This is a genomic window from Streptomyces siamensis, from assembly GCF_039543605.1.
In the GTDB taxonomy this organism is placed as follows: Bacteria; Actinomycetota; Actinomycetes; order Streptomycetales; family Streptomycetaceae; genus Streptomyces; species Streptomyces siamensis.
The window spans coordinates 572,153-628,212 of record NZ_BAABKB010000001.1; the positions used below are offsets into that span (position 1 = coordinate 572,153).

General features: G+C 71.3%; 51 protein-coding genes, 4 tRNA genes and 2 pseudogenes (2 of these 57 running past the window's edge). 35 read left to right on the forward strand and 22 right to left on the reverse strand.

The genetic code is table 11. From position 1 onward, the window contains the following. The 8 genes and pseudogenes from ABEB03_RS02510 to ABEB03_RS02545 all read left to right on the forward strand — a co-directional run. Positions 1-700, forward strand: the 3' end of a protein-coding gene (locus ABEB03_RS02510; protein WP_345640395.1) for a S1C family serine protease. The gene continues 797 nt to the left of window position 1, outside the view; the window shows 700 of its 1,497 coding nt (coding positions 798-1,497); its start codon lies off the left edge, out of view; it ends in the stop codon at positions 698-700. Positions 701-746: 46 nt separating this feature from the next. Beyond that, positions 747-833 (forward strand) — tRNA-Ser (locus ABEB03_RS02515). 400 nt (positions 834-1,233) lie between these two features. After that, entirely contained in the window at positions 1,234-1,662 is a 429-nt protein-coding gene (locus ABEB03_RS02520) for a hypothetical protein (protein ID WP_345640398.1), read from the forward strand. A 145-nt stretch (positions 1,663-1,807) separates the two neighbouring features. Then, entirely contained in the window at positions 1,808-2,245 is a 438-nt protein-coding gene (locus ABEB03_RS02525; protein ID WP_345640402.1) for a pentapeptide repeat-containing protein, read from the forward strand. 156 nt (positions 2,246-2,401) lie between these two features. After that, a complete protein-coding gene (locus tag ABEB03_RS02530; protein ID WP_345640406.1) occupies positions 2,402-2,599 on the forward strand; it encodes a hypothetical protein in 198 nt (65 codons plus the stop codon). Positions 2,600-3,128: 529 nt separating this feature from the next. Continuing rightward, positions 3,129-3,804 (forward strand): annotated as a pseudogene (locus tag ABEB03_RS02535) (YdcF family protein). 379 nt (positions 3,805-4,183) lie between these two features. Next, complete coding sequence (locus tag ABEB03_RS02540; RefSeq protein WP_345640409.1) at positions 4,184-6,004, forward strand: DUF262 domain-containing protein; 1,821 nt, start codon at positions 4,184-4,186, stop codon at positions 6,002-6,004. 523 nt (positions 6,005-6,527) lie between these two features. Continuing rightward, the gene (locus ABEB03_RS02545) at positions 6,528-6,740 is read left to right on the forward strand and encodes a DUF4287 domain-containing protein (RefSeq protein ID WP_345640411.1); all 213 of its coding nucleotides are present in this window, start codon (positions 6,528-6,530) and stop codon (positions 6,738-6,740) included. 20 nt (positions 6,741-6,760) lie between these two features. Here ABEB03_RS02545 and ABEB03_RS02550 read toward each other — a convergent pair whose 3' ends face one another. Continuing rightward, positions 6,761-7,639: a bifunctional DNA primase/polymerase gene (locus tag ABEB03_RS02550; protein WP_345640414.1), complete on the reverse strand. Its 879-nt coding sequence runs from the start codon at positions 7,637-7,639 to the stop codon at positions 6,761-6,763. Between the two features lie 372 nt (positions 7,640-8,011). Between ABEB03_RS02550 and ABEB03_RS02555 the strand changes: the two genes are divergently transcribed. The 8 genes and pseudogenes from ABEB03_RS02555 (at position 8,012) to ABEB03_RS02590 (ending at position 16,692) form a co-directional block, all read left to right on the forward strand. Next, positions 8,012-8,317 carry a hypothetical protein gene (locus ABEB03_RS02555; protein ID WP_345640417.1) on the forward strand — a complete coding sequence of 102 codons (306 nt, stop codon included), beginning with the start codon at positions 8,012-8,014 and terminating at the stop codon, positions 8,315-8,317. Positions 8,318-8,529: 212 nt separating this feature from the next. Next, positions 8,530-9,774, forward strand: coding sequence for an acyl-CoA dehydrogenase family protein (locus ABEB03_RS02560; protein ID WP_345640420.1), 1,245 nt, complete (start codon positions 8,530-8,532; stop codon positions 9,772-9,774). 221 nt (positions 9,775-9,995) lie between these two features. Beyond that, on the forward strand, positions 9,996-10,973 hold the full coding sequence (locus ABEB03_RS02565; protein WP_345640423.1) for a bifunctional MaoC family dehydratase N-terminal/OB-fold nucleic acid binding domain-containing protein: 978 nt from the start codon (positions 9,996-9,998) through the stop codon (positions 10,971-10,973). 1 nt (position 10,974) lies between these two features. Further along, positions 10,975-12,036 (forward strand): acyl-CoA dehydrogenase family protein, encoded by a 1,062-nt coding sequence (locus ABEB03_RS02570; RefSeq protein WP_345640426.1) that lies wholly within the window; start codon positions 10,975-10,977, stop codon positions 12,034-12,036. Then, a pseudogene (locus ABEB03_RS02575) lies at positions 12,033-12,410 on the forward strand (MaoC family dehydratase); the annotation flags it as partial. The gene ABEB03_RS02570 and the pseudogene ABEB03_RS02575, both read left to right, overlap by 4 nt. A 179-nt stretch (positions 12,411-12,589) precedes the next feature. Next, a complete protein-coding gene (locus ABEB03_RS02580) occupies positions 12,590-13,756 on the forward strand; it encodes a lipid-transfer protein (protein ID WP_345640430.1) in 1,167 nt (388 codons plus the stop codon). A 483-nt stretch (positions 13,757-14,239) separates the two neighbouring features. Further along, positions 14,240-14,803: a SigE family RNA polymerase sigma factor gene (locus ABEB03_RS02585; protein WP_345640433.1), complete on the forward strand. Its 564-nt coding sequence runs from the start codon at positions 14,240-14,242 to the stop codon at positions 14,801-14,803. A 233-nt stretch (positions 14,804-15,036) separates the two neighbouring features. Next, positions 15,037-16,692, forward strand: coding sequence for a long-chain fatty acid--CoA ligase (locus tag ABEB03_RS02590; protein WP_345640437.1), 1,656 nt, complete (start codon positions 15,037-15,039; stop codon positions 16,690-16,692). 115 nt (positions 16,693-16,807) lie between these two features. Here the strand turns inward: ABEB03_RS02590 and ABEB03_RS02595 are convergent, their stop codons facing one another. Together ABEB03_RS02595 and ABEB03_RS02600 are read right to left on the reverse strand one after the other, a co-directional pair. Further along, complete coding sequence (locus tag ABEB03_RS02595) at positions 16,808-20,941, reverse strand: hybrid sensor histidine kinase/response regulator (RefSeq protein ID WP_345640441.1); 4,134 nt, start codon at positions 20,939-20,941, stop codon at positions 16,808-16,810. Between the two features lie 279 nt (positions 20,942-21,220). Then, entirely contained in the window at positions 21,221-21,748 is a 528-nt protein-coding gene (locus ABEB03_RS02600) for an SSI family serine proteinase inhibitor (RefSeq protein ID WP_345640444.1), read from the reverse strand. A gap of 267 nt (positions 21,749-22,015) precedes the next feature. On the opposite strand from ABEB03_RS02600, the gene ABEB03_RS02605 reads away from it, so the two are divergent. The 3 genes from ABEB03_RS02605 (at position 22,016) to ABEB03_RS02615 (ending at position 23,731) form a co-directional block, all read left to right on the forward strand. Continuing rightward, a tRNA-Ser gene (locus ABEB03_RS02605) sits at positions 22,016-22,106 on the forward strand. 226 nt (positions 22,107-22,332) lie between these two features. Continuing rightward, a tRNA-Arg gene (locus tag ABEB03_RS02610) sits at positions 22,333-22,405 on the forward strand. Between the two features lie 237 nt (positions 22,406-22,642). Further along, a complete protein-coding gene (locus ABEB03_RS02615; RefSeq protein WP_345640447.1) occupies positions 22,643-23,731 on the forward strand; it encodes a DUF1152 domain-containing protein in 1,089 nt (362 codons plus the stop codon). Positions 23,732-23,737: 6 nt separating this feature from the next. On the opposite strand, the gene ABEB03_RS02620 is transcribed toward ABEB03_RS02615, so the two are convergent. Next, positions 23,738-24,220, reverse strand: coding sequence for a MarR family winged helix-turn-helix transcriptional regulator (locus tag ABEB03_RS02620; RefSeq protein ID WP_345640450.1), 483 nt, complete (start codon positions 24,218-24,220; stop codon positions 23,738-23,740). A 94-nt stretch (positions 24,221-24,314) separates the two neighbouring features. Here ABEB03_RS02620 and ABEB03_RS02625 point away from each other — a divergent pair, with 94 nt between their 5' ends. The 10 genes from ABEB03_RS02625 to ABEB03_RS02670 all read left to right on the forward strand — a co-directional run bounded on the left by ABEB03_RS02625 (position 24,315) and on the right by ABEB03_RS02670 (position 36,079). Further along, positions 24,315-24,695, forward strand: a complete 381-nt coding sequence (locus tag ABEB03_RS02625; protein WP_425589164.1) for an HGxxPAAW family protein — start codon at positions 24,315-24,317, stop codon at positions 24,693-24,695. Between the two features lie 47 nt (positions 24,696-24,742). Beyond that, positions 24,743-25,615 carry a DUF2797 domain-containing protein gene (locus tag ABEB03_RS02630; RefSeq protein ID WP_345640455.1) on the forward strand — a complete coding sequence of 291 codons (873 nt, stop codon included), beginning with the start codon at positions 24,743-24,745 and terminating at the stop codon, positions 25,613-25,615. Positions 25,616-25,864: 249 nt separating this feature from the next. Continuing rightward, positions 25,865-26,215, forward strand: coding sequence for an antibiotic biosynthesis monooxygenase family protein (locus ABEB03_RS02635; protein ID WP_345640458.1), 351 nt, complete (start codon positions 25,865-25,867; stop codon positions 26,213-26,215). Between the two features lie 58 nt (positions 26,216-26,273). Continuing rightward, the gene (locus ABEB03_RS02640) at positions 26,274-27,182 is read left to right on the forward strand and encodes an amidohydrolase family protein (RefSeq protein ID WP_345640619.1); all 909 of its coding nucleotides are present in this window, start codon (positions 26,274-26,276) and stop codon (positions 27,180-27,182) included. A gap of 124 nt (positions 27,183-27,306) precedes the next feature. Next, the gene (locus ABEB03_RS02645) at positions 27,307-28,047 is read left to right on the forward strand and encodes a response regulator transcription factor (protein WP_345640461.1); all 741 of its coding nucleotides are present in this window, start codon (positions 27,307-27,309) and stop codon (positions 28,045-28,047) included. Next, entirely contained in the window at positions 28,044-29,690 is a 1,647-nt protein-coding gene (locus ABEB03_RS02650; protein WP_345640463.1) for a HAMP domain-containing sensor histidine kinase, read from the forward strand. The genes ABEB03_RS02645 and ABEB03_RS02650 overlap by 4 nt, the downstream gene beginning before the upstream one ends. A gap of 14 nt (positions 29,691-29,704) precedes the next feature. Beyond that, positions 29,705-31,210 (forward strand): bifunctional glycosyltransferase family 2/GtrA family protein, encoded by a 1,506-nt coding sequence (locus ABEB03_RS02655; RefSeq protein ID WP_345640467.1) that lies wholly within the window; start codon positions 29,705-29,707, stop codon positions 31,208-31,210. Further along, positions 31,207-33,516 carry a glycosyltransferase family 39 protein gene (locus ABEB03_RS02660; RefSeq protein ID WP_345640470.1) on the forward strand — a complete coding sequence of 770 codons (2,310 nt, stop codon included), beginning with the start codon at positions 31,207-31,209 and terminating at the stop codon, positions 33,514-33,516. Before ABEB03_RS02655 ends, ABEB03_RS02660 begins: the two co-directional genes overlap by 4 nt. Before the next feature lie 147 nt (positions 33,517-33,663). After that, positions 33,664-35,151 (forward strand): MFS transporter, encoded by a 1,488-nt coding sequence (locus ABEB03_RS02665; protein WP_345640473.1) that lies wholly within the window; start codon positions 33,664-33,666, stop codon positions 35,149-35,151. 154 nt (positions 35,152-35,305) lie between these two features. Further along, positions 35,306-36,079 carry a TetR/AcrR family transcriptional regulator gene (locus tag ABEB03_RS02670; RefSeq protein ID WP_345640476.1) on the forward strand — a complete coding sequence of 258 codons (774 nt, stop codon included), beginning with the start codon at positions 35,306-35,308 and terminating at the stop codon, positions 36,077-36,079. A gap of 332 nt (positions 36,080-36,411) precedes the next feature. Here ABEB03_RS02670 and ABEB03_RS02675 read toward each other — a convergent pair whose 3' ends face one another. Beyond that, the gene (locus ABEB03_RS02675) at positions 36,412-36,879 is read right to left on the reverse strand and encodes a PPOX class F420-dependent oxidoreductase (protein WP_345640479.1); all 468 of its coding nucleotides are present in this window, start codon (positions 36,877-36,879) and stop codon (positions 36,412-36,414) included. Between the two features lie 155 nt (positions 36,880-37,034). Between ABEB03_RS02675 and ABEB03_RS02680 the strand changes: the two genes are divergently transcribed. After that, positions 37,035-37,757, forward strand: coding sequence for a GAF and ANTAR domain-containing protein (locus ABEB03_RS02680; RefSeq protein ID WP_345640481.1), 723 nt, complete (start codon positions 37,035-37,037; stop codon positions 37,755-37,757). Between the two features lie 15 nt (positions 37,758-37,772). Here ABEB03_RS02680 and ABEB03_RS02685 read toward each other — a convergent pair whose 3' ends face one another. The 3 genes from ABEB03_RS02685 to ABEB03_RS02695 form a co-directional block, all read right to left on the reverse strand. Beyond that, positions 37,773-38,594: a YceI family protein gene (locus tag ABEB03_RS02685; protein ID WP_345640484.1), complete on the reverse strand. Its 822-nt coding sequence runs from the start codon at positions 38,592-38,594 to the stop codon at positions 37,773-37,775. A gap of 91 nt (positions 38,595-38,685) precedes the next feature. Then, entirely contained in the window at positions 38,686-41,157 is a 2,472-nt protein-coding gene (locus ABEB03_RS02690; protein WP_459115347.1) for an MFS transporter, read from the reverse strand. Positions 41,158-41,250: 93 nt separating this feature from the next. Then, positions 41,251-41,748, reverse strand: a complete 498-nt coding sequence (locus ABEB03_RS02695) for a MarR family winged helix-turn-helix transcriptional regulator (RefSeq protein WP_028804494.1) — start codon at positions 41,746-41,748, stop codon at positions 41,251-41,253. Between the two features lie 291 nt (positions 41,749-42,039). On the opposite strand from ABEB03_RS02695, the gene ABEB03_RS02700 reads away from it, so the two are divergent. Continuing rightward, the gene (locus ABEB03_RS02700; RefSeq protein ID WP_028804495.1) at positions 42,040-42,237 is read left to right on the forward strand and encodes a hypothetical protein; all 198 of its coding nucleotides are present in this window, start codon (positions 42,040-42,042) and stop codon (positions 42,235-42,237) included. 117 nt (positions 42,238-42,354) lie between these two features. Here the strand turns inward: ABEB03_RS02700 and ABEB03_RS02705 are convergent, their stop codons facing one another. The 9 genes from ABEB03_RS02705 to ABEB03_RS02745 form a co-directional block, all read right to left on the reverse strand. Next, positions 42,355-43,128: a hypothetical protein gene (locus tag ABEB03_RS02705; RefSeq protein WP_345640494.1), complete on the reverse strand. Its 774-nt coding sequence runs from the start codon at positions 43,126-43,128 to the stop codon at positions 42,355-42,357. Positions 43,129-43,178: 50 nt separating this feature from the next. Then, positions 43,179-44,075, reverse strand: a complete 897-nt coding sequence (locus ABEB03_RS02710) for an RNA polymerase sigma factor SigF (protein WP_028804497.1) — start codon at positions 44,073-44,075, stop codon at positions 43,179-43,181. A gap of 244 nt (positions 44,076-44,319) precedes the next feature. Then, a complete protein-coding gene (locus tag ABEB03_RS02715; RefSeq protein ID WP_345640496.1) occupies positions 44,320-45,225 on the reverse strand; it encodes an RNA polymerase sigma factor SigF in 906 nt (301 codons plus the stop codon). Positions 45,226-45,411: 186 nt separating this feature from the next. Then, entirely contained in the window at positions 45,412-45,705 is a 294-nt protein-coding gene (locus ABEB03_RS02720) for a Dabb family protein (protein ID WP_095935328.1), read from the reverse strand. A 52-nt stretch (positions 45,706-45,757) separates the two neighbouring features. Beyond that, positions 45,758-45,937: a hypothetical protein gene (locus ABEB03_RS02725; RefSeq protein ID WP_028804500.1), complete on the reverse strand. Its 180-nt coding sequence runs from the start codon at positions 45,935-45,937 to the stop codon at positions 45,758-45,760. Between the two features lie 496 nt (positions 45,938-46,433). Further along, a tRNA-Ser gene (locus ABEB03_RS02730) sits at positions 46,434-46,518 on the reverse strand. A 67-nt stretch (positions 46,519-46,585) separates the two neighbouring features. After that, positions 46,586-47,017 carry a tRNA adenosine(34) deaminase TadA gene (gene tadA / locus ABEB03_RS02735; protein ID WP_037766299.1) on the reverse strand — a complete coding sequence of 144 codons (432 nt, stop codon included), beginning with the start codon at positions 47,015-47,017 and terminating at the stop codon, positions 46,586-46,588. A 70-nt stretch (positions 47,018-47,087) separates the two neighbouring features. After that, a complete protein-coding gene (locus ABEB03_RS02740; RefSeq protein WP_345640621.1) occupies positions 47,088-47,621 on the reverse strand; it encodes a tRNA adenosine deaminase-associated protein in 534 nt (177 codons plus the stop codon). A gap of 260 nt (positions 47,622-47,881) precedes the next feature. Then, complete coding sequence (locus tag ABEB03_RS02745; protein WP_345640500.1) at positions 47,882-48,064, reverse strand: hypothetical protein; 183 nt, start codon at positions 48,062-48,064, stop codon at positions 47,882-47,884. Between the two features lie 138 nt (positions 48,065-48,202). Between ABEB03_RS02745 and upp the strand changes: the two genes are divergently transcribed. Beyond that, positions 48,203-48,838: a uracil phosphoribosyltransferase gene (upp, locus tag ABEB03_RS02750; protein ID WP_028804504.1), complete on the forward strand. Its 636-nt coding sequence runs from the start codon at positions 48,203-48,205 to the stop codon at positions 48,836-48,838. Between the two features lie 55 nt (positions 48,839-48,893). Here the strand turns inward: upp and ABEB03_RS02755 are convergent, their stop codons facing one another. Both ABEB03_RS02755 and ABEB03_RS02760 read right to left on the reverse strand, forming a co-directional pair. Further along, on the reverse strand, positions 48,894-49,538 hold the full coding sequence (locus ABEB03_RS02755; RefSeq protein WP_095935325.1) for a LytR C-terminal domain-containing protein: 645 nt from the start codon (positions 49,536-49,538) through the stop codon (positions 48,894-48,896). A gap of 270 nt (positions 49,539-49,808) precedes the next feature. Then, entirely contained in the window at positions 49,809-50,105 is a 297-nt protein-coding gene (locus ABEB03_RS02760; RefSeq protein WP_003999914.1) for a type II toxin-antitoxin system VapB family antitoxin, read from the reverse strand. Positions 50,106-50,210: 105 nt separating this feature from the next. Between ABEB03_RS02760 and ABEB03_RS02765 the strand changes: the two genes are divergently transcribed. Continuing rightward, on the forward strand, positions 50,211-51,923 hold the full coding sequence (locus ABEB03_RS02765) for a helicase HerA-like domain-containing protein (protein WP_345640504.1): 1,713 nt from the start codon (positions 50,211-50,213) through the stop codon (positions 51,921-51,923). Between the two features lie 36 nt (positions 51,924-51,959). On the opposite strand, the gene ABEB03_RS02770 is transcribed toward ABEB03_RS02765, so the two are convergent. From ABEB03_RS02770 to ABEB03_RS02780, 3 genes are all read right to left on the reverse strand, one after another. After that, the gene (locus ABEB03_RS02770; RefSeq protein ID WP_179332488.1) at positions 51,960-52,112 is read right to left on the reverse strand and encodes a hypothetical protein; all 153 of its coding nucleotides are present in this window, start codon (positions 52,110-52,112) and stop codon (positions 51,960-51,962) included. A 70-nt stretch (positions 52,113-52,182) separates the two neighbouring features. Continuing rightward, positions 52,183-52,557 carry a hypothetical protein gene (locus ABEB03_RS02775; RefSeq protein WP_345640512.1) on the reverse strand — a complete coding sequence of 125 codons (375 nt, stop codon included), beginning with the start codon at positions 52,555-52,557 and terminating at the stop codon, positions 52,183-52,185. Positions 52,558-52,969: 412 nt separating this feature from the next. Further along, positions 52,970-53,563, reverse strand: coding sequence for an HhH-GPD-type base excision DNA repair protein (locus ABEB03_RS02780; RefSeq protein ID WP_345640515.1), 594 nt, complete (start codon positions 53,561-53,563; stop codon positions 52,970-52,972). A gap of 131 nt (positions 53,564-53,694) precedes the next feature. Here ABEB03_RS02780 and ABEB03_RS02785 point away from each other — a divergent pair, with 131 nt between their 5' ends. Then, positions 53,695-55,830: a penicillin acylase family protein gene (locus ABEB03_RS02785; protein WP_345640518.1), complete on the forward strand. Its 2,136-nt coding sequence runs from the start codon at positions 53,695-53,697 to the stop codon at positions 55,828-55,830. Further along, on the forward strand, positions 55,823-56,060 hold the beginning of the coding sequence (locus ABEB03_RS02790; RefSeq protein ID WP_345640521.1) for a GNAT family N-acetyltransferase. It continues 392 nt past the right edge of the window; only the first 238 of its 630 coding nucleotides appear in the window; it begins with the start codon at positions 55,823-55,825; its stop codon lies off the right edge, out of view. Before ABEB03_RS02785 ends, ABEB03_RS02790 begins: the two co-directional genes overlap by 8 nt.

Genomic DNA, 56,060 nt, shown 5'->3' on the forward strand with positions numbered 1-56,060 from the left:
GCCGTCGGACCTGAAGCCGCTCGCCCTCGGCAACTCCGACAAGGTGGCCGTCGGCGACTCCACGATCGCGATCGGCGCGCCCTTCGGCCTGTCGAACACGGTGACCACCGGAATCATCAGCGCCAAGGACCGTCCGGTGGCGTCCAGCGACGGCAGTTCCGGCAGCAAGGCGTCCTACATGAGCGCCCTGCAGACGGACGCCTCGATCAACCCGGGCAACTCCGGCGGCCCGCTCCTGGACGCGCAGGGCGCGGTCATCGGCATCAACTCGGCGATCCAGTCGAGCAGCGGAGGCGGCCTCGGCGGCAGCAGCCAGTCCGGCTCGATCGGCCTGGGCTTCGCGATCCCGATCAACCAGGCGAAGAACGTCGCGCAGCAGCTGATCAAGACCGGCGAGCCGGTCTACCCGGTGATCGGTGCTTCGGTCTCCCTGGAAGAGGGCACCGGCGGCGCGAAGATCACCGAGCAGGGTGCGAGCGGCTCCGACGCGGTCACCTCCGGCGGCCCCGCGGACAAGGCCGGCCTCAAGCCCGGCGACGTCATCACCAAGCTCGACGACCACGTGATCGACAGCGGACCGACCCTGATCGGCGAGATCTGGACCCATCGCCCCGGCGACACGGTGAAGCTCACCTACACCCGGGACGGAAAGACCCACACCGTCGACGTCACCCTGGGACAGCGCGAGGGCGACAGCTGAGCGGTTAGTCTTGTCCCCGCGCCGTCGACGATCGTGGACGGCGCGGGGTGGGTTGCCCGAGCGGCCTAAGGGAACGGTCTTGAAAACCGTCGTGGCAGCGATGTCACCGTGGGTTCAAATCCCACACCCACCGCTGGCAGGTCAGCGTCGGTGCTGGTCAGAAGGGGTGCTCCGGTTCGCGGGGCACCCCTTTCGCGTTCAGATTGTCTCACCTCTTCTCGCCCGTATCCCAGCATTGACCAGTGCGTATGGGCCATCTGTGGGCCAGGATCAGCGCGTGCCGTTAAGCGTTGTCGGCTTTCGGGAGGCGCGTCTCCGTCTCTTCCGTCCTGCCCTTCCGGCGACTGGGACCCGGATACCTGAGGTCCGGGGCCGGGATCCGGCTCGGCCGGGCCGCGGAGTCTTTCATCAAGTCGCTGTCCCGGACAGCGGTGGGGCTGCATGCTCCTGACGTGGCATCACTCCGGCGCAAGCGCGAGGCCCCTCGGGGCCGGTACACACCGAACCTTTGGCCCGTCTGGATCGTCGCCCCCGTGGCGTTGATAGCCGCCGGTGCTCTGGGCTGGGTCATCTACCACTACGCCTACGACCACTTCGCGCAGGCTGCCGCCGACCAGGAGCCGTCCAAGCCGGTCAACATCAATGACGTCCTCAAGGCCACTGTCACGGCCCTGACCCTGATCGGTGCTGTCCTCGCCGGTCTCTACGCGTACCGCAAACAGCTCCTCGCCGAGGGCGACGCACACCGCGCGGACGCAAGCCAGCTCGCCGACCGGTACACCACCGCCGCCGAACAGCTCGGCCACGACCAAGCCGCCGTACGCCTTGCCGGCGTCTACGCCCTCGCTCGCCTCGCCGACGACTGGGAAGAACAGCGCCAGGTCTGCATCGACGTCCTGTGCGCCTACCTCCGCATGCCCTACGAAACCCGACCCGATAGCCCCCGGCCACAAGGAAGGTGAGCGAGAAGTCCGGCAGACCATCATCCGCGTCATTCGTGACCACCTACAGCAACCGGACGCACCCACTGCGTGGTGCCAGTACAACTTCGATTTCACTGGCGCTGTCTTCGACGGCGGCAACTTCTCAACCAGCCACTTTCGAGGCATGGTCGCCTTCTTCGGCGCGACGTTCACCCGCGGCAGGGTCATCTTCGACTTCGCGAGGTTCAGCGGCGGCACGGTCAGATTCGTCGGCGCGAGGTTCAGCGGCGGCACGGTCAGATTCGTCGGCGCGAGGTTCAGCGGCGGCACGGTCAGATTCGGCGGCGCGAGGTTCAGCGGCGGCACGGTCAGATTCGGCGGCGCGAGGTTCAGCGGCGGCACGGTCAGATTCGGCGGCGCGACGTTCAGCGGCGGCACGGTCAGATTCGGCGGCGCGACGTTCAGCGGCAGCACGATCACCTTCGACCACGCGACGTTCAACGGCAGCACAGTCCCCTTCGACCACGCGACGTTCAGCAGTGGCGCGGTCACCTTCGACCACGCGACGTTCAGCGGCACCGTGTTTGAGTGGGGCCCTCTCCCGGCACCGGCGGGTGCATAGGCCGCGCGAGTGCGGGGGCCCGGCACGGGGTCGCCAAGGTGGTTCACCTCCACTATATTCGAACGTGTTATCGATAAGCGGTGTGATGCCGAGGCGACCCCCGCGCCGGACGGGACGGTCGCGGTTCGCCGCTACTCGCCGTACGCGGTGGTGAGGGTGAACCTGTACGTCGGCGGTGTCTTCTACAGAGGCGTTGTACGCGCCAGTTACGAGGCGCCGAATGGCCGGCTGGCCTATGACCTGCTTCTTTGGCCCCGCCCGGACGTGTCGCCATCGGGCTGGTATTGGTTCGACGGGTCGCGGATGACACGCCGCGACTACCAGGGTCCGCGGGACACCCGCGTCGTCGCCTGAGCGCGGCCGTGGCGTCAGGGTGACGGCTCGAAGCCACGGGTGTGGACTTGGCCGCCCGCCGAACAGCCCACGCTGTGGGTGCGCATCTCGGGCGCGTGGCGGCACGCGTCGGTGGTGGCGCGGCAGGATTGGTCGGATGGGCGGACGGCGTATCAGGTGCTTCTGGACGCCGATGGGTCGACGCCGATGTCCCACCGCTCGTACTGGTGGCCCCAGGAAGGGGTACGTGTCGCACATCGCAGTGCGGCGAAGCCGACGACGGAGGCGGGTCGGGGTGGCGATATGCCGAGAGCCCCGCGGCTCCGAATGCGGTGAATCGGAGCCGCGGGGCCGGGGCGGAGGCTTTCGGTGACTACCCGGGGAGACGGTCACGGCCGGAGCGGGGGCTGTACCGGGCGCGGCGGAGGGCGATGGACGCGGCGCCGCGTACGCGCCGGCCGTGCGGCGTCCGGTCTTGCGGGGGAAGCCTGGCGTTTCGAGTTGTCGTCCGGTCCTTTCCGGATTCGGCGCAGGACGGGAAGGACCAGAAATGATCTCGGCGCAGGCGTGGGCGGACGCTCAGCTTCTGTGGGACTACCACCGCATGCACCAAGACCCGCGGCCCTGTTCGGTGGCCGTTGGCTTGGGCAGTCACGACTTGGGAGTGACTGACGTGACAGCGGAGCTGTACCACCAGGGTATGGCGCCAGTCATTGTGTTCACCGGGGCCATCAGCCCCACGACCCGAGCGCTCATGCATCGCGGTGAGGCGGTCCACTATCGCGAGCGCGCCCTTGAACTCGGGGTGCCGGACTCCGCCATCTTGCTGGAGCCGCGTGCGACCAACACCGGGGGAGAACATCGAGTTCAGCAAGGCGATGCTGGCAGAGGCCGGCGTCAAGGCCCCGTCCGTCCTGCTCGTGAGCAAGCTGTACGAAGAACGGCGCTCGTACGCCATGATGAGGAAGCTCTGGCCTGAGGTCGAAGTAGTATGCGCGTCTACCTCGATGGGTCTGGAGGAGTACACCGACTCCATCGGGGACGCTCGCAAGGTGATCGACATGATTGTGGGCGCCCTGCAGCGAGTGCTCGTCTTCCCGGCATGGGGTCTGGCCATCGAGCAGGATGTACCGGACGCTGCCGTAGCCGCCTATGAACGACTGTGCGTCGAGGGCTTCACCAACCGACTCCTGCCGGCTGATGTTGCCGCTCGTCCCGGTGCGTGATGCTGAATTGTGCTCTGAACAGCACGAACAGACCCGGCAAGCGAGTACGGAAGACTTCTGCCTCCACGAGAGCTTCCCTATCTCATCAACCCCTCCGCCTGTCCGGGCGGAGGGGGACGCTGCTTGTGGGAGGTAGGGGCGATCGGTTCCGGAACTTTAGTCAGCACCACTGCTCTGGATGCTGTCGCGTCCGGCCCCTCGACGAATTCACGGGACGAAATGTTCTGTCAGACCACAGTGCACCGTGCCTACTGTGTTAGATAGCTCCGCTGGGCATGCCATGCGAGGTGTTTAGACTTCACACAGAAACATGCGCGGACCCTTCGGGTTGCGCTACTGTTCAAGTCGACGTGATTCGTGACGAGGCGTGGGGGCGAGGATGGCCGAGGCGATTTCGAGCAGTGACCTGATTCCAATCGAGAGTCAGACAAAGACCATCCAAACCTGTTTCCAGCAGTGCCTGTATGAGGTGCCCAATTTCCAGCGGCCTTACAGCTGGTCTCAGGATCAACTCGGCGATTTTTGGGATGACGTCATCTTGGCGAAGGGTGATTTCTTCTTCGGATCCACGGTAACGTGGGTCAGTGAGAAGAGGGATCTCTTTAACGACACGTACTCAATCATCGACGGTCAGCAGCGGCTGACGACGAGCGCGATTCTCCTATCTGTTGTTCGTGACGCATTTAACGATGTGGCTGCTAAGTATACTGGCGTCGATGACTTCGATGCGGGTGCTGCTACTAGTCAGGCGCTTACTACTCAGAAGTACCTGATGGTCAAAGATGACGACGGTAAGAGCCATCCGGTTTTGGATCGACCTGAGAAGATGTTTTATGAAGTGATCCAGAATCCGAATGCCATTCCATCCGGGGTAAAGTGGAATGGGAGTGCTGAACGGATCGGAGAGGCGCGCTCCTTCTTTGAGTCGAAGATTCTCGCCGCCATCAAGGGATTGGCGCCGAGTGAGCAGGTCGAGCGTCTTAAGTCAATTCGGTCAAACGCCTTGAAGGCGCGCGTAATCCAGGTCGAGTTGGCGTCTGAGGAAGACGGATTTCTGGTCTTCGAGACATTGAATACCCGCGGGGCGGACTTGCGGCTGTCCGACCTCGTCAAGAACCTTCTGATCCGCGGCGGAGCCACTGACGCCGACGATCGCCAAGCGGTTGCAGATCGTTGGGACCGACTTGTCGATCGCGTTCAGATAGGTCGCACGAGCGCGGACGTTGTCGACAGATTCATTTGGCAGTCCTGGAACTCGCGACGCGAGGCGGTGAAGGAGCCCGAACTGTTTAAGGCGATTAGCCGCATCGTAGGCGTTAGCCCAGCCGCACACCTTTCCTACTTGGAGGAACTCGAACGAGATTCGGAAACTTACGAGTGGCTAGAGGCTGAGCATGTACAGGTCCAGCCGAAAGCCCGTGGTGTACGCAATGCTTTTGCAATCCCGGAATTTGTTGACAGCGTTCGCGCACTTGCGATCTTCAATGTCTCTGTAGCAAACTCGACGGTCCTCGCCGTGGCCCGCAAGTTCCAAGAAACAAAGTTGATCAAGCAGGCGCAGGTTATCGAAGTGTTGAGGCTCGTTGAGTCTTTCCATTTTCAATATACTGCATTGACTAATAGCGGTTCGACTGGCGGAACTCGGGGTCGATATAACCGCTTCGCTGTTCGTTTGGAGAGTGCTAAGTCTGTCAGTGAAGTGGCGTTGGCCATCGAGGACTTGAAAGATAAACTTTGCAAAAGCCTACCCGATCGTGCGAGAGCGCTCCAAGCGTTCTGCTCTTTGTTCTATGCGCCCTCGCTTCAGTTGACTCAGGCACATAAAGTCCGATCTCGTAAGATTTTCATCGCTTACGTGCTAATGTCGTTCTCGAAGCTGGAGGGCTTGCTGCCTGCGGGCCAGAATCTCACGACTTGGTCGATTGAGCACATCAAGCCTCAGTCAAAGGCCTCAGCGGACTATCGCGATCCGATCTACTCGATAGGAAATCTGACGCTACTCACCGCTCACCTCAACAGTTCCCTCGGGGATGCTCCATTGTCGTCCAAGGTTGAGGCGCTCAAGAAGGGAGGGGCGTATTTCGACTCGGAGCTTGCCACGTGGGAAACGGGCGCCACCGATTCTCCGTCTAATGCCCAGATCGAGGAAAGGTCGCGTCTCCTTGCGGCCGAAGCGTTGGATCGAGTTTGGAAGCTATAGACGCAGGAGCCCTCCAGGTCGGCATTACGGAGGTTAACCTCGCAACGTCGTGCCGCCGATCAAACGGGTCTGGTGGTCAGCCGCCCCGCTCCGCGCGCAGTACATCTGTAGAGGACCTTCGACGAGTGACGGCCGGGACTAGAGGCTTCGTGATGGTCGTGCGCCGCGTCGCCCCTCCGCGGCCATCCTCTGGCCAGGGTTTCCCACTCTGGCCAGACATAGACGGTGAACGGCGTGGTCCGCGCGCCTTGTGTCACGGACCTTGGAGCGGGCTTGAAAACCGTCGTGGCAGCGATGTCACCGTGGGTTCAAATCCCACACCCACCGCGGTGGTTCGGCACATGTGCCGAACCGAAGGGGTGCCTCTCATCGAGAGGCACCCCTTCGGCCTGTGCGGGGCGGTTCTCCGGCGCGCAGCGATGAGTTTTCCCCGCTCGCGCGGTCGTATCAGCAACCAGTCGGAGTGCGGCGGCGTGCCGGTGCTCCGAGACCGCTTCCCGCACACGGATGGGACACCGCCGACATGACCGAAGCCGTGAAGGGCCCCGCCAGCTACTTCCCCTCCATCGAGAAGAAGTACGGGCGGCCCGTCGCCGAATGGAAGGACCTCATCCGGTCCTCGCCGCTGACCAGGCACATGGAGCTGGTGTCCTGGCTCAAGGCCGAGCACGGGCTGGGGCACGGCCACGCCAACGCCCTGGTCGCCCACACCCTCGCCGAGGACAGCGGCAAGTAGACGCTCCGGCGCCGCCGCCGTCAGCCTCGCCGCGGCGGTGCCGGAGCCGTCATCCGTGCCGCCGAGGAGATCGTCGAGCGGGCCTCGCGTTCGGTGAGCCCCGTGCGGACGGCGGCCTCCACGAGAGGGTCGGTCAGCTCGGCACCGATGCCGTTCTCGTACGCGCGGCAGGCGGCCCAGAACAGGCGGGTGTTGCGCTGGCCCTCGTGGGCGGCGAGCACGAACTGGACGAGCCCCTGGCCCTGCCTGCCGGTCGCCGGGGGCGCGGGAGGGTGCCTCCGGGGTGGGGGTGTGAGCAGGCGCAGGAGCTCGCTCGGGCAGGACGCGGGCGCCAGCCGGGCGGTGCCCGGCGCGGTGCTGTAGACGCCGTGGTCGGTGCGTGAGCCGGGGCCGACGAGGTAGCCGCCGGCGCCGCGGATGTCGATGCCCGGGGCCAGACGGCCGGCGGAGTTGGGGACGACGAGGTCGGGCGGTCCGCTCAGCCAGAGGTGACGACCGCCGCTGGGGGTCAGGACGACGACGGTCTCCGGGATCGTGAAGAGGTGGCGCAGGGCCAGTTCACGCAGGGCGGCCGACGAGTCCGTGCCGGATTTGGTGTCCAGGTCGATGCCGATGAGGTGGTGGGGATGCAGCCCGCAGGCTATGCCGTAGCCGGTGGCCCAGGGGGCGGCGGCGAACAGTTCGCGGATGCGCCGGGGATCGGTCGACGCGTCGTACACGCCATGCCCGAAGCGGCCGCATTCGCCGTGGCAGGGGGCGGGGTCGGGGTCGTCATGGTGGGGGGAGCGCAGGGCCGGGAGCTTTGTCCGGGACAGCGGGATCACCGCAAGCCCGCGCTCGGCTGCGGACAGGGCGTGGGCCAGGGCCAGGGTCGTGGCCTGCCGGTCGATGGTGGCCATGCCTCCATGTTCGTACAAGTGTTCGAAAAAAGGAAGGGCTTCCCGGACACGCGCGGGTGCGGGGTGGCCGACGGGTGTGATTGGCCGAAAACGTGCCGGAACGCTTCACCCCGTGCGGCGTCTGGGGTTGAGCGGTCGGTCACGGGCTGAGCTGGGATTTCTCGGGCGGGAAGGGGGTTTATCGACATGTCCTCACGCTTGAGGGGGAATCAGGGCTTCCGGGGTGGTTCGCCGGGTATCCCCTGGGCAACTCTGGAGTCGCGACGTCGTGCACAGCGCCGAGGCGGTCGGCCAACTGCCTTGGAACAAGCCGAATTTCACGTACATCCCGGTTCATCGCCGGTGCGTACACCCGGTTCTGGAGGAACTCACATGGCAAGCATCCGTACCGCCCGCGTTCTCGCCGCCGTCGCCGCCCTGCCTCTCGCGGCCGCCCTCTTCACGGGCGTCGCGGCAGCGGACAACGGCGCCTTCGCGGACGACGGATCGAACGCGGGGGTGGCGACCATCGGCCGCAGCGGAGTCGGTCACGACAACTTCGGCAACTCCTCCACCACCCAGCAGCAGGCGGTCGGCTCCGGGGCCTCGAACCAGAGCAATACCGCCCAGGTGAACGGCTCGGCCTTCACCGCCATCGACCAGTCCACGGCCGTCATCAACTTCACCAACCTCTGGTGAGCCGGGGGCCGATGCGCTCCCGTCGGCCCGGAACATCCAGCGTGTGGTTGTGCTCTGTGGGGTGGTAGCGCGTCTGCGCGGCGGTGCTTCGGCGCCGCCGCGCAGACGTTTTCTGCGTCTCCCGGACGTCCTGCCCCCGGCCTTGACACCCCGCAGTATCTGACGGACAGTCAGAAATCCTTGTCCGTGCGAGGCCCGGGAGGGCAGCCGCCGTGCACCTCGCCCCCACCCAGCGCCAGCAGCGGCTGCGCGCCGAACTCCGCACGTATTTCCGGGACCTGATGCCCGAAGGGCCACCGCCCGCCGACGACCCCGGACGGCAGCGGGCGCTCCTGCGCCGCATCGGCGCGGACGGACTGCTCGGGCTCGGCTGGCCGGCCGCGTACGGGGGGCAGGGGCGGGGCGCCGACGAGCAGTTCGTGTTCTTCGACGAGGCGTACCGCGCCGGCGCACCCGTGTCGATGGTCACCCTGAACACGGTCGGGCCGACGCTCATGAAGTACGGGAGCGAGGAACAGAAGGCCTACTTCCTTCCGCGCATCCTGAGCGGCGACCTCGTCTTCGCCATCGGTTACTCGGAGCCCTCGGCAGGGACGGACCTCGCCTCCCTGCGCACGCGGGCCGTGCGGGTGGACGGGGCCGGGAGCCCCGGACCGGGAGACAGCGGTGTCCGTGCGGCCGGGTCAGGCGGCGCCCACGGGCGCGGGGAGGCCGGCGGCGACTGGATCGTCGACGGACAGAAGATCTTCACCTCCAACGCCCAGAACGCCGACTGGATCTGGCTCGCCTGCCGGACCGCCCCGGACGCCCCCAAGCACCAGGGCATCTCGATCCTCCTCGTGCCGACGGACGCGCCCGGCTTCTCCTGGACCCCGATCGAGACGGTGGGCGGACAGACGACCACCGCCACGTACTACGACGGCATCCGCGTGCCCGCCGCGAACCTCGTCGGCGAGGAGAACGGCGGCTGGGCGCTGATCACCAGCCAGCTCAACCACGAACGCGTCGCGCTCGCCGCGATCGGGATGCAGGCCGAGGACTTCTACACGGCGGCGCTGGAGGCGGCGCGTACACCCGATCCGGTGAGCGGTCGGCGCCGGATTGACGAGCCGTGGGTGCGGTCGAGGCTGGCCGAGGTGCATGCCCGGCTGGCGGCGACACGCCTGCTCAACTGGCGTTTGGTGGGGGATGTCGGGGCGGGCGGACCGGCCCCCGGCGACGCCAGCGGCGTGAAGGTGATGGGAACCGAATCCGCGGTGGCGGTGTACCGAATGTGTCAGGAGATCGTCGGAGAGCGAGCGCTCGTGCGCTCCGGCTCGCCAGGGGCCTTCGAGGGCGGCGGGCTGGAGCGGATGAACAGGGCGGCGCAGATCAACACGTTCGGGGGCGGGGTGAGCGAGGTGCAGCGGGAGATCGTGGCGACGATGCGGCTCGGGATGAAGAGGGGGCGGCGGTGAGCGGGGAGCAGGGGAAGGGGGCCGAGTCGCAGACGTCGGACCGGTCGGACGGTCCGGAGGCCGTCGTACGGGGTCGGTCGGATGGTCCGGAGGCCGTCGTACGGGCTCGATCGGGCGGTCCGGAGGCCGTTGCACGGGGTCGGTCGGATGGTCCGGAGGCCGTTGCACGGGGTCGGTCGGATGGTCCGGAGGCCGTCGCGTCGGACCGGGCGGGCGATCCGGTGCCGGCCGTCCCGGAGCGTGCGGACGGCCCGGACGAACTGTACGGGCGGCTCAAGGCGTACGAGGGCCGGGTGGCCGCCGTCGCGGCCGTCGGCAAGGACCGGGTCAACGAGGCGATGATCCGGCACTGGTGCGAGGCGATGGGCGACACCAACCCGGCGTACGAAGGGCCGGACGCCGTCGCGCCGCCCACCATGCTCCAGGCGTGGACGATGGGCGGCCTGTCCGGGCACACGGGCCGCTCGGAAGCGTTCGACGAGCTGCTCGGACTGCTCGACGACGCCGGGTACACCTCGGTGGTCGCCACCGACTGCGAGCAGGAGTACCTGCGTCCGCTGCGCCCCGGGGACGAGATCACCTTCGACGCGGTGATCGAGTCGGTCTCCGAGCGCAAGACGACCAGGCTGGGGACGGGCCACTTCGTCACGACCCGGATGGATGTGAGGGCGGGAGCCGACGCGGCCGGGACACACCGGTTCCGCATCCTGAAGTACGCGCCCGCCCGCCGCACACCGAAGGGCAGGCGCCCCCGACCGGTGGTGAACCGGGACAACGCCGGGTTCTGGGAGGGCGTCGGGCGCCACCGCCTGCTGATCCAGCGGTGCACGGTCTGTCGCGCGCTGCGCTTCCCCTGGCTGCCGGGATGCAACGCGTGCGGCTGCCCGGAGTGGGACACGGTCGAGGCGAGCGGCGAGGGGACCGTCTATTCGTACGTCGTCATGCACCATCCGCCCTTCCCGGCCTTCGACCCTCCCTATGCGGTCGGCCTGATCGAGCTCGCCGAGGGAGTACGGATCGTCAGCAATGTGGTGGGCGTGCCGCACGACCGGGTGCGGATCGGAATGCCCGTGCGGCTCGAGTTCCAGCGCTGTGACGAGGAGCTGGAGCTGCCGGTCTTCCGGGCCGGCGCGGTCGACGGCGCCGCGGCCGGCGACGGAGCGGCCCGTGGCGCCGCGACCGCGGGCGGGGGGCACTGACATGGACTTCGCCCCCACCGAGGAGCAGACGGCCGCACGTGACCTGGCCTCCCGGATCTTCACCGACCTGTCCACCCCCGACCGGCTCGCCGCGGCCGGGACCGGAAGCGATCCCGAACTGTGGAAGGAGCTGTGCGCGGCCGGACTCGTGGCGGCCGTCGGGGACACGGGGCTGCTCGGCCTGGTGCTCCTGCTGGAGGAGCAAGGACGCACCACGGCCCAGGTGCCGTTCGCGGCGAGCTGTGTCCACGGGCTCCTCGCGGTCACGGCGCACGGTTCGACGGAGCAGCGCGACCGTCTGCTGCCGGCCGTCGCCGACGGGACGGTGGTGGTGACCGGCGCGCTCTTCGGGCCCTCGGCCGTGCGGGAGACCACGGGGCGGCTGACCGGGGTCGTCCCGGTCGTGCCCTGGCTGCGGGACGCCACCCATGTCCTGGTCGCCGACGACCGGCGCCGGCTGTGGCTGGTGCGCACCGCGGACGCCCGGTGCAGCCCCGTGGAGCTGACGGCGCCCTGGTCGGCGGGGCGGCTGACCCTGGACGGCACCCCGGGCGAGCGACTGGGCGGCGAGGGCGCGTACGACGACGTGCTCGCCACCGCCCGCACCGCCTTCGCCGGGCTGCAGGCCGGAGTCTGCGCGGGGTCGCTGGCGCGTGCCGTGGAGCACACCAACGCGCGCGAGCAGTTCGGCCGCCCGCTCGCCGCCAGGCAGGGAGTGCAACTCCGCGCGGCCGACGCCCACATGGACACCGAGGCGATACGGGTGACGGCGTACGAGGCGGCCTGGCGACGGGACGCGGGGCTGGCGTACGCCACGCACGCCCTGACCGCCGCCTGGTGGGCGTCCGAGGCGGGCCACCGGGTCGTGCACACGGGCCAGCATCTGCACGGCGGGGCGGGGGCCGACGTGGAGCACCCCGTGCACCGGCACTTCCTGTGGGGGCGCCAGCTGGACGCATACATGGGATGTGGCGGCGAAGTGCTCCAGGAACTGGGCGAGTTGATCGCCGCCGAGGGAGAGCAGGCCGCGCGGGTCGTGGGAGCGGCGGAGGGAGAGGGATGAGGAGCGGCGACCGACTGCCACCGTTGGAGATCGACATCACGCGCACGCTGATCGTCGCGGGCGCCATCGCGTCCCGCGACTACCAGGACGTGCACCACGACGCGGAGCTCGCGCGGGCGAAGGGCTCGCCGGACATCTTCATGAACATCCTGACGACCAACGGCCTGGTCGGACGGTACGTCACGGATCACTTCGGCCCGTCCGCCGTTCTGCGCAAGGTGGTCATACGGCTCGGCGCACCCAACTACCCCGGGGACACCATGGTGCTGACCGGCACGGTCGAGGAGGTGGACGGCGACACCGCCACGGTCAAGGTCGTCGGAGCCAACGGCATCGGGAAGCACGTCACCGGCACGGTGACCGTGACGCTCCCCGAGACCGGTCGGCCGGGCACCGGCACCGACCTGGGTACCGGCACCGCCCCGGGCGCCGGCATCGGTCCGGGTCCCGGCACCGCCTCGGGCGCCGGATCCGGCCCGGACGTCGGCCCCGGCTCCGGCCCGGACGTCGGCCCCGGATCCGCCGGTGCCCGGCTCGCCGAGGGAGGCGTGTCGTGAGCGTGCGCGGACGGGACGATCTCGGCGGCCGGGCGGCGATCGTCGGGATCGGGGCCACCGAGTTCTCCAAGGACTCAGGACGCAGTGAGCTGAGGCTCGCGGTGGAGGCGGTGCGGGCCGCGCTGGACGACGCCGGGCTGACGCCCGGCGACGTGGACGGCCTGGTCACGTTCACCATGGACACCAGCCCGGAGATCACCGTCGCCCAGGCGGCCGGGATGGGAGAGCTGTCCTTCTTCTCGCGGATCCACTACGGGGGCGGGGCGGCCTGCGCGACCGTCCAGCAGGCGGCGCTCGCCGTGGCGTCCGGGGTGGCCGAGGTGGTGGTCTGCTACCGGGCGTTCAACGAGCGGTCAGGCAGGCGGTTCGGGTCCGGGGTGCAGCAGCGGGAGCCCTCCGCGGAGGGGGCCGCGCTGGGATGGTCCCTCCCGTTCGGACTGCTCACGCCCGCCTCCTGGGTGGCGATGGCGGCCCAGCGGTACCTGCACGCGTACGGGCTGACGCCCGAGGCGTTCGGACATGTCGCCGTGATGGACCGCAAGTACGCGGCGACGAACCCCGCGGCGTACTTCCACGGCAGACCGATCACCCTCGCCGAGCACGCGGCCTCGCGGTGGATCGTCGAGCCGCTGCGACTGCTGGACTGCTGTCAGGAGACGGACGGCGGCCAGGCGCTGGTGATCACCTCCGTGGAGCGGGCCCGTGACCTGCCACGTCCCCCGGCGGTGGTCTCGGCCGCCGCCCAGGGCGCGGGCCGGGCCCAGGAGCAGATGACCAGCTTCTACCGGGACGACCTGACGGGGCTGCCGGAGATGGGCGTGGTGGCCCGGCAGCTGTGGCGGACGGCCGGGCTGAATCCCGCGGACATCGACGTGGGCATCCTGTACGACCACTTCACGCCGTTCGTGCTGATGCAGCTGGAGGAGTTCGGGTTCTGCAAGCCGGGTGAGGCGGCGGATCTCGTCGCCGAGGAGCGGATCCCGCTGAACACGCACGGGGGGCAGCTCGGGGAGGCGTATCTGCACGGGATGAACGGAGTGGCGGAGGCGGTCCGGCAGGTGCGGGGCACGTCGGTGAATCAGATACCGGGGGCGGGCCGTGTCCTGGTCACCGCCGGGACCGGGGTTCCGACCTCGGGGCTGATCCTGAGTACGGACACCTGAGAGGTGTGCCGGGGCACGCCCCGAGGTGGGCGTGCGGCGGCGCGGGGCGGTGCCGGGGGACACCTCCGCGTCGGGGCGGGTCCGCTCCAGGACTCGGGGCGGGTCGGCTCCGAGGCAGGCCGGGGCCCGGAGCAGGGCGGCGCCGGGGGCGGGTGCTCCGGGGGCAGGCCGGGGGTTCGGCGCGGGGTGAAGCGGGGGCAGGCCGGGGGTTCGGTGCGGGGTGAAGCCGGGGCAGGCTCCGGTCCCGGTGCGAGGTGACATCGGGGCAGGTCCGGGGCGCGGCGCACGGCTCACGGGCGCCGGCGCGCACCGCGCTCCCCTACTGCGGACGGAGTCGTCCCTCAGGGATGAACCCTCAGGGGGCGTGCCTGCTCGTCCACCTTCAGGAGGTGAGGTCAGCACCACTCCTACAACCTGAGGCGGACACGGCTTCGGGACCTGCGGCCGATCCGCGGGAGTAGGGGGCGAACCTAGCGTGGAGCCATGACCACACCCGTCTGCACCAGCGCTTCGGACGCCGCCACACCGGCGAGGCAGACCCGTCCGTACGCGCCGTACCCGTCGTTCGCGTCGTACGTGAAGGCCCGCCAGCCGGTGCTGCTGCGTACCGCCCGCTCGCTGACCGCGAACCCGAGCGACGCGGAGGACCTGCTGCAGACCGCCCTGACGAAGACGTACGTCGCCTGGGACCGGATCGAGGACCACCGGGCGCTGGACGGCTATGTGCGGCGCGCGTTGCTGAACACGCGGACGTCGCAGTGGCGCAAGCGCAAGGTCGACGAGTTCGCCTGCGACGAACTGCCGGAGCCTGAGGCGCTGCCCACGGGGGACCCGGCCGAACAGCAGGCGCTGCACGACGCGATGTGGCGGGCGATCACCAAGCTGCCGGCGCGGCAGCGGGCGATGGTCGTCCTGCGGTACTACGAGGACCTGAGCGAGGCCCAGACGGCGGAGGTGCTCGGGGTCTCCGTCGGGACGGTCAAGTCGGCGGTGTCGCGTGCGCTGGGCAAGCTCCGTGAGGACCCCGAGCTCAGCCCGGTGCGCTGAGAGGAGGCGCGCGCGACCGACGAGTGACGTGTGCTGAGAGGAGGCGCGCGACCAACGAGTGACGTGCGCTGAGAGGCGCGCGCGACCGACGAGTGACGTGCGCTGAGAGGGAGCGTGCGACCAATACGTGACGCGATCGATCGCCCGGACCTAGTGACATACCGCGCGGTATGTGCGCAGAATCAGCGCAACCCTTACTGCCGCGTAGGCAATGTCGCCCCCGGGAGGACGCCGTGCTGAGCACGATGCAGGACGTACCGCTGACCGTGACCCGCATTCTCGTGCACGGAGTACTCGTGCACGGGACGTCGCAGATCACGACCTGGACGGGGGAGGGCGAACCTCAGCGGCGCAGTTTCCGTGAGGCCGGTACGCGTGCCGTCCAGCTCGCCAACGCCCTGCGTGACGACCTCGGTGTGACGGGCGACGAGCGGGTCGCGACGCTGATGTGGAACAACGCCGAGCACGTCGAGGCGTACTTCGCGATCCCCTCCATGGGCGCGGTCCTGCACACGCTGAATCTCCGCCTTCCCGCCGATCAGCTCGTCTTCATCGTCAATCACGCCGCCGACCGCGTGGTCATCGTCAACGGCTCGCTGCTTCCGCTCCTCGCCCCGCTCCTCCCCCACCTGCCGACCGTCGAGCACGTGGTCGTCTCGGGCCCCGGTGACCGCTCGCTGCTCGACGGCGCGAACGTGCGGGTTCACGAGTACGAGGAACTGATCGCCGGGAAGCCGACCACGTACGACTGGCCGGAGATCGACGAGCGGCAGGCCGCGGCGATGTGTTACACCTCCGGCACCACCGGGGACCCGAAGGGCGTCGTCTACTCCCACCGTTCGATCTACCTGCACTCCATGCAGGTCAACATGGCCCAGTCGATGGGGCTGACCGACCGCGACACCTCGCTCGTCGTGGTCCCGCAGTTCCACGTCAACGCCTGGGGTCTGCCGCACGCCACGTTCATGACCGGCATCAACATGCTGATGCCGGACCGCTTCCTCCAGCCGGGGCCGCTCGCCGAGATGATCGAGAGCGAGAAGCCGACGCACGCGGCGGCCGTCCCCACCATCTGGCAGGGCCTGCTCACGGAACTGCGGGCCAAGCCCCGCGACGTCTCCTCGCTCACCCAGGTCACGATCGGCGGCTCGGCCTGCCCGCCCTCCCTCATGGAGGCCTTCGACGACCTCGGCATGCGGGTCTGCCACGCCTGGGGCATGACCGAGACCTCACCGCTCGGCACGATCGCCCGGCCCCCGGCCCACGCCGTGGGCACGGACGAGGAGTTCGGCTACCGGCTCACCCAGGGCCGCTTCCCCGCCAGTGTCGAGGCCCGCCTCACCGGTCCCGGCGGCGAGCGGCTCCCCTGGGACGGCGAGTCGGCCGGCGAGCTGGAGGTGCGGGGCCCCTGGATCGCGGGCGCGTACTACGGCGGACAGGGCGCCGAACCGCTGCGTCCCGCCGACAAGTTCAGCGAGGACGGGTGGCTCAAGACCGGTGACGTCGGCACGATCAGCGCGGACGGCTTCCTGACCCTCACCGACCGGGCAAAGGACGTCATCAAGTCGGGCGGCGAGTGGATCTCCTCGGTGGACCTGGAGAACGCCCTCATGTCCCACCCGGACGTCGCCGAGGCCGCCGTCGTCGCCGTTCCCGACGAGAAGTGGGGCGAGCGACCGCTGGCCACCGTCGTCATGAAGGCGGGTTCGACCGCCGACTTCGAGACCCTGCGCGGCTTCCTCGCCGAGGAGGGGAAGATCGCCAAGTGGCAGCTCCCGGAGCGCTGGACGATCATCGAGTCGGTCCCGAAGACCAGCGTCGGCAAGTTCGACAAGAAGGTGCTCCGCAGGCAGTACGCGGAGGGTGAGCTGGACGTGACCAAGCTCTGACACACACGACACGGGCCGGGCCGGGAGTCACGACTCCCGGCCCGGCCCGCGTCGTGTCCCGGCCTGCGTATGCCCTGGTCGGCCCGGCGGCCCGTCGGTGCGGGCCGCCGGACGGTCAGTTGGTGCCGATCTTCGCGAGGAGGTCGACGATCCGGTCCTGCACCTCCGCGCTCGTCGAGCGCTCGGCGAGGAACAGCACCGTCTCGCCCGCGGCCAGGCGCGGCAGTTCGGCCTGGTCGAAGGCGGCGGTGTAGACGACGAGCGGAGTGCGGTTCAACTGGCCGTTGGCGCGCAGCCAGTCGATGATCCCGGCGCGTCGCCGCTGCACCTGCATCAGGTCCATCACCACGAGGTTCGGCCGCATCTGCGAGGCCAGCGTGACGGCGTCCGCGTCCGTCGACGCCCGGGCGACCTGCATGCCGCGCCGCTCCAGCGTCGCGGTCAGCGCCAGCGCTATCTCCGCGTGCTCCTCGATCAGCAGCACGCGCGGCGGGTGCTGATCGGAGTCCCGGGGCGCCAACGCCTTGAGGAGCACGGCGGGATCGGCGCCGTAGGCCGCCTCGCGCGTCGCCTGGCCGAGCCCGGCCGTCACGAGGACGGGCACCTCGGCGGCGACGGCCGCCTGACGCAGCGACTGCAACGCCGTCCGCGTGATCGGTCCGGTCAGCGGGTCCACGAAGAGCGCGGCCGGGAAGGCGGCGATCTGCGCGTCGACCTCCTCGCGGGAGTGCACGACGACGGGCCGGTAGCCACGGTCGCTCAGCGCCTGCTGGGTGGTGACGTCGGGTGCGGGCCACACGAGCAGCCGGCGCGGGTTGTCCAGCGGCTCCGGGGGCAGTTCGTCGTCCATCGGCCGCGGCTGCGGCGGGTCGGCGATCTCGACCGCACCGCCCGGGCCGTCGAGCGGCTCGGGGCCCTCGTCGGCGTTCTCGTCCGGTGCTCCTATGGCGTACGACCGTCCGGCACCTTCGGTGGCTCCGGGCCGCCGGGACCCCGGGGCCGCCGGGCCCTGGCCGCCCTGTGGGTGCGGTCGTGCGCCCGTCTCGGGACGCTCCGCGGCGGGCTCGGGCGGTGTGCCGAGCTTGCGGCGGCGGCCCGAGCCGTTGGTCTGGTGCGGGGGCGGCGTGGCCGTCTGGGACGGCGCCGGCGCCTGGGGGCCCGGCCGGCTCGGCGCGGGCTGCCGGGTGAACGGGACGCCCTGACCGAGCGTGCGCACGCTTATGGCGCGGCCCTGCGTCGAGTTGGGGTCGACCGGTGCCGCGGCCTCGGCGGGCAGCGGCTGGGCGGCGCGCGGCTGGACCGGGCGCTCAGGGGGCAGCGGGGTGCCCGCGGCGGGGGTCGCACGGGCCGCGTCCGGCGCGGGGAGCGCCTCATGCGCGGGCTGCACCGGGGTGCCGCCGGCCGGAGTGCCCGTGGCGTCGTCGGCGTGCGCGTCGGGCCACGCCTGCGGGGCGGCGCCCGGCACCGTCGTGGCGGGCTGCGGCCGGGCTGCGGTGCCCGCGGCGGGGGTGGCCTGGGCGGCAGCGGTCTGCGGCAGCTGTGCGGGAACCGGCTGCCCGGCGGCGTCGGCAGCCACCGCCCCGGGAACCCCCTGCGGGGGAACACCGGGCACCGGCACGGTCTGCCCGGGAGCCACCTGGGCCGGACCTCCCTGCGCGGGAACGCCCTGCGCCGGGGTCCCCGTCGGCTCCGGCCGGTCCGCGGACGGACGGGCCCGCCGCCGGCCCGTGGGCGTGGAGACGGGGTGCGGCTGCGGCGGTGTGTGATCGTCGGCCGGGTCGTGCGCCATCACGTCATGACGGCCGTCGTCGGACTGTGCGTGACCGGCGGCGACGCTCGCGGCGTACTGCGCCTGCGCCTGGGCCTCGGCCTGGACGTACTCGGGGGAGCGGTCCGCCTCCGCGGGCGGCAGCGCGAACACCGTACGGGCGCCCGCGTCCTGCGTGGCGGCACGCTCGGCCGCGGCCGCCAGCGCACGACGGCGCCGCCCGGTCGGCTGCTCCGCGTCCGCGTCCGCGGCCGTGGCGGCCGACTCCTGCGGGGCCGCAGCGTCGGGCGCGCTCGGTGCCGCGGGCAACGCCGCGGGAAGCGCGTGCTGTTCGCCGTCCCGGCGCGCGCGCCGCCCCGAGGGCACGGGCACACCCTGCGGAGGCACCGTCCCGCCCAGGCCCGTGCCCGCGGCGGCGGTCCCCGCCGCGTGCTCGGCCGCGGTGACGACCGCGCCCTCCGAGACGTCGTCCGTGGCGCCCGTGCCCTCGGCGGGACTCGGCCGGCCGCGTCGCCGCCCGGTACCGCCGGAATCGGCCGCACCGGCGTCACCGGGACCCTCGACCGCCGTCCCCTGCGCGGGAACGGACACCTCGCCGGCCTCCTGCTCCTCGGCCGCACGCCGGCGGCGACGACCGGTGGGCGCGGAATCGCCGGCCTCGGCCGCGGGTGCGGACCCCGCCGCCACCTCGCTCTCCAGGAAGGCGTCCACGGAGGACCGCCGGGCCCGCCGCCTGCCGCCGCCCTGGGGCGCGGCCTGCTCGGGAATGGCGACCTCGGCGCCGGGCGCGTCCGCGGCCCGCCCGGCCGGAACCGCCCCCGCGCCACCGCCGATCGGCACCTCCAGGACGAACGCGCTGCCGCTCATCCCCGGCACCTCGTGCGTCTGGAGCACGCCACCGTGCGCGCGGACGATGCCGCGGACGATCGGCTCGTGCACCGGGTCTCCCCCGGCGTACGGGCCGCGCACCTCGATGCGGACGACCTCACCGCGCTGCGCCGCCGCGACCACGACGGTGTTGTCCATGTAACCGCCCGCCGACACCGGGGCGTTGCCCGTCGCGTCGACCCCGGCCACGTCGGCGATGAGGTGCGCGAGGGCGTTCGCCAGCCGGGTCGGGTCGACCTCCGCCTCGATGGGCGGTGCGTGCACGGCGAACTGGACGCGGCCGGGCCCGATCAGGTCCACGGCGCCCTCGACCCCGGCCGCGACGACCGCGTCGAGCATCACCTTCGTACGCGTGACCTCCTCGGCCCCGGAGTCGAGCCGCTGGTAGCCGAGCACGTTGTCGACGAGCGTCGTGATCCGCGAGTAGCCCGCGGCGAGGTGGTGCAGGACCTGGTTGGCCTCCGGCCACAGTTGGCCGGCGTCGTCGGCGGCGAGCTTGGACAGTTCGCCGCGCAGCTGGTCCAGGGGGCCGCGCAGGGACTGGCCGAGCACGGCGAGCAGCTGCTCGTGGCGGGCGGCCAGCGCCTCGTACCGGTCCTTCTCGCGCTCGCCGAGCGCGGCGTAGCGCTCGTCGCCCGCGGCCAGTTCCTCCGCGTGCCGCTCCTGCTGCTCGGCCAGCTCGGCGGCGTGCTGCTCGCGCAGCGCCCCGAGCTCCTCGGCGTGCTCCTCGGCACGCTGTCCGAGCTCCTCGGCGTGCCGGGTGGCCTCGGCGTCCTTCTCCTCGGCGAGCGTGTCGTACGGCCGCCGGTCGGTGAAGGTCATGACGGCGCCGACGAGCTGGTCGCCGTCGCGCACCGGAGCGGTCGTCAGGTCGACGGGCACCTTGTCCCCGGACTTCGACCACAGCACCTGCCCGCGCACCCGGTGCTTGCGCCCGGAGCGCAGGGTGTCGGCGAGCGGGGACTCCTCGTACGGGAAGCTCTCGCCGTCGGCGCGCGAGTGCAGGATGAGGTCGTGCAGGTCCTGGCCGCCGAGGTCGCTGGCCCGGTAGCCGAGGATCTGGGCGGCGGCCGGGTTGACGAGGACGACGCGGCCCTCGGTGTCGGTGCCGACCACGCCCTCGGCCGCGGCCCGCAGGATCATCTCGGTCTGCCGTTGCGAACGCGCGAGTTCGGCCTCGGTGTCGACCGTGCCGGACAGATCGCGGACCACCAGCATGAGCAGCTCGTCGGCGGTGTAGCCGTAGCTGTCGTAGGCCTGCTGGCCGTTCTCCAGATTCGCACTGGTGACTTCGACCGGGAACTCGCTCCCGTCGGTCCGCCGCGCGATCATCCTGGTCGGCTTGGTCCGCCCGCTCTGGTCGATGGTGTCGGGCCGCCGCATCGAGCCGGGGATCAGCCGGGAGTCGAACTGCGGCAGCAGGTCGAGCAGTCCGCGGCCCACCAGAGCCGTGCCCGGGGCCTCGAAGGCCTCCAGGGCGATGGTGTTGGCGTTGACGACGGTCCCGTTCGCGTTGACCAGCACCAACGCATCGGGCAGCGCGTCCAGTATGGCTGCGAGGCGAGCAGCGCCTCGGGATGGCCTGCTGCTCACGAGACGCTTCCTCCCTGTTACCGCACCTTGCCGACCGCGGATGCCATCTTGCCAACCGGCCCGCAGCGTGTCACGCGAGGGAGTCTACGGGCAGTGGTTGCGCTCGCGACGCCGGATGAGAGGGAGGTCGCACGCAGAACAGACGCAGAAGAGACGTAGAACCTGTGACCACGCATTTCGTCCCACTCCACCGGCGCTCCCGGGCCGGTGCCAGGTCCGGTCGTCCCTCGCCCGCCCGGACCGGCCGTGGGTCCGGCGGACGCCGGACCGGGGTTCCGGCTAGGGCCCCAGGCTGGGCAGCAGCGGTACGAGACCGTCCCAGCGCGCGATCTCGCAGCCGTCCGTGCGGTCGAAGCGCGCGTCCACGGGGCGCCCGGCCCAGGTTCCGGTGACGTGCGCGGTGGCGGGACCGCCGTACAGCATCGTGCACATCGTCCCGGGCGGCACGGGGGCGAAGGGGTCCTTGCCCCACGTGGTGTTCCGGTCCAGCTCGGCGCAGGCCTCGGCCGCGTCCGGATGACTGCCGCCGCTGGGGTGGCACCGCAGTTCGTACGTCCCGTCCGCGTCGCCGCCGGCGCCGTGGACGGTCACGGTCAGCCGGTCCCCGGAGTCCTCGTCCCGGGCGGGCGGGGGCATGAGGACCGGCCGCGCGTGGACCGGTGTGCCGTGTGAGACCGGGCCGGGCGCGGACGCGACGGCCGGTACGGCGGACACCGCGGGCACGGCCGGTACGGCGGCGGAGGCGGCCGGAGCGGTGGAGAGCGCGGCGGCGGACGCCGCGGCGGTGAGAACGATTCGGTGGAGCATGCCCTGTCTAACGCCGGGCGCCCCGCACGGTTGCGCGCCGATCCGGTCATGCGGCCGCCCGTCGCCCGGCCGGGTGTCCGCGGCCGGCCCCGCCGGGTGTCCGTTCCCGGCCCCCGCCCGGTTCTTCGCCGCGACACCCGTGTCCACCTCATACGGGCTTTGCTCTGCGGCCTGCCTGCCTAGTACCGTGGGGGGCGATTGGTGACACCGCGCTCGACTGTGTCATCATCTGCACGCACCACTCGCGCTCGCGCGGGAGGCTGTGCGGGAGGCGTCGCCTAGTCCGGTCTATGGCGCCGCACTGCTAATGCGGTTTGGGCCTTAAAGCCCATCGAGGGTTCAAATCCCTCCGCCTCCGCCTCAAGATCCGAAGCCCCGGTCCAGTTGGACCGGGGCTTCGGCGTTCATGCGCCCCCGACCATGGCCCCGGCGTGCCGGCGAAACGGTCCGGAATGGCGTTTGCCCAGCTCACAAGGGGTGCGGCAAACGGATTTCACATGGCGGCGGCAGTCATGTAATGTTCTTCCTGTCGCCGCGAGCGGGCCGAAAGGCCGGGGAGCGGAGGCGAAAGCACAACAGAACAAGCACTCGTAGCTTAACGGATAGAGCATCTGACTACGGATCAGAAGGTTGCAGGTTCGAATCCTGCCGAGTGCACATGGACAAGAGGCCCCGGAGAGATCCGGGGCCTCTTGCGTTTCGGTGATCCGCTGCGCGGCGGACCGGCTGGAAAGCGCGCGGACCGGCGGGAGAGCACGGCGGGAACCGCCGAGACCGCGGCACCCGGAATACGGAGCGCGGGTGCGGACCCCTGGAAGTGCCGGTGCGCCCGGGTCCCCGGACCGGTGACGCCGAGCCGTGGAGGCCGGGCCGCACTGCTCGTAGGCTGAAGTCATGACGAGGCTGATCGTCGCGGCGGGAGGTGGGGGTGACGCCGTCGCCGCCGCGATGCTCGACGGCGCTCTGCACAGCGACGGGGACCGGACGGTGATCCTCACGTACGCCTGGGACCGCCTGCTGAGCGACGCGGTGCCGGGCCCCCGCGGGCCGGACCGCTTCACCGGCCTCGAACGGCTCACCCCGGCGGTCCGCACCGTGCCGGGCGGGGCCCGCCCGATCGCCCCGGCGGGTTCCACGCTGCCGCGCCTGGCGGCCGCGCTCCCGCAGACGTTCGCGCTGATCGACCCGGACCACGGCGCCGAGGGCATCACCCGCCAAGTCGAAGAGCTGATCAGCCATTTGGAGCCGGACTCGATCGATCTTCTGGACGTCGGCGGGGACATCCTCGCCCGCGGCGACGAGCCGACGCTGCAGAGTCCCCTCGCGGACGCGCTGACCCTCGCGGCGTGCTGCCAGGTGAACGCGCCCGTACGGCTCCTGGTGGCGGGCCCCGGGCTGGACGGCGAACTCCCGCCCGACGAGCTGCGCGACCTGCTCGGCCCTGTCGTCCACACCTTCACGGCCGAGGACGTCGAGGCGGTCGGCACGGTCCTGGAATGGCATCCCTCCGAAGGAGCCGCGATGCTCGCGGCGACCGCCCGCGGAGTGCGCGGCGTCTGTGAGGCGGCGGGCGCCGGGCGCGCCGTGCCGCTCACCGACGAGGGCCCGACGGTCCACGAGGCCGACCTGGACGCCGCGCTCGCCCGCAGCCGGCTGGGCAGCGCGATCATGGAGACGGAGACCCTGTGCGAGGTCGAGGCGAGCAGCCGGGAGATCTGCGGCTTCTCGGAGATCGACCGTGAGCGGGAGAACGCCGCACGGCTCGGCGAGGAGCTGGCGGCGGAGCTCGATGCGCGCGTCCTGCTCGACCGGCTGGACCGGTTCGAGGCGCAGGCGCGTGACCGGGGGGTCACGCACGCGACGTTCGGCCGTCTCGCCGAGGTGCTGGGCCTCGGCGGAGGGCGGCACGACGAGCTCCGGCGGCTCCTGGCCGAGGAGCGGCCCGGGCGGTACGGACCGCCGCTGTGGCCGCTGTCGTCGTAGAGGCCGTCAGCCGTTCGGCTCGCGCAGCTCTTCCAGGTAGTCGCTCATCAGCTCGCCGGTGCGGGTGAACAGGTCGTCGAGCAGGGACAGTTCGTCGGGGGTGTACTCGGCGAGGAGCGCGTTGAGGCGGGTGTAGTACGGCTCGTAGAGCGCCGTGACGCGGGCGACGGCGTCGGGCTGTGCGGCGATGCGGACGCGGCGGCGGTCGGCGGGGTCGGGGCGGCGGGCGACGTAGCCGGCGCGTTCGAGGCGGTTGAGGATGCCGGTGACGGCGCCGGTGGTGACATGGGCGCGCTCCGCGAGGTCGCCCGCCGTGAGCAGGTCGTCGCCCGCCTCCAGGACGAACGCGAAGCACGTGAGGTCGGTGACGTTCAGGTTCAGCCGCTGGGCCATCTCCTGCTGGCCGAACATGCTCGTCGCGATCAGGTGGTCCATCGCGGAGAGGGTCCGGGCCGGTGTCGTGGGCGGGCGCGGCGTGCCCTGAGCCATCGATATTCCCTTACATCGTGAGAGGTTTAGGCGCTAAATTGCTTAGGTAGTGAGGTAGGTGTGAGTTTAGTCGTCACGGCGTGAGGGGTTGCGGATGAGCCAGTGGGACGAGGGGCACACGCTCGCGGGATGGACCGGGTTCGCCATCGCCACCGTGGGTGCGACGGGCAGCGGGCTGGGCCTCTGCACCGGCAGCGCCCTGGGGCTGTGGGGCGGGCTGGGCGTCGTACTGATCGGCGTGCTGACCACGTGGGCGCTGCATCTGACCGGCTGGGGCAAGCCGCCCGGCCGTCGGCCCGTCGACGAGTGGGGCTGGCGGGTCCGGGACCTCGGCGCGCGGGACGGGCACCCCGGGTGTCTCGGCTGCCGGCTGGCCGGACGGGGGCGGCCCGCCGGGGTCCCCGCGCGGGTGAGCGGCGACGCGGACCGCGACGGCACGGGCACGGGTGAGGCCGTGACCGAGTCCGCTCTCTGACGGGCGGGCCGGGGCCGGTGTCAGTGGCGGCCTCTACTGTCGTTCGTGTGCGGCGGGTGTGGAGATGTTCTGGTCTGCGGTGGTCGGCGGACGGGCCCGTGCTGATGTGGGGCGGCGGGCAGGGGAGCCCGCTGGTCCGTGGTCGGCGGGTGGCGTTCGCCGTGCCGGACGGTGCCACGCGCACCTGCGTGGGGGCCCGGGGCCACGCGTGCCCGGTGCGGGCGGTCGTGCCGGGGCGGAGCACGGGCGCCCGGTGCGAGGAGTGCGCCCGGCTGGAGCGGTCGCACTCCGTGGCCGCGGACACGATGGCCGACGACCCGCGGCCGTACCACGTGTATCTGGCGTGGTTCGGCCCCGGACTCGTCAAGGTGGGGATCACCAGGGTCGAGCGGGGCACCGCGCGCCTCCTGGAGCAGGGCGCCGTCACGTTCGGATGGCTGGGTCAGGGACCCTTGATGGCCGCACGCCGCTCGGAGGAGCTGCTGCGGGCAGCGCTCAAGGTGCCCGACCGGATTCCGTATGCCGAGAAGCGGGCGGTGCGGTCGGCGCTGCCTGGGCCCGAGGAGCGGGTGGCCGAGATCCGCGAGCTGCACGAGCGGGCGGGGCGGCTCGACGCCTGGCCCGAGTCGCTCCGGCGCCTGCCGTTCGAGCCCGTCGACCACACCGGCGTGTTCGGGCTCGCGGGGCTGCCGTCGGCGCAAGCCGTCGTGAGCGGGCTGGTCGCCGGGGGCGTGGTGGGCGGTGAGCTGCTCGCCGCCGCCGGACCCGATCTGCATCTCGCGACGGAGCGCGGGGTCGCCGTGCTGGACACCCGGCTCATGACCGGCTGGGAACTGACCGCCGCGGCTGACGGGGAGACGGGACTGCGCTTCCCCGTGCGGGAGTTGAAGGACGACGGGGTGCAGGACGGCCTGTTCTGACGAGCGGCGGAGCGGAGCCGGCCAGGGGCGGCGGGGCCGACGAGGGACGCAGCCGGAGCCGACGAGCGGCGGAGCGGGAGCCCAGGAGCGGAGCGGGATCCCAGAGGGGGTGGGACTCGGGCGGATCCGGCAGGGGCGGGACGGACGGGGGCGGACCGGGCGGGGGGAATGGTCAAGACTTCGATCCCTTTCGGATCCCGTACGGAAAGGCGCTGGACGGAGCCGGGCGCCCGACCCGAGAGTGGCGACATGAGCGATCACTTCGTTGCGCCTGTCGCCGCATATGAACCTCCCTACTACGCCGTCGTGTTCACCTCCGTGCGCACGGAGGACAACGACGGTTACGACGAGACCGGTGAGCGGCTGAGCGAGCTGGTGAAGGAGATCCCGGGCTTCCTCGGGGAGGACGTCGCCCGCACACCCGGCGGACTCGGGGTCACCGTCGCCTACTTCCGCGACGAGGCGGCCATCGACGCGTGGCGGAACCACATGGAGCACCGGGCGGCGAAGAAGCGCGGCCGCGACCACTGGTACACGCGCTACACCCTGCACATCGCCAAGGTCGAGCACAGCCACGGGTTCGAGCGTGCCGGGCGGTAGCGGGCGGCAGACCGGCGACGGCACACCGGGCGACGGCACGGCCGGCGTCGGCGGACTTTTGGCAGGCGGCCCCGGCGACGGCGTCCCGGCCGACGCCGCCGACGTCACACGGTTCTGGCGGCGCCTCGGCCTGCCCGGCCTCGTCGACGTGCACACCCACTTCATGCCCGACCGCGTGCTGCGCAAGGTGTGGGACTACTTCGACGGACTCGGCCCGCTGACCGGCGGCGTCGAATGGCCGATCACCTATCGCGCGGACGAGGACGAACGGCTCGCGGTGATCCGGGCGTTCGGAGTGCGGGCCTTCACGGCCATGCTCTACCCGCACAAGCCCGGCATGGCCGAATGGCTGAACTCCTGGGCCGTCGGCTTCGCCCGCCGCACCCCCGACTGCCTGCACACGGCGACCCTGTTCCCCGAGCCGGGCGTGGAGAGGTACGTAGGGGAGGCGCTGGACGCGGGCGCACGGGTCTTCAAGGCACACGTGCAGGTCGGGGCGTACGACCCGGGCGACCCGCTCCTCGACCCGGCGTGGGGCGCACTGGCCGAGGCGGGCGTGCCCGTCGTGATGCACTGCGGGTCCGGGCCCTCGCCCGGCAAGCACACCGGCCCCGGTCCGATCGCTCACGTCCTGGCGCGTCATCCGCGACTGCGGCTCGTCGTCGCGCACATGGGCATGCCGGAGTACGAGGACTTCCTCGACCTGGCCGAGCGGTACGAGGAGGTGCGGCTCGACACGACCATGGCGTTCACCGACTTCGCCGAACGGCTCGCACCCTTCCCGGACCGGGCACGCGACCGCCTCGCCGGCCTCGGCGACAGGGTGCTGCTGGGCAGCGACTTCCCCAACATCCCTTATCCGTACGCCCATCAGCTGCACGCCCTGGAACGGCTCGGACTGGGCGACGCGTGGCTGCGCGCGGTCTGCTGGGAGAACGGCGCACGCCTCTTCGCGATCGACCCGTGAACGGCACCGCCCGGAGCAGCCGATGATCTTCCCAGGAGTTCCCTGAGAGGCTCCTGTGGGTTTCTCAGACAAATCACAGGTTCCCGAAAGGATGCTCTCAGCGGCGCCCAGCAAGGTGTCCGTCATGACCACGACCTCGCCCCAGGGGCGCACCGAACTGCTGCGGCCGGACGGGAGCCCCGTCCGCGTGCTTGTGGTGGACGACGAGTTGTCGATCACCGAGCTGCTGTCCATGGCCCTGCGCTACGAAGGCTGGCAGATCCGCAGCGCGGGCGACGGACAGGGCGCGGTGCAGACCGCGCGCGAGTTCCGGCCCGACGCCGTCGTCCTCGACATGATGCTGCCCGACATGGACGGACTGGCCGTCCTGGGCCGGCTGCGCCGTGAACTGCCGGACGTGCCGGTGCTGTTCCTCACCGCGAAGGACGCCGTCGAGGACCGCATCGCGGGCCTGACCGCCGGCGGGGACGACTACGTCACCAAGCCGTTCAGCCTCGAAGAGGTCGTGGCGCGGCTGCGCGGACTGATCCGCCGTTCCGGCGCGGCCGACCGCCGCTCCGACTCCGTGCTCGTGGTCGGCGACCTCACCCTGGACGAGGACAGCCACGAGGTGTCGCGTGCGGGCGCGAACATCCACCTCACCGCGACCGAGTTCGAACTGCTCCGCTTCCTGATGCGCAATCCGCGCCGGGTGCTCAGCAAGGCGCAGATCCTCGACCGCGTGTGGTCCTACGACTTCGGCGGCCAGGCCAACGTGGTCGAGCTCTACATCTCCTATCTGCGGCGCAAGATAGACGCGGGCCGTGAGCCGATGATCCACACCCGGCGCGGTGCCGGTTATCTGATCAAGCCCGCCGCGTCATGAGCGGACGACGACGGCCGCGTACGCAGAAGAGGCGAGGACAGCCGCGCACCCTGCGGACGCGGCTCGTCGTCGCGTCCGTGACGCTGATCGCCGTCGTGTGCGCGGTGATCGGCACCGTCACCACGATCGCGCTGCGCTCGCATCTGTACGACCAGCTGGGTGACAAGCTGCACGATACCGCCATGCGCGCGGCGGGCGGCCGCCTGCCGGACAAGATGGGCAGCGGCCCCGGCACCCCCATCGGGGACACCGGCGCCGTCGACGACAGCACCACGCCGAGCGGCAAGGTCCGGAACTTCGTCACCAATGTCCCGACCCAGCCGAGGACCATCGCCGCGTACGTGGCGGACGGCGAGATCACCAGCGCGGCAGTGGCCGAGCAGAAGACCGACACCAACGGCATCTTCAAGAAGATGAACGCCGCCGAGCTCTCCACGGTGCAGAAGACGGCGCTCGCCACCGTGCCCAAGGACGGTAAGGGGCACTCCGTGGATCTCCCGGGTCTCGGGAGCTACTTCGTCGAGTACGCCACGAGCCGGGACGGCGGCGACTCGTACTACGTCGGCCTGCCGACCGAGGACACCGACGACAACGTCAACACCCTGATCCTCGTCGAGATCAGCGTGACCGCCGCCGGCCTGGTGGCCGCCGCCATCGCCGGCTACGTCCTGGTCGGCTTCGCCACCCGCCCCCTGCGCAAGGTCGCCGCCACCGCCACCCGCGTCTCCGAACTCCCCCTGCACAGCGGCGAGGTGAACCTCAGCGAACGTGTCCCGGAGTCCGAGACCGACCCGCACACCGAGGTCGGTCAGGTCGGTGCCGCGCTCAACCGGATGCTCGACCATGTGCACGGCGCCCTGCACGCCCGCCAGCAGAGCGAGACGCGGGTACGGCAGTTCGTCGCGGACGCCAGCCATGAGTTGCGCACCCCCCTCGCCTCCATCCGGGGCTACGCCGAACTGACCCGGCGCGGCCGGGAGCAGGTCGGGCCCGACACACGGCACGCGCTCGGCCGGATCGAATCCGAGGCGGGCCGGATGACGCTGCTCGTCGAGGACCTCCTGCTGCTCGCCCGCCTGGACGCGGGCCGCCCGCTCCAGTTCGAGCACACCGACCTCGTCCCGCTCGTGGTGGACACCATCAGCGACTCGCGCGCGGCCGGCATGGACCACAACTGGCGACTCGACCTGCCCGACGAACCGGCACTGGTGGCCGCGGACGCGGCCCGCATCCAGCAGGTGCTGGTCAACCTGCTGGGCAACGCCCGCAAGCACACCCCGCCGGGCACGACGGTCACGGCCCGCGTCCAGCGGCGCGGACCGTGGATGTGCATCGACGTCGAGGACAACGGCCAGGGCATCTCGTCCGAACTGCTGCCGCACGTCTTCGAACGGTTCGCGCGCGGGGACTCCGCGCGGTCCCGGGCCACCGGATCCACCGGTCTGGGGCTCGCCATCGTGCAGGCGGTCGCGACCGCGCACGGCGGTGCCGTGACCGTCGACAGCGCGCCCGGCAGGACCGTGTTCACGCTGCATCTGCCCGCGCTCGGACCCGCCGTGCCGCGGCCCGCCCCCGAAGCGGCGTGGTCATCGCACTCACAGGCACAGCACAGCACCACCACATGGGCGCGACAGGGCGCTTGACGAGAGTCGTTCGCATGCGAACCGACCCTTCTCCCGGCAATCTGCCGGCGCGGGAGCACCTCCCGGCCACAGACGCCGGTACGCCTGTCCTGGACGTAGTGATCCCCGTCTACAACGAGGAGAAGGACCTCCAGCCATGTGTGCTCAGACTGCACGAGCACCTGGAGCGCACGTTCCCGTACGCGTTCCGCATCACGGTGGCGGACAACGCGTCCACGGACAGCACCCCCCGGGTGGCCGAGCGGCTGGCGGCCGAGATCCCCGAGGTCCGGTCCTTCCGCCTGGAGCAGAAGGGCCGCGGCCGGGCGCTGCGGGCCGTGTGGTCGGCGTCGGACGCGCCGGTCCTCGCCTACATGGACGTGGACCTGTCCACCGACCTCAACGCCCTGCTGCCGCTGGTCGCGCCGCTGATCTCCGGCCACTCGGACCTGGCGATCGGCTCCCGGCTGTCGCGGAGCTCCCGGGTGGTGCGCGGCGCCAAGCGGGAGTTCATCAGCCGCTCGTACAACCTGATCCTGCGCGGTTCGCTGCAGGCCCGCTTCTCGGACGCGCAGTGCGGCTTCAAGGCGATCCGCCGTGATGTCGCGCAGGCGCTGCTGCCGCTGGTCGAGGACACCGGCTGGTTCTTCGACACGGAGATGCTGGTGCTCGCCGAGCGGGCCGGGCTGCGCATCCACGAGGTGCCCGTCGACTGGGTCGACGACCCGGACTCGACCGTGCACATCGTGAAGACCGCGACGGACGACCTCAAGGGGGTGTGGCGGGTGGGACGCGCCCTCGCCACCGGTTCGCTGCCGCTCGACCGGCTCGCCCGGCCCTTCGGGGACGACCCGCGCGACCGGGACCTCACCGATGTGCCGGGCGGCCTGGCCCGCCAGCTCGTCGGGTTCTGCGTCGTCGGTGGCCTGTCCACCCTGTTCTACCTGCTGCTCTACAGCGCCTTCCGCTCCTTCTCCGGGGCACAGATCGCCAACGCGCTGGCCCTGCTCGTCTCCGCGGTCGCCAACACGGCCGCCAACCGGCGGCTGACCTTCGGGGTGCGCGGCCGGGGCGGCGCCGTCCGTCACCAGGCGCAGGGCATGGTCGTCTTCGGCATCGGTCTCGTCCTCACCAGCGGCTCCCTCGCCGCGCTGAAGGCGGCGAGCAGCGACCCCTCGCACTCCACCGAGCTGGCCGTACTGATCGCCGCCAACCTCGCGGCGACCGTGCTGCGGTTCCTGCTCTTCCGGGCCTGGGTCTTCCCGGACCGGCGCGACGAGCGGACGTCGCACGTCGTGGCCTCGCACCGTCCGGCCTCGCACGGCCCGGTCGTCCCGTACGGCCCGGTGTCGCAGGTACCGGACCCGCGCGGCCACGCCCCGTTCGACCAAACCCCGTTCGACCAAACCTCGTACGACCAAACCCCGTACGAAACGACCCAGTTCCGCGCCGGTGAGGCCGCGGACCGCACCTGGGGGGACTCGACCATGCAGTTGCAGGCGGTGCGCCCGCACGATCACGACCCGAGGAACGCACGATGACCACTCAGCCCGACACGACCCGTCCACAGGGTGTGAGTCCCTCGTGGGAGCCGCCCACGGCGACGGCCCCGCAGCAGCCGGGCCTGCCCGCCGGCGCTCCGCCTCCCGCTCCCGGCCCGGGCTTCGACTCCGGCTCCGGCTCGGGTGAGCCTCGGCAGCCGTTCCACCGTCGCCTCTGGCGCGGCCGGCCCGAGGACCCGCGCTGGGTGCGACCTGCCCTCCTCGGCCTGCTGGTCGCCACCGCGCTCCTCTACCTGTACAACCTGAGCGCCTCCGGATACGCCAACTCGTTCTACTCCGCGGCCGTGCAGGCCGGCAGCCAGAGCTGGAAGGCCTTCTTCTTCGGCTCGCTCGACTCCGCCAACGCCATCACCGTCGACAAGCCCCCGGCCTCGCTGTGGCCGATGGCCCTGTCGGTCCGGATCTTCGGCCTCAGCTCCTGGGCGATCCTCGTGCCCGAGGTCCTCATGGGCGTGGCCACGGTCGGCGTCCTCTACGCGGCCGTGCGCCGTCGTTTCAGCCCCGCCGCCGGTCTGATCGCGGGCGCGGTGCTCGCGCTCACTCCCGTCGCCGCGCTGATGTTCCGGTTCAACAACCCGGACGCGATGCTCGCGCTGCTCATGACCGTCACCGTCCACTGCGTCATCCGCGGTCTTGAGGACGGCCGGACCAGGTGGCTGGTGTGGGCGGGTGCCGCGGTCGGCCTCGCCTTCCTCGTCAAGACGCTCCAGGCCTTCCTGATCCTGCCGCCGCTGGCGCTGGTGTACGCGGTCTGCGCACCCGTCTCCCTGAAGAAGCGGTTCGGGCAGCTCGGTCTGTCCGCGCTCGCCATGGTCGTCTCCGCCGGCTGGTGGGTCGCGATCGTGGAGCTGTGGCCCGCGTCCTCGCGCCCGTACATCGGCGGCTCGCAGAACAACTCCTTCCTGGAGCTGACCTTCGGCTACAACGGCCTCGGCCGCATCAACGGCGACGAGACCGGCAGCGTCGGCGGTGGCGGCGGTGGCGGCGGGACCGGTCAGTGGGGCGAGACCGGCTGGGACCGGATGTTCAACTCCGAGATCGGCGGCCAGATCTCCTGGCTGCTGCCCGCCGCGCTGATCCTGCTGGTCGCCGGGCTCGTGCTCACCCGCTCCCGGTTCCGCCCGGGCGAGGGGACCGCCGTCCGCGCCGGACGTACCGACCTGGCCCGCGGGTCGTTCCTCGCGTGGGGCGGCGCGCTGCTGATGACCGCGGTCGTCTTCAGCTACATGGCCGGCATCTTCCACCAGTACTACACGGTGGCCCTCGCCCCCTACATCGCCGCCGTCGTCGGCATGGGCGCGACGGTCCTGTGGGAGGAACGGTCCAGGATCTGGGCCTCGCTCAGCCTGGCCGGCGCGGTCACCGCGACCGCCGCCTGGGGGTACGTCCTCCTGAACCGCACGCCCGACTACCTGCCCTGGCTCAAGTGGCTGGTCCTGGTCGGCGGACTGGCCGGTGCGCTCGGCCTGATCTTCGTCACCCGGATCGGACGCCCGCTCGCCCTCGCGGCGGTGGGGCTGAGCGTGGTGGCCTCGGTCGCGGGTCCGACCGCGTACACGCTCTCCACGGTGGACACCGGGCACACCGGTTCCATCGTGACGGCCGGTCCCGCCGGCGCGAGCATGATGGGTGGTCCCGGTGGCGGCCGTGGCGGCGGTAGCATGCGCGGCGGCTTCGGCGGCGGCATGCCGGGCCAGAACCAGCAGAACGGGAACGGCAACACCCAGCAGGGCGGCGGTACGGGACAGCCTCCGGCCGGCGGCTTCCCCGGCGGAGGCATGCCGGGCCAGAACGGGAACGGCAACACCCGGAACGGCAACGGCACAGGCGGTCAGGGGCAGAACCAGCAGGGCGGTCCCGGCGCGGGCGGCATGGTCCAGGGCGAGGGCCCGATGGGCGCGGGCGGCGGTGCCGGCGGGCTGCTGAACGGGGCGAACGTCAGCTCCGCGGCCAAGAAGCTGCTGGAGAAGAATGCGGACGACTACACCTGGGCCGCCGCGGCGATCGGCTCCCAGAACTCCGCGAGCTACCAGCTCGCGACCGGTAAGCCCGTGATGGCCATCGGCGGCTTCAACGGCACCGATCCGTCTCCGACCCTGGCCCAGTTCAAGAAGTACGTGGCGGCAGGGAAGATCCACTACTTCATCTCCGGCGGTGGCATGGGCGGCGGAATGGGCGGTGGCTCCGGCTCCTCGTCCCAGATCAGCTCCTGGGTCACGGCCACCTTCAAGAAGGTGACGGTGGGGTCCGCGACGTTCTACGACCTGACCCAGCGGAACGGCTGATCGTCGGCCGATTGCGGGGGTCGGGCGGTGGCCCGGGGCGGTTCTGCTCCGGGCCACCGGTCTGTGTGGGGGGCTTTGCGGTGGGGCGGAGCGGTGGGGCGGAAAACCAGCTGTACGCTGTATGAGTCTTGTTCTACGGTGTAAAGCATGTCAACCGTGCCGGCTCCCCAGGGCCACCCCCAGCGATGGCTGATCCTCGGCGTCATCTGCCTCGCGCAGCTCACCGTGCTGCTCGACAACACCGTCCTGAACGTGGCCATCCCCTCCCTCACCCGGGAGCTCGACGCGGCGACCTCCGACATCCAGTGGATGATCAACGCGTACTCGCTGGTGCAGTCCGGGCTGCTGCTCACCGCCGGCAGCGCGGCCGACCGATACGGCCGCAAGAAGATGCTGATCGCGGGCCTCGCGCTGTTCGGCCTGGGGTCGCTCGTCGCCGGACTCGCCGACTCCACATCGCAGTTGATCGCCGCGCGGGCGGGCATGGGGGTGGGCGGCGCGCTGCTGCTCACCACCACCCTCGCCGTCGCGATGCAGATCTTCACGCCCGACGAGCAGCCCAAGGCGATCGGCATCTGGAGCGCGGTGAACGCCCTCGGATTCGCCGCGGGGCCGCTGCTCGGCGGCTTCATGCTCAATCACTTCTGGTGGGGGGCGATCTTCCTGATCAACCTCCCGGTGGCCGCGCTCGGTCTCGCCGCCGTGGTCGCCCTCGTGCCGGAGTCCAAGGCCCCACGCGGTGACCGCCCCGACCTGCTCGGCGCGCTGCTGTCCACCATCGGCATGACCGCACTCGTCTACGCGATCATCTCCGGGCCCGAGCACGGCTGGACCTCGGGGCGGGTGCTGCTGACCGCGGCGGTCGCGCTCCTGGTGCTCGGCGGCTTCGGCTACTGGGAGTCCCGGATTCCGCACCCCATGCTCGACCTGCACTTCTTCCGGGACCGGCGCTTCACCGGCGCCGTCGCGGGCGCCGTGCTCATCACCTTCGGCATGGGCGGTGCGCTGTTCCTGCTCACGCAGCATCTCCAGTTCGTCCTCGGGTACGGGCCGTTGGAGGCCGGACTGCGGACGGCTCCGCTCGCGCTGTCCGTGGTCGCGCTGAACTTCACCGGGCTCTCGGCGAAGTGGACGGCGCGGCTCGGCACGCCCCTGTCCATCGCGCTCGGCATGGTGCTGATGTCGGGCGGACTCGTGTCCATCGCGACGCTCGCCGGGCACGGCTACGGCGGCACGCTGCTCGGGCTGCTGCTCATCGGCGCGGGCTGTGCGGTGGCCAACCCCGCCATGGCGCACGCGATCATGAGCGCGATCCCGCGGGAGAAGGCGGGCGTCGGCGCCGGGATCAACGGCACGCTCGCCGAGTTCGGCAACGGGCTGGGGGTGGCGGTGCTCGGCGCGATCCTCAACTCGCGGTTCGCGGCGCTGATTCCGGTCGCGGCCACGTCGCTGCCGGCCGCGCTCGCCTCGGCGGGCTCGGGGGACGAGCGGGAGCGGATCACGGACGCGTTCTCGTCGGGTCTGGAGACCAGCCAGTTGGTCGGTGCGGTCGCGGTGCTTCTCGGCGGACTGCTCGCGGCCGCGTTGCTGCGGCGGGCGGAGAGGGCAGACTCCGCGGTGGCGGTCTCCGCGTAGCGTCTTCGCGTGGCGCTCCTCGCGAGGTGCTCTTCGCGTCGCGCTGCGCGGTCTCCATAGCGGTTGCGCCGAAACGCGCGCTTAGCATCATGTGGGAGGGCGGACCGGGGAATTCCGGACCGTCCCGCGGTACGAGCTCCGAGGAAGGTGCGCCATGGTGAGGGCAGCCGACCGGGCCAAGCGTCCGGCGCGGACCAGTGTCTGGCTGGAGGGCAAGGCGTCCCGGGGCGGGTCGGCCCGTGGTGGCGGCCAGCCGTCGGGGCTCGACCGGGAGCGGATCACCGGGGCCACGGTGCGGCTGCTGGACGCGGAGGGGCTGGCGAAGTTCTCCATGCGGCGGCTGGCGGCGGAGCTGAACGTCACCGCGATGTCCGTGTACTGGTACGTCGACACCAAGGACGACCTGCTCGAACTCGCCCTCGACGCCGTCTTCGGCGAACTGGGGCTGCCTGACCCGGAGTCGGGCGAGGACTGGCGGGAGCAGCTGCGGGCGCTCGCGGTCGGGTACCGGGCGCTGCTGGTACGTCATCCGTGGGTGTCGCCGCTCATCGGCAACTTCCTGAACATCGGGCCGTGCTCGATGTCCTTCTCGCTCTGTGTGCAGCAGGTGGTCCGCAACACCGGGCTGCCGCCGCACGGGCAGATGGGGGCGCTTTCGGCCGTCTTCCAGTTCGTCTACGGCTTCGGCACGATCGAGGGGCACTTCGTGCAGCGCTGCGCCTCGGCGGGGATGTCGCAGGACGAGTACTTCCGGCAGGCCATGAGCACGATCAGCGAGCAGCCGCAGTTCGCCGCCAACCTCGCCAGCGCCGCAGATCTCATGGAGGCGCGAGGCGGTGACACGGTCGAGGAGATGCGCGAGCGGGACTTCACGTTCGCGCTGGAGATGCTGGTCGCCGGGATCGAGACGATGGTCGCCCGGGGCTGACCGGGTCGTTTCGCTGTGTGTCCGGTGGGTGGGTCGGGTCCGTGCCGGTGATCCGCCCGTTGCAGCCCTTGTGCGGGGCGGTACTGGTAGGACCCCGGTGGGTGCGTGGCGCCGTCCGCAACGGGCATTTGATTCACCGGCACGGCCCCTTCGGTGGGATGGCGGCTGCGGGTGCGTTCATCGGGGGTTCCCGCACACCTCTGGGGCCGGGGGGCACTGTTCAGCCCGTCCGGCGTTTGAGGACGAGGCCGTTCAGGCCGAACGGGGGTCCGGGGGCGGAGCCCCCGGGGGTTCGGGTCGGGTAGGGGCGGAGGGGGCGAGGGAACCCGGGGTCAGTCCTGGGACAGGTGCGCGGGGAAACCGCCCGTCGCCACCGGCCCCCACCGCGTGGGGGTGACGCGAATGATCGACTTGCCCTGCTTCCGCATCGCCGCCCGGTACTCGTCCCAGTCCGGATGCTCCCCCGCGATGTTGCGGTAGTACTCGACGAGCGGCTCGACGGAGTCGGGGGAGTCGATCACCTCGGCCGTACCGTCGACCTGGACCCAGGGACCGTTCCAGTCGTCGCTCAGAATGATCAGGCTGACACGCTCGTCGCGCTTGGCGTTGCGGGTCTTGGCCCGCTCCGGGTAGGTCGACACGACGATACGGCCCGAGTCGTCGACACCACAGGTCAGAGGCGAGCCCTGCGGGCCTCCGTCGGCACGGCGGGTGAGCAGGACGGCGCGGTGCCGAGGACGCACGAAGTCCAGCAACTCGTCCCGGGAGACAGCGGTGTTCGTCGCGATGTTGGGAGCCATGCGGACAGCCTACGGCGCGGGCGCGGACGGCGGCCGTGGCAGCCTCCCGGCGGGTCGCGCCCAGCCGCGTGGGAACGGCTAAAGTGCTGCTCGTCCTGTGCTCGCAGTCAGGAATGTGCTGCGGAGCTCTCCTGCGCACGGCCGTTCGGCCGTGCATGCCGAAGAGGTTCGTGGTGACTGCGTCCGAGTTTTCTGAATTGTCCCGTTTTACGGCGGGTGTTGAGCTGGCCGAAGCCCTGACGGCGGCCGCTCAGCGACTGCACGAGACGCCGAGCCCCCACGGCACCCTGCGCACCGCGGCCCGGCTCGCCGTGCACCTGCTGCCCGGCGCCGAGCACGCCGGGATCTCGGTCATCGAGCGCGACTCGCGCCGGACCCTGGTGTGGACCGACGAGGTCGTGCGTCTGGCGGACTCCCTGAACACGGGCCGGGAGGACCACCCGTACTGGAGCCGGCTGTGGACCGCGCCCGTCGCCAGCATCGAGGACAGCGCTTCAGGGGACGGCGAGCTCGGGCTCTCCGGTCTCGGGCTGCGCTCGGTGCTGTCGCTGCGGCTGCGCGCCGACCGGCGCCGGATCACCGTACTGACGGCGTACGCGCGCAAGCCGCGGGCCTTCGACGACTCGGCCACCCGGATCGGCCGGCTGTTCACCGCGCACGTCAGCATCGCCCTGGAGTCGGCGACGGTGCGCGAACAGCTCACCGAGGCCATGCGCACCCGAGACCTGATCGGGCAGGCCACGGGCATCCTCATGGAGCGCCTCGACACCGACGCGGCGGAGGCCTTCGACAGCCTGGTGCGGATATCCCAGCGGGAGAACGTCAAGCTGCGCGAACTGGCCCGGCGGATCGTCGACGCGGGCCGGGGCGACGCGTGAGCCGGGCCCGGCGGCTCAGGCGGCCGGCAGCGACTCGCCCTGGACCGCCTGGATGTCCAGCTCCACCTTGAGCGTCGTACCGATCGCCGAGATGCCCGCCTGGACCACCTGGTTGTAGTTCATGGCGAAGTCCTCGCGGTGGAGTTCGGTGGTGGCCCGGAAGGCGGCGCGCGTGCCGCCCCAGGGGTCGGCGCCGGTTCCGAGGTAGGCGAGGTCGAGATCGACCGGGCGGACGACGCCGTGCATGGTGAGCTCGCCGTGCACCGTCCAGCGGTCGGAGCCGGCGGGGCTCACCCCCACCGACCGGTAGGTGATCACCGGGTACTGCTCGACGTCGAGGAAGTCCGGCGACCTGAGGTGCCCGTCGCGCATGCCGTTGCCGGTGTCGATCGAGGCGGCGGAGATCGTCGCCTCGACCCGCGACTTGGCCACGTGGTCGGGCGCGATCTCGATCGTGCCGGAGAAGTCGGTGAAGCGGCCGTGGACGCTGGAGATCCCGAGGTGCTGGGCCACCGCGCCGATGGAGGAGTGGGCCGGGTCGATGGTCCAGGGGCCGGGCGGCGGGAGTTCGGTGCCGCCCTGCCGGGCGAGGGTGACCTGACCGATCTCGGCGCGGCCGCTCGCCGTGACGATGGCGCTGGACGCGGCGGGCGCGTATCCGACCGCGGTGACGATCACCGTGTAGGCACCGGGGGCCAGGGCGGTGGTGTCCTGAACGGCTCCGTCCGCGTCGGCCTCGGCCCGCACCACCTGGCAGCCCGTCGTGTCGGTCACCGTGACGACCGCGTGCGACACGGCCCATCCGTCCCGCGTACGGATCTTCGCGGTCAGTCCCATGGTCAAACTCCTTGCGATGCAGCAATGAGACCGGCCCGTGGGGGCGCACCTCCGCTCAGAGTGCGCGCGTCCCCACGGGCCGGGGTTCGAACTACTCGCCGGGGTGGGCGAGTTCGATGGTGTGGTCGTCGACGCCGGAGCCGTTGACGGTCAGCGCCGTGGCCACCGGCGGGTAGCCCGTGGCGATGACGGTGTACTCGCCGCCGTCCAGGTCGGTGAAGGCGTACGCGCCGTCCGCACCGGTCCTGGCCGTGCCGACCACGTTGCCCGCCGCGTCCACCAGGGTCACGCGGGCGTCCGCGAGGGGACCGAACGGCGCCCGTACGACGCCCTGGACCTGGGCGCCCGCGCTGAGCTCGACCTCGACCCGGGTGACCCCGGTGCCGCCGACCTCGACGGGCAGGGCCTGCGGACGGTGGCCCGCCGCGTTCACCGCGATGGTCACCGGACCCGGGACCAGCTCGGCGAAGGTGAACTCGCCCTGCCGGCCGGTGGTGCCGGTGGCCAGCACGTCACCGCGCACGTCGGTCACGATGACCATGGCGTCCTTGACCGGGGTGCCGCTGTCGGCGGCCCGCACGACACCGCTCAGCCCGCTCGTGCCGCTCAGCAGGATGTCGTAGGCGACCGGCTCGTCGTTCACGACGATCGTCGAGGCCTGCGGCTGGAAGCCGTCGGCGGACGCGATCAGGACGTAGGAGCCGACACCGGGGGCGTCGAGCGCGTAGGAGCCGTCGAGCTGTGCGACCGAGCGGCCCAGCTGACGTCCCGCGAGCGAGATCAGCGTGACGGCGGCCTGCGGGACGGGGGAGCTCTCCGCGCCGCGGACGTAGCCGCGGACCGGGATGCCGCCGGACGCGGACAGCGGGGCGGACCCCTGTGTCGCGGTGGCGACGGCGGCGAGCCGCTGGGTGCCCTCGGGGGCGGTCTCCGCATCCGACCCGGCGACGGCCGCCGCCCAGCTCGGAATCTTCTCGGCGGGGACCTCCACGGCGGGTGCCGCAGCGGAGGCGGGGGCCTCGGCGGCCGGGGCGCCGGTCTGCTCGGCCGCGGCCTGGGCGAGGGCGCCCGAGGTCCGCAGCGGGACCTCCTTGATGAACAGCACGATCAGGAAGGCGATCAGCGCCATGCCCGCGGCGATCATGAAGACGTCCGCGATGCCGTGGCCGTACGCGCTCTCCATCACGGTGCGCAGCGGCCGGGGCAGCTTGTCCATGTCCGGGATGCTCGCGTCGGAGCCGGAGCCGGCCAGGGAGGCGTACTTCGGGCCGAGGTCGGTCAGGCCGTCCTTGACGTAGTCGGTGATCCGGTGGGCCATGATCGCGCCGAGCGCGGACACACCGATCGCACCGCCGAGGGAACGGAAGAACGTCACCGTGGAGCTGGCCGCGCCGAGGTCGGCCGGCGTCACCTGGTTCTGCGTGGACAGCACCAGGTTCTGCATCATCATGCCGATGCCGAGGCCCAGCAGCGCCATGAAGATCGCGATGTGCCAGTAGGTCGTGTCGTAGCGGATGGTGCCGAGCAGGCCGAGGCCCGCCGTGACCAGGAGGCCGCCGGAGACCAGCCAGACCTTCCACTTGCCGGTCTTGGTGATGATCTGGCCGGAGACCGTGGAGGAGACGAACAGGCCGCCGATCATCGGGATGGTCATGACGCCCGACATCGTCGGGGACTTGTCACGGGCCAGCTGGAAGTACTGGCTGAAGAAGACCGTGCCGGTGAACATCGCGACACCCACGAAGAGGGACGCGAGGGACGACAGGGTGATGGTGCGGTTGCGGAACAGCCGCAGCGGGATGATCGGCTCGCTGGCCTTCGACTCGACCAGGATGAACAGCAGGCCGAGGACGACCGCGCCGCCGACCATCGCGTAGGTCTGCCACGAGATCCAGTCGTACTTGTCACCGGCGAAGGTGACCCAGACCAGCAGCAGCGAGACCGCGGCGGAGACCAAGAACGCGCCGCCCCAGTCGACCTTGACCTCGCGCTTCACGACGGGCAGGTGCAGGGTCTTCTGGAGCACGATCAGCGCGATGACCGCGAAAGGCACACCGACGTAGAAGCACCAGCGCCAGCCGAGCCAGCTGGTGTCGGTGATGACACCGCCCAGCAGCGGGCCGCCGACGGTTGCGACGGCGAACGTGGCGCCGAGGTAGCCGGAGTAGCGGCCGCGCTCACGCGGGGAGATCATCGCGGCCATCACGATCTGCGCGAGGGCGGACAGACCGCCGACGCCGATGCCCTGGACGACACGGCAGGCGATGAGCATGCCGGCGTTCTGGGAGAGACCGGCCGCGGCCGAGCCCAGCACATAGATGATCAGTGCTATCTGGACGAGCGCCTTCTTGCTGTACAGGTCGGCGAGCTTGCCCCACAGGGGTGTCGCCGCGGTCATGGACAGCAGGGCGGCCGTGACGACCCAGGTGTAGGCGGACTGGCCGCCGCCCAGGTCACCGATGATCTCGGGGAGCGCGTTGGAGACGATCGTCGACGACAGGATCGCGACGAACATGCCGAGCAGCAGCCCGGAGAGCGCCTCCATGATCTGCCGGTGCGTCATCGGAGCGCCGTCCGCGGCGCCTCCGTGCTTGGCGTGAGAGCCCCGCACACCGGTTGGTGTGGTCGTTGCCATGGGCTTCCTTTTCTTACGTACTTACGCGGGTGTACGGGTGGTCAGTTCTGTTGCGTCTGTCGCATGCGGGTGCGGAGGCCGCGGGGTGGCCCGGCAGTCGCCGAAGCTCTCGCGCAGCCGGCCCATGAGCTCGATGAGCAGTCCGACCTCGTGGTCGGACCAGTCGCTCAGCCGGTCGGCGAGGAGTCGCGACGTGCGCAGGGACAGCTCGTCGAGCTGCTCCTGGCCCGCGACGGTGAGGCGCAGGATGCGTGAGCGCTTGTCGGCCGGGTCGGGGAACCGTTCGATCCAGCCCCGGTCGGCGACGTGCGCGACATGGCGGCTGGTCACCGACATGTCCACGGAGAGCAGCTCCGCGAGCCGGCTCATCCGCATCTCGCCGTAACGCCCGAGCAGGGTGAGCACGGCGGCGGACCCCCCTGGGCAGTCGGGCGGCAGGATGCGGCCCATGTCCCTCTTCACGGCACCGATGGCGCTGAGCTGACGAGCCAATTCCTCGTACTGCTCCTGCTCGGCCATCGCACCTCCCGTATTCGTTGCTTAGGGCAACCATAAGAAGGTTGGTTGCCGCAGGCAAACTAAATCGGGGTCGCCGGGATAAAAACTTGGCAAAGGCAAGTATTGGCGAACGTAAACCCGCAGGTGGGGCCGAGTGCCTTCCTTTGGTCCCGCGGTGAGCGCCACCGGCAGTCCGTCGGGCGGCCCCGGCGGACAGGGGTGCGCGGCAGCAGGGCCGGGAAGCGCGTCACGTGCGATGAAGGGGAACCCGGCACTTGGGCAGGCCCCGCGTATTCGCTAGGGTCCTGGCTCATGGCTAACACCCAGGGCCCCGAGGGCAACTACGACCCCGCGGGCAGCACCCAGATGTTCCGCGCCTTCGTCGACGAGGCCCCCCAGGGCCGGCAGCAGCAGGCGGCCGCTCCGGCGGGTCCCCGCGTCGGTCTGATCGTCGGCGTCGTCCTCGCCGTGGTGGTCGTGGCCGCCGTGGCCTGGCTCGCGCTCAAGTAGTCCGGCCGGCAACCGTCCCGGGCCGGACGGACGGCCCGGGGAGGGCCGCGCAACGGCCCGGGCGCGCCGTCGCGGCCCTGACGGCAGGGCCTGGCGTACGGCCGGGCCCGCCGCGGCCTACTTCCAGTGGACGGACACGTCCTGCGTCTCGATGTGCATGCCCAGGGGCACGCGCCAGGCGTCGACGCACACCGTCCACGTCTTGTCCTTCTTCGCGCCGGCGGCGATCGGCGCGGGGAGGTCCTCGGACGACTCGATCGTCGCCCAGTCGATCCCGAGTGCCCCGATGATGTGCGTACCGAAGGTCACCGTGCCCGAACGCACCGCCGTCCCACCGGTGTTGTGGAAGGAGACGGTCACCTTCTCGCACCATCGCCGAGCGGTGCCCTCGCGCCTGGGATCGCCCACGGCCAGTGCCGCGGGCCCGGCGGGCGCCGTGGACGATCCGGGCGGGGGCGTGGCGGGCGACGACGGGCCGTGGCTCGAAGTCCCGCCCGAACCCGTGCCCGTACGGCCGGGTCCGCCGGTCCCGGACGACGGGGTCGATGTGCTCCCGGAGTGACCGGAGTCGGCGGCGGGGTCCGGAGACGCGTCGGACGAGCCCGAGCCCGGGGCCGATGCCGTGGCGTCCGTTCCGGACTTCGCACTCCGCTCGCCGCCGGGCGTCCCGGAATCCTCGGCCGCGCCGTCCAGCGGCATCAGCGACACGTCTCCCGTGGGGGCCACGACGGCCCCGGACGCACCGGGCGTCCCCCCGGCCGCCCCTACGGCGACATATCCGTCACCGTCCCCGCCGCTCGCGCAGGCGGCCAGCACGGCACCCAGGCAGACCACGGTCGCCGAGGCGGCCACAAGGGCACCACGGCGACCGCGTATCGACTCTCGACGCATCGCGCCAGTGTGGCTGACGATCCGTCAATTATGAACCCTCGGTCGGGCCCTCAGTCCGAGATGAGGCCTTCGCGCAGCTGCGCCAGGGTCCTGGTCAGCAGTCGCGAGACGTGCATCTGCGAGATGCCGACCTCCTCGCCGATCTGCGACTGGGTCATGTTGGCGAAGAAGCGCAGCATGATGATCCGGCGCTCGCGGGGCGGCAGCTTGGCCAGCAGCGGCTTGAGCGACTCGCGGTACTCCACGCCCTCCAGGGCCGTGTCCTCGTAGCCGAGGCGGTCCGCGAGGGAGCCCTCGCCGCCGTCGTCCTCGGGGGCCGGCGAGTCGAGGGAGGAGGCGGTGTACGCGTTGCCCACGGCGAGGCCGTCGACCACGTCCTCCTCGGACACGCCCAGCACGGAGGCGAGTTCGGTGACGGTCGGGGAACGGTCGAGCTTCTGCGAGAGCTCGTCGCTGGCCTTGGTGAGGGCCAGGCGCAGCTCCTGGAGGCGGCGCGGGACGCGGACCGACCACGACGTGTCGCGGAAGAACCGCTTGATCTCGCCGACCACCGTGGGCATCGCGAACGTCGGGAACTCCACGCCGCGTTCGCAGTCGAAGCGGTCGATCGCCTTGATCAGTCCGATGGTGCCGACCTGGACGATGTCCTCCATCGGCTCGTTGCGGGAGCGGAAGCGGGCTGCCGCGTACCGCACGAGCGGGAGGTTGAGCTCGATGAGGGTGTCGCGGACGTAGGCGCGCTCGGGGCTGTTCTCGTCGAGCGCGGTCAGCCGCAGGAACAGGGAGCGGGACAGGGTGCGGGTGTCGATGGCTTCCGGGGCCGGGAGGGCCGTGACGGCTTCCGGGGCCTCGGCGGCAGGGACGTCGTGAAGCGCGTCGTGCGCCTCGGGCGCTGCCTCGCTCTTCGTGAGCGTGAGCACCTTCGAGCTGCCCTGGTCTGCGGACATGCCACCCCCTTTGGGTCGCGGACGGTCGCGGCAGTCGCTCCCGTCGGAGGAACGCAGCCTCCACCTGAATACCGGAGGCGGGGCCGCGGCAAACGCGCTTCCGGCAGAATGTCACATGTCGGCAACACGCTGTAGTGACATGTCGACATGGGGAGGGTGAATAGGCCCTGGAAAAAGGGGGTCTGACGGTTTTTCAGCGCGCAACTGTCGGAAAAGACGCCGTTGAGCGATTCGCTCTCGTCGGTTACGCCTCGATCCTGTTTGCGGATCGAAGACGCGCGAAGCTGCGGGCGAGCAGCCTTGACACATGCATCTGCGAGACACCCAGTTCGGCGCTGATCTGGGACTGGGTGAGGTTGCTGTAGTAGCGCAGCAGCAGGATCCGCTGCTCGCGTTCGGGCAGCTGTACGAGCAGATGCCGTACGAGGTCGCGGTGTTCGACTCCGTCGAGTGCCGGGTCCTCGTAGCCGAGCCGGTCGAGCAGGCCCGGCAGTCCGTCGCCCTCCTGGGCCGCTTCGAGGGAGGTGGCGTGGTACGAGCGCCCCGCCTCGATGCAGGAGAGCACCTCGTCCTCGGTGATGCGCAGCCGCTCGGCGATCTCGGCGGTCGTCGGCGAGCGCCCGAAGGCGGTTGTCAGGTCCTCCGTCGCGCTGTTCACCTGCACCCACAGCTCGTGCAGGCGGCGCGGTACGTGGACGGTGCGGACGTTGTCGCGGAAGTACCGCTTGATCTCGCCGACGACCGTCGGCATCGCGAAGGTCGGGAACTGCACGCCCCGGTCGGGGTCGAAGCGGTCGATCGCGTTGATCAGTCCGATGGTGCCGACCTGGACGACGTCCTCCATCGGCTCGTTGCGGGAGCGGAAGCGGGCGGCCGCGTACCGCACGAGCGGGAGGTTCGCCTCGATGAGCGCCCCACGTACGCGGTTGTGCTCCGGCGTACCCGGTTCCAGGGTCTTGAGCTGGCCGAAGAGGATCTGGGTGAGGGCCCGGGTGTCGGCGCCGCGGCGCCGTTCCGGCGTGACGTCCTGGGGCGGCGCCTGGGCCGGAGCCGAGGCTTCCTCCTGGGGCGGCGCAGTACTGGCCGACACGGTCAACGCCACCTCTTCATCCGTCAACTCATCCGTCAACTCTCCGTCAAAAGCGGTCATAGCATCACAAGACATGTGCACTGTGTGCAAGCACCGCATAACGCCGTGTTGAGGGTGAGTTGAGGCGCGGTACGCGAAAGACCCCCCGCCCGTTGCGGCGAGGGGCCGACGAGGTGGCGAGGGGGCCGAGGAAGGGGGTGCAGGGTGGGCGGAGCGCGGCCGCGGAGCCGTGGCCGCCGGGAGGGCTCAGAAGGGGTAGTCGGCGATCACCCAGGTCGCGAACTCACGCCACAGGGTGACACCCGCCTGGTGGGCAGGGTGCTCCAGGTAGCGCTTCAGGGCGTCGGTGTCCTCGACGGCGGAGTTGATCGCGAAGTCGTACGCGATGGGCCGGTCGGTGATGTTCCAGTCGCATTCCCAGAACCGGAGCTCGGGGATCTGGTCGCCGAGCGCGCGGAAGGCGGCGACACCCTCGACGACGCGCGGGTCGTCGCGCTCGACGCCCTCGTTGAGCTTGAAGAGGACCAGATGGCGGATCACGGGCACTCCTTGGTGGCGCGGTTCTGTGCGCCGCCCGCCGGCCCGGGTCTTCTCAGTTCTTCGCCCCGTCGGCGATCCACGTCATGAAGTCGCCGATGGCCTGAGCGGCGCTCGATATGCCCTCGAACCCTATCTGCACGTAGTCCGCGGCCTTGGCCGGATCGGTGATGATCACGTACAGGATGAAGACCACGAGCACATAGATGGCGATCTTCTTCGAGTTCACCGCCATCGCGGCCTCCCTGTGACTTCTGCGCCCGGTGGGCCCCCTGTTGCCGGCGGTGAGTGTAACCTTCACGCCGCTTTTAAGGACCAACGGCCCGCTGGTCCAGGTCTTTTGCCGGGCCGGTCCGGACGCGTCGCGGCTCAGGATGGAAGGTGCCCGGCGGTCTCGACCAGGAGTCCGCAGGGCGGGACGGACTCCACTGCGGGGTCCCCGCCGCCGCTTCCCCGATGGCGCGGCGTGGACTTGTGGGTCCTCTCCGTCGGGGGAAGCGGCTTGTCCCCCCGATGCCGCTTCCCCCGTTCTCCTCGGGCGAGGGAAAGAAGAGCCCCGGCGACTGAGCGGCGCCGGGGCTCTTCCCGTACGACGGCCCGGGCGCGCGGACACGGCGGTGCGAGGGCGAGGGGGCGGCGGCCCGGGGCGCGACGGCCGGGATGTGGGGCCGGACGCCGAAGGGATGCGGGACGCACGAAGGGCCCCGTCGTACGACGGGGCCCTTCTCAAGCGGTAGCGGAGGGATTTGAACCCTCGGTGACTTGCGCCACACTCGCTTTCGAGGCGAGCTCCTTCGGCCGCTCGGACACGCTACCGAGGGAGACCCTACCCCAAGGTGGGCCGTGGTCCGAAATCCGTTTCCGGGGTCGGGGCGATCGGCGGTCAGCGGTCGCGGAAGAAGTCGGTGAGCAGCCGGGCGCACTCGTCCGCGAGGACGCCCTCGATCACCTCGGGGCGGTGGTTGAGCCGGCGATCACGCACGAGATCCCAGAGGGAGCCGGCGGCGCCCGCCTTCTCGTCGCGGGCGCCGTACACGACCCGGTCCACCCGGGACTGCACGAGCGCGCCCGCGCACATCGTGCAGGGCTCCAGGGTGACGACGAGCGTGCACCCGGACAGCCGCCACTCGCCGACCTCGGCGGCGGCACGGCGCAGCGCGAGGATCTCGGCGTGCGCCGTCGGGTCGTGGGTGACCTCGCGCTCGTTGTGTCCGGTCGCGAGCACCGTCGTACCGTCCGCGGACAGCACGACGGCGCCGACGGGAACGTCCCCGCCCCGGACGGCCCGGTGGGCCTCGTCCAGGGCGAGCCGCATCGCGGCCCGCCAGCGGTCGCGCACGGGATCGGGTCGGGGTGCCTGATGAGTGGTGCTCACCCGGGGGAACCTAGCGGACGGTCTCCAGGACCTCGGCCGCTCCCAGGGCGTCGGCGATCGTGCTGAGCGCGTCGCCTTCGTCCAGGGCGAGCAGTTCTTTCTCGCTCACTCCGAGGTCCGCGAGGATGTCGCGGTCCCCGACGGGGCTGTGCGACACGGCGTCGCCGGCCTCGGTCTCGTCGTCCCCGTCGTCGGAGGACTCGGGTTCGCCGTCCTCCGTGCCGTCGAGGTCGAGGGAGTCCAGGTCGGTGTCGTCGTCGCCGGGCTCCCGTCCTAGTAGTTCGTCCGTGAGCAGGATCTCGCCGTACGAGCTGCGAGACGCCGCGGCGGCGTCCGAGACGTAGATACGAGGGTCCTCCTCGCCGTCCACGCGGACGACGCCGAACCAGGCGTCCTCCTGCTCGATGAGCACGAGAACCGTGTCCTCGTCCGAGGCCTCACGGGCCAGGTCGGTCAGATCCGACAGGGTTTCCACATCGTCGAGCTCTGTGTCGCTCGCTTCCCACCCGTCTTCGGTGCGCGCGAGCAGTGCGGCGAAGTACACCGTGACTCTCCCACTGGTCATAGGCGTGCCGGTTGGGGGTCCCCCCGGCGGAGGCTGTGGGCGGGGCGTGCAGCTCCGAGCCCCACCCACTCGGAATCGTGGCAGAAACAGAGCGTTCAGGGGACGTCTTCGGCCTGCTGTGTCTGCCTCTTTTGATCGCTAACAGCGGATCGTACGCGGCCCTCGGCGTCGTGCGGGCACCTCTTCGCCCGGACACGAGGTCACACGGCGTGGGCGGGACACCGGTTCGGAGCGGTCGGCTACCAGCGGAAGGTGCGCATGCGCATGGCGTGGCGCAGGCGTGCGGCCTTGGCGCGGCGGGGCTGGACCCGGTCACGCAACTCGCGTGCCTCGGCCAGGTCGCGGAGGAACTGGGCGCGCCGCCTCCTGCGCTCGGCGTCGGTCTCGGGCTGCTCGGCGGGCTCCCCGTCCCGGTTCCGCATAGACACACCACCCCAGGTCAGTCCCTCCCACTTTCCCTCCGATGGGCGGTTTGATGCCAGCATCCGGGCGAACGTACGGGCGGGGCCTTGCCGGGCTGGGCAGTGGCGGGGTGCCGGACCCCGGCTACTGTTGTCGACATGCGTCTCCACGTCGTCGACCACCCCCTGGTCGCCCATAAGCTCACCACCCTGCGCGACCGGCGCACCGATTCCGCGACCTTCCGGCGGCTCGCCGACGAGCTGGTCACCCTGCTCGCCTACGAGGCCACCCGCGACGTGCGCACGGAGCAGGTCGACATCACGACCCCGGTCGCCTCGACCACGGGCGTCAAGCTCTCCTACCCGCGCCCGCTCGTCGTGCCGATCCTGCGGGCGGGCCTCGGCATGCTCGACGGCATGGTGCGGCTGCTGCCGACGGCCGAGGTGGGCTTCCTGGGCATGGTGCGCAACGAGGAGACGCTCCAGGCCTCCACGTACGCCACCCGTATGCCGGACGACCTGTCCGGCCGTCAGGTGTACGTCCTCGACCCGATGCTGGCCACCGGCGGCACGCTCGTCGCGGCGATCCAGGAGCTGATCAAGCGCGGTGCGGACGACGTCACCGCCGTGGTCCTGCTCGCCGCTCCCGAGGGCGTCGAGGTCATGGAGCGCGAGCTCGCGGGCACGCCGGTGACGGTCGTGACCGCGTCGGTCGACGAACGGCTCAACGAGCACGGCTACATCGTGCCGGGGCTGGGCGACGCAGGTGACCGGATGTACGGCGCCGCGGAGTAGGCAGCGGGTTTCCCGGAGCCGCCGCGGGCCCTCGGGCCGGCGGCGGCTCCTCGCGTCAGCAGCTCTTCTTGGAGGCGGAGGGCGCCGGCGTCGGCTGGGCCAGGACGGCCAGGGCCTTGTCGGCGTCCGCCTTCTTCGTCAGCGACGTGAAGGCGGTACCGATGATGAGGTCGACCTCGGTGGCCTTCGCGCGTCCGTCGGTCTTCAGCTCGGCGCCGGAGAGCTGGGTGCCGAGGACGGGGAGCACGGTCGCGTAGGCGGCCTTCGAGCCGAGCAGCAGCCCGGGGCCCTTGACCTTCTTGTCGTACGCGGCCGTCGCGTTGCCCACGTCGCCGATCTTGAAGCCGCGCTTCTTCAGCTCGTCCGCGGTCTTCTTGGCGAGCCCGCTGCGGGGCGTGGCGTTGAGGACGTTCACGGTGATCCGGCCGGGCTCGGGCACGGCACCGGCGGCGGCGGACGTCGTGGACGTCCGGGCGGCCGGGGACGCCTCGGCCGCGGCGCCGGTCTTCTTCGTGCAGCCCGCGGAACTCGCCGAGGCCTTGTCGCCGCCCGTGAAGACGTCGATGAGCTGCAGGGTCCCCCACCCGATCAGCCCGAGTGCGGTGACGGAGGCGACGACGAGGAAGGCGAGCCTGCGGCGCCCTCGAGGTCGGCGCATCCGCGGGTACTTGTCCCCCGTGATCCGGTACTGGCCGCCCATGCCAGGGGGAGTCAGCATGCTCATGGGCGCAGCGTAGTGCGCCCGGACCATGATGCCTACTAAACGATCATCATACGGAGCTCAGTCCAACCCAAAAGGGTCAATGTTCGGAGCGGCGCCAGGTCGACGCGGGGTTTCCCGGGGCCGTACGGGCGCACCCGGATCCGCGGCCGTGTCGCTCCGGGCGGCCGGATCGGCCGGGGGGTGCGGACGGCCGTCGGCTGCTGCGGTCCGCTGGGCGAGTCGCTCCCACCGGACCTGCCGGTCGCGTCAGTCGAGTTCGAGCACGCGCGCGTGGAGCACCTGGCGCTGCTGGAGTGCCGCGCGGACGGCGCGGTGCAGGCCGTCCTCCAGATACAGGTCGCCCTGCCATTTCACGACGTGCGCGAAGAGGTCGCCGTAGAAGGTGGAGTCCTCGGCGAGGAGGGTCTCCAGGTCCAGCTGGCCCTTGGTCGTCACGAGCTGATCGAGGCGGACCGGGCGCGGCGCGACGTCCGCCCACTGCCGGGTGCTTTCCCGGCCGTGGTCGGGGTACGGCCGGCCGTTTCCGATGCGCTTGAAGATCACACGGAAAGCCTACCGGCCAAGAGCTTCCGGGCGCAGCCATGGCGACGGAGTGCGACGCTGGAAAAGGCGCCGTAAATCAGTGCAAATGGGGAACAGGGGTCCGATATGAGTGACAGCGAGACCGTGCCCGCGGCCACCGGACCCCGGACGGATCCCGCCGCAGCCGCCCCGACGAAGGGCGGCACACCGGACGCCGCTCCCCGGACCGCGGGCACCACCCCCGAGGGGCACCCGGAGGCGACGGGTGGCGCGCCCGCGCTCCCCGAGGAGGCCCTGAAGATCGCCTCCGGGTACGCGTTCTCCGGTCCCGCTCTCGATCTGGGCGCCCTGATCTGGGACGGCCGGTGCCTGCCCGACGCGCAGATCCGCGTCCCGCTGCCGATGCTCAACCGGCACGGCCTCGTCGCCGGCGCCACCGGCACCGGCAAGACCAAGACGCTCCAGCTGATCGCGGAACAGCTGTCGGCCCAGGGCGTGCCCGTCTTCCTCGCCGACGTCAAGGGCGACGTCTCCGGTGTCTCGGCCCCCGGCCTGCCCGGCGCGAAGGTCCAGGAGCGTGCGAGCGAGGTCCACCAGGAGTGGACGCCGGCCGGCTGTCCCGCCGAGTTCTACGCGCTCGGCGGCATGGGCCACGGCATCCCGCTGCGCGCCACGATCACCAGCTTCGGCCCGGTGCTGCTGTCCAAGGTGCTCCAGCTCAACCGGACGCAGGAGCAGTCGCTCGGCCTGATCTTCCACTACGCGGACCAGAAGGGCCTGGAGCTCGTCGACCTCAAGGACCTGCGCGCGGTCGTCGCCTTCCTGACGTCGGACGAGGGCAAGCAGGAGCTGAAGGGCATCGGCGGGCTGTCGACCGCGACCGCGGGAGTGATCCTCCGGTCCCTCACGGCGTTCGAGGCGCAGGGCATGAGCCCGTTCTTCGGGGAGCCGGAGTTCGACACGAGCGAGCTGCTGCGCACCACGTCCGAGGGGCGCGGCGTCGTGTCCGTGCTCGAACTCCCCGCGGTCCAGGACAAGCCGCAGCTCTTCTCGACCTTCCTGATGTGGCTGCTCGCCGATCTCTTCCACGATCTGCCGGAGGTCGGCGACGCGGACAGGCCGAAGCTCGTCTTCTTCTTCGACGAGGCCCATCTGCTCTTCAGCGACGCCTCGAAGGCATTCCTGGACTCCATCACGCAGACCGTGCGCCTGATCCGTTCCAAGGGGATCGGCGTGTTCTTCGTGACGCAGACCCCGAAGGACGTCCCCGGCGACGTCCTCGCCCAGCTCGGCAACCGGGTCCAGCACGCGCTGCGGGCCTTCACGCCGGACGACCAGAAGGCACTGAAGGCCACCGTGAAGACCTTCCCCGACTCCGCGTACGACCTGGAGGAGGTCCTCACCGGTCTCGGCACCGGCGAGGCGGTCGTCACCGTGCTCAGCGAGAAGGGCGCGCCGACGCCCGTGGCGGTGACCCGGCTGCGGGCGCCGCGGTCCTTGATGGGGCCGGTCGAGGCGGGGACGCTGGACCGGGCGGTGCAGGGGTCGCCGCTGTACGGGCGATACGCGCAGGCGGTGGACCGGGAGTCGGCGTACGAGAAGCTCACGGCGGCGCAGGCCGCGCAGGCCGCGCAGGCCGCGCAGGCGGCGCAGGCGGCGGAGCGGGACACGCCGCAGGCCGCCCGGTCGGCCGGCGGGCGGCGTCCGAAGGAGGAGGCCTCGGTCGTCGAACAGGTCGTCGGCAGCGGTCTGTTCAAGTCGCTGGCCCGGTCGGTGGGGACGCAGATCGGGCGCGAGATCACCCGGTCGATCTTCGGGACGGCCCGGCGCCGCAGGTAGGGCGGCCGCCCCGGGCAGGGGCGACCGCCGGCTCGGTCAGTCGCCGCCCTGTTCCTTCGGGGGTGTGTGCGGGGGTGGCCCGTCCGGCAGTTGTGCGTCCGGCTCGGTCCGGGGTTCCGGCTTCGGTGCGTTGCGTACGGCCTCCGCGCGCAGCAGGGCGCGCAGCACCGCGTAGGGGTCGCTGGGCATGGCTGTGTCCTGAGTCCTTCGTGTGTGTGCTTGTTCGCGCTGGTGGGCGACCGGTCGAGGGCCGGGACCGTCAGCAGCGCAGCACCACGCAGCGGAGGGACCGCAGGGCGGGGGAGTGCGAGGGGGGCGCGGGGGCCGGGACGAGGGCGAGCCGGTGCTCCGGCTCCGGGAGTCCCGCGGCGACGGGTACGCGCAGCGGGGAGAGCGTGCCGTGGCCCTGGCGGACCGGCGGACGCAGGGCCGTGTCGAGTACGTCGTGCTCGGCGGCGCCGGGTTCGGCGGTGATGCTGGGCGCGGAGGCGGCGAGGGCCTCGGGGTGGGGGCCGGCCGCGAGCATCGCGACGACCAGGAGGACGAGGAGTCGTGCGCAGCGGCGGGCCCGAGTCCCTTCCCGCGCCCGCGCGCACCGGCGCAGCGGGTGCGGGGGGCGCGGGAAGGGCCTCATGAGAGGTCATGTCCCCCTCGGACCCCGTCACCGCACCGGTCCGAGCGGCAGATCCGCCCTGTTGGCGTACCCGCGGGCCCCCGCGGCCGCACTCTCCTCGCATCCGGGCTGGGGATCCGGAGGCCCGGGACGCCCGGATCGGGCGCTGACGGAAGCGAGCCGGCTAGGGTGCCGGGGCGTGTCCTGGGGTCGCCCGGCGGCCCCGGCCCGGCGGCCCCGGCCCGGCGGCCGGGGCCGCAGGCCGGGCTCGGCTGCCGGGGACCACACGGTCCAGCTCGGCTGCCGGGGCCGCAAGGTCGGGCTCAGCCGGCAGGGACCGCGTGGCCGGGCCCAGCGCCGGGGGCGGTAGATCCGGGTTGAGCTGCCGGGGACCGCGTGTTCGGGCCCAGCGCCGGGGGTCACAAGGCCGGGCTCAGTTGCCGGAGGCCTTCGCGGCCTTGGCGGCGGCCTTCATCTCCTGCTTGTGTGCGCGCACCTTGGCGAGCGACTCGGGTCCGGTGATGTCGGCCACGGAGCGGTAGGACTTCGCTTCGCCGTAGGCGCCGGCGGCCTCGCGCCAGCCCTTGGGGCGCACCCCGAGCTGCTTCCCGAGGAGGGCGAGGAAGATCTGCGCCTTCTGGGGCCCGTAGCCGGGAAGGTCCTTGAGGCGCCGGAGCAGTTCGTCCCCGGTGGCGACGTCCTTCCACACCGCCGTCGGGTCGCCGTCGTAGTGCTCCACGAGGTACTGGCACAGCTGCTGGATGCGCTTGGCCATGGAGCCGGGGTACCGGTGCACGGCGGGCTTGGCGGACAGCAGCGCGGTGAACTCCTCCGGGCCGTACGCGGCGATCTCGTGGGCGTCGAGGTCGTCCGCCCCCATCCGCTGGGCGATGGTGTACGGCCCCGCGAAGGCCCATTCCATGGGCACCTGCTGGTCCAGCAGCATGCCGACGAGGGCGGCGAGCGGGCTGCGACCGAGGAGTTCGTCGGCCTCGGGCTGCTGGGCGAGGTGAAGGGTGACGTCCATGGACCGATGATCCCGCGTACGCGGTGGGGCCGCGCGGTCGTGGCCCCGGCGCACGGACTCCTCACCCCGCACGTACGATTCCGGAGCGAATGAGTAAGGTTAGCCTAACCTGAGGAAAGTGGGGATGGTCCGTGACCGTCGAGATCCGTCGTGACGCCTGGGGCATCCCCCATCTGCGCGCCACCGGCGTGCGAGAACTCGCCCACGCGCAGGGCCGCGTCACCGCCGTGGACCGGGCCTGGCAGCTGGAGGTCGAGCGCCACCGCTCGCAGGGCACCTCGGCCGCGTTCCTCGGCGCCGAGGCCGTCGCATGGGACCGCCTCGCCCGGCGGGCCCGCCTCGACGACACCGCGCGACGCTGCTTCGCGGCCCTGGAGAAGAACGACCCGGAGACCGCCGACTGGATCCGCGCGTACGTCGACGGGGTCAACGAAGGGCTCGCCGAAGGGGCGCGCAGGGCGCCGGAGTTCACCACGACGGGGCTCGCCCCCGGCCGCTGGGAACCGTGGAGCCCGCTCGGCGTCTGGCTGGGGACGCACATCCTGTTCGCCGGATTCCCCGCGAAGCTGTGGCGCGAGCACGTCGTACGGCGGCTGGGCGCCGACGCGGTCGCCCTGTTCGCCACGGACGGGCCCGGCACGTCCGGGAGCAACGGGTGGCTGGTGAGCGGCGCACGCACGGTCACCGGGCACGCGGTCATCGCCGGTGACCCCCACCGCTTCATCGAGGACCCGGGCGTCTACCAGCAGATCCATCTGGCCTGCCCCGAGTTCGACGTCGTCGGTCTCGCCGTCCCCGGTGTGCCCGGCATCGCCCACTTCGGCCACACCGGAACGGTCGCCTGGGCCATCACGAACGCGATGGCCGACTACCAGGACCTGTACCGCGAACGTCTGCGCCGGGCACCCGGCGGCCCGGCCGACGGGAGTGCGGGGACCGGCGCCGGTCCCGGCGGGACCGTCGAGGCCCTGGGCCCGGACGGCGCGTGGCGGGCCGTGGCACGGCACGCGGAGACCGTCGAGGTGGCCGGCGGCGAGCCCGTCGAGGTCGAGGTGATCGAGACGGAGCGCGGGCCCGTGGTCGTGGGCGGGACCGACGCGGAGGAGACCATCAGCCTGCGCTGCCCGCCCCGGGTCACGGAGGACCTCGGCTTCAGCGCGCTCCTCCCCCTGCTGCGCGCCCGCCGGGTCGCGGACGTGGACCGGGCGTTCGAGCGGTGGGCCGAGCCCGTGAACGTCGTGCAGGCCGCCGACACCGAGGGCGGCCTGCTGCACCGGGTCGCGGGACGGGTCCCGGTCCGCGGCGAGGACAACCGCACACGGGTCGTGCCCGCCTGGGAGGCCGGACACGAGTGGCACGGCTGGCACGAGATGCCGTACGGCCCGGTCGAGGACGGCCTCGCCGTGATGGCGAACCAGCGCGGCCCGGCCACCCCGCTGGGCGTGGAGTTCGCCCCGCCGCACCGCGCCCGCCGCATCCGGCAGCTCCTCGACGGGGCGCGGACATGGTCCGCGCGGGACATGCCCGCCGTGCACATGGACACCCGTCTGGCCTCCGCCGCGGCCCTGTTGGACCGCCTGTCCGGCCTCGGGGAGGACCTCGGCCCCGACGCGGTCGCGCTGCGCGACCGGCTCCTGGGCTGGGACCGGCACATGGACGCCGGCAGCGCCGACGCGGCGGCCTACGCGGCGCTGCGCGACGCGGTCGTACGGCGGCTCGCGGCGCACCCCGCGCTCGCCGTCCTCGCCGACCCGCCCGCGTACCCGGAGGTCTTCCTCCCCTGGCTCGCCCTCACCCCGCGTGTCGGCTTCGCCCTCGAAAACCTGCTGCGGGCACAGGAGTTGTACGGCATCGACCGCGACGCCGTGGTCCGCGCGGCCCTGGAGGAGGTGGCCGCCCGGGAGACGTCCCGCACCTGGGGGGACACCCACCGGCTCGCGCCCTGGCGTGCCGTCCCCGGTACCTCGTACGACGAGCCGGGGCTCTCCGGGGACCACGACTGCGTGCTGTGCACGTCGGCGGTGCCCGGCGTCACCGACCTGAGCGCCCGGGGCCCCGCCGCCCGGTACGTGTGGGACCTCGCCGACCGGGACGACAGCCTCTGGGTGGTGCCGTTCGGCGCCGACGGTGTGCCCGGCTCGGACCACCACCGCGACCAGCTCCCCCTGTGGGTCGCGGGAGAACTCGCCCCCGTGTGCACGGACTGGGACCGGCTCGCGGCGGACGGCGGCACGACCCGGCAGAACACGGAGGACCACGATGACTGACCGGTACGGCGACGACCGCGAGGCCGTGCACGAGCAACTGGTCGACGGCTTCGGCACGCTGCGGGTCCTGCCTCTCGACCCGCGCGCCGACCTCGACGTCGTCCACCGCTGGGTCACGCACGAGCGGGCCGTCCACTGGGGGATGAACGGGCTCACCGAGGAACAGGTCCTGGAGACCTATCTGCACCTGGACTCCCTCGACACCCACCACGCCTTCCTCATGGTCAAGG

Excerpts from the sequence above, each read along its gene's own strand:
- ABEB03_RS02525 (WP_345640402.1), top strand. The coding sequence starts at position 1,808 with ATGGTCGCCTTCTTCGGCGCGACGTTCACCCGCGGCAGGGTCATCTTC.
- ABEB03_RS02540 (WP_345640409.1), top strand. The coding sequence starts at position 4,184 with ATGGCCGAGGCGATTTCGAGCAGTGACCTGATTCCAATCGAGAGTCAG.
- ABEB03_RS02545 (WP_345640411.1), top strand. The coding sequence starts at position 6,528 with ATGACCGAAGCCGTGAAGGGCCCCGCCAGCTACTTCCCCTCCATCGAG.
- ABEB03_RS02550 (WP_345640414.1), bottom strand. The coding sequence starts at position 7,639 with ATGGCCACCATCGACCGGCAGGCCACGACCCTGGCCCTGGCCCACGCC.
- ABEB03_RS02555 (WP_345640417.1), top strand. The coding sequence starts at position 8,012 with ATGGCAAGCATCCGTACCGCCCGCGTTCTCGCCGCCGTCGCCGCCCTG.
- ABEB03_RS02570 (WP_345640426.1), top strand. The coding sequence starts at position 10,975 with ATGGACTTCGCCCCCACCGAGGAGCAGACGGCCGCACGTGACCTGGCC.
- ABEB03_RS02585 (WP_345640433.1), top strand. The coding sequence starts at position 14,240 with ATGACCACACCCGTCTGCACCAGCGCTTCGGACGCCGCCACACCGGCG.
- ABEB03_RS02600 (WP_345640444.1), bottom strand. The coding sequence starts at position 21,748 with ATGCTCCACCGAATCGTTCTCACCGCCGCGGCGTCCGCCGCCGCGCTC.
- ABEB03_RS02615 (WP_345640447.1), top strand. The coding sequence starts at position 22,643 with ATGACGAGGCTGATCGTCGCGGCGGGAGGTGGGGGTGACGCCGTCGCC.
- ABEB03_RS02620 (WP_345640450.1), bottom strand. The coding sequence starts at position 24,220 with ATGGCTCAGGGCACGCCGCGCCCGCCCACGACACCGGCCCGGACCCTC.
- ABEB03_RS02625 (WP_425589164.1), top strand. The coding sequence starts at position 24,315 with ATGAGCCAGTGGGACGAGGGGCACACGCTCGCGGGATGGACCGGGTTC.
- ABEB03_RS02635 (WP_345640458.1), top strand. The coding sequence starts at position 25,865 with ATGAGCGATCACTTCGTTGCGCCTGTCGCCGCATATGAACCTCCCTAC.
- ABEB03_RS02645 (WP_345640461.1), top strand. The coding sequence starts at position 27,307 with ATGACCACGACCTCGCCCCAGGGGCGCACCGAACTGCTGCGGCCGGAC.
- ABEB03_RS02650 (WP_345640463.1), top strand. The coding sequence starts at position 28,044 with ATGAGCGGACGACGACGGCCGCGTACGCAGAAGAGGCGAGGACAGCCG.
- ABEB03_RS02655 (WP_345640467.1), top strand. The coding sequence starts at position 29,705 with ATGCGAACCGACCCTTCTCCCGGCAATCTGCCGGCGCGGGAGCACCTC.
- ABEB03_RS02660 (WP_345640470.1), top strand. The coding sequence starts at position 31,207 with ATGACCACTCAGCCCGACACGACCCGTCCACAGGGTGTGAGTCCCTCG.
- ABEB03_RS02665 (WP_345640473.1), top strand. The coding sequence starts at position 33,664 with ATGTCAACCGTGCCGGCTCCCCAGGGCCACCCCCAGCGATGGCTGATC.
- ABEB03_RS02670 (WP_345640476.1), top strand. The coding sequence starts at position 35,306 with ATGGTGAGGGCAGCCGACCGGGCCAAGCGTCCGGCGCGGACCAGTGTC.
- ABEB03_RS02675 (WP_345640479.1), bottom strand. The coding sequence starts at position 36,879 with ATGGCTCCCAACATCGCGACGAACACCGCTGTCTCCCGGGACGAGTTG.
- ABEB03_RS02680 (WP_345640481.1), top strand. The coding sequence starts at position 37,035 with ATGCCGAAGAGGTTCGTGGTGACTGCGTCCGAGTTTTCTGAATTGTCC.
- ABEB03_RS02685 (WP_345640484.1), bottom strand. The coding sequence starts at position 38,594 with ATGGGACTGACCGCGAAGATCCGTACGCGGGACGGATGGGCCGTGTCG.
- ABEB03_RS02690 (WP_459115347.1), bottom strand. The coding sequence starts at position 41,157 with ATGACGCACCGGCAGATCATGGAGGCGCTCTCCGGGCTGCTGCTCGGC.
- ABEB03_RS02695 (WP_028804494.1), bottom strand. The coding sequence starts at position 41,748 with ATGGCCGAGCAGGAGCAGTACGAGGAATTGGCTCGTCAGCTCAGCGCC.
- ABEB03_RS02700 (WP_028804495.1), top strand. The coding sequence starts at position 42,040 with ATGGCTAACACCCAGGGCCCCGAGGGCAACTACGACCCCGCGGGCAGC.
- ABEB03_RS02705 (WP_345640494.1), bottom strand. The coding sequence starts at position 43,128 with ATGCGTCGAGAGTCGATACGCGGTCGCCGTGGTGCCCTTGTGGCCGCC.
- ABEB03_RS02710 (WP_028804497.1), bottom strand. The coding sequence starts at position 44,075 with ATGTCCGCAGACCAGGGCAGCTCGAAGGTGCTCACGCTCACGAAGAGC.
- ABEB03_RS02715 (WP_345640496.1), bottom strand. The coding sequence starts at position 45,225 with ATGACCGCTTTTGACGGAGAGTTGACGGATGAGTTGACGGATGAAGAG.
- ABEB03_RS02725 (WP_028804500.1), bottom strand. The coding sequence starts at position 45,937 with ATGGCGGTGAACTCGAAGAAGATCGCCATCTATGTGCTCGTGGTCTTC.
- tadA (WP_037766299.1), bottom strand. The coding sequence starts at position 47,017 with ATGCGGCTCGCCCTGGACGAGGCCCACCGGGCCGTCCGGGGCGGGGAC.
- ABEB03_RS02745 (WP_345640500.1), bottom strand. The coding sequence starts at position 48,064 with ATGCGGAACCGGGACGGGGAGCCCGCCGAGCAGCCCGAGACCGACGCC.
- upp (WP_028804504.1), top strand. The coding sequence starts at position 48,203 with ATGCGTCTCCACGTCGTCGACCACCCCCTGGTCGCCCATAAGCTCACC.
- ABEB03_RS02755 (WP_095935325.1), bottom strand. The coding sequence starts at position 49,538 with ATGGGCGGCCAGTACCGGATCACGGGGGACAAGTACCCGCGGATGCGC.
- ABEB03_RS02765 (WP_345640504.1), top strand. The coding sequence starts at position 50,211 with ATGAGTGACAGCGAGACCGTGCCCGCGGCCACCGGACCCCGGACGGAT.
- ABEB03_RS02770 (WP_179332488.1), bottom strand. The coding sequence starts at position 52,112 with ATGCCCAGCGACCCCTACGCGGTGCTGCGCGCCCTGCTGCGCGCGGAG.
- ABEB03_RS02775 (WP_345640512.1), bottom strand. The coding sequence starts at position 52,557 with ATGAGGCCCTTCCCGCGCCCCCCGCACCCGCTGCGCCGGTGCGCGCGG.
- ABEB03_RS02780 (WP_345640515.1), bottom strand. The coding sequence starts at position 53,563 with ATGGACGTCACCCTTCACCTCGCCCAGCAGCCCGAGGCCGACGAACTC.